We start from the raw sequence: 57,671 nt of genomic DNA, 5'->3' as shown, positions 1-57,671 counted from the left end.
TATGCTGCAAATGGAACCTCAAGAAATCAACATTGGAGAAGTCATTCGGGATTTGGAAGGTCCTTTGTCGCCAATGAGCTGCGCGTCCATTACAAAATATGAACCATGTCCTTTAGAGGGGGGATGTCAATTAAAGCCGTTGTGGTCGTTGGTTCGAGATACAATCGCTTTTGTTTTAGAACGAACAACATTGGAGGATTTACTTTTAAACCGAATTACTAAGCTAGAAGGAGAGGATTTCATTGTCGTCAAAAGCCCGTCTGGATCAACAGGTGATGGAAAAAATAGCTAGTTTATTAGAAGGCTTGGAATTTGGCACCGTTCAAATCACCGTTCATGATTCACAAATTACCCAAATTGACCGCTTAGAAAAGCACCGATTGCCGTTAAAAAGCAAACAGATTTCTCCAGTATCAAATCAATCTAAAAGCAGGTAATAAACATTATGAATAACTGCCGATCGGACACCCGAAGGCCCTTTAGTAACTTGTACATCGAGGTATGTACACGTGTAAACTAATGGGGCTTTTTTTATTGGAAAAAGCCTACAACAAAATAGAGGAGTCAATAAAATGATGAAAAAAATCTGGATTACACTAATCACTCTAACTTTACTACTATGGGCTGCAGGGTGCTCGAACCAAAGTACATCAAATGAGAAAGATACTGAAGCAGCTACTGTAAAAAAAGAAGTTGAACTATTAAACGTCTCATACGACCCAACCAGAGAATTTTATGAGGAATTCAACAAAAGCTTTGCTTCCTATTGGGAAAAAGAAAAAGGTCAAAAAGTAATAATCAATCAATCGCATGGTGGTTCAGGCAAGCAGTCCCGTTCTGTTATTGACGGTCTTGAGGCTGATATTGTTACCCTTGCACTTGCTTATGATATTGATGTAATCGCAGAAGCAGGAAAGCTTCCAGAGAATTGGCAGGAAAGACTAGATAAAAACAGTTCTCCTTACACATCTACTATTGTGTTTCTGGTAAGAAAAGGCAACCCAAAAGGTATTAAAGACTGGAACGATCTCGTGAAAAAGGACGTATCAGTGATTACCCCAAATCCAAAAACGTCCGGTGGGGCAAGATGGAATTACCTCGCTGCCTGGGGATATGCTCTAGAGCAAAACAATGGAGACGAAGCAAAGGCAAAAGAATTTGTTACCCAACTATTTAAAAATGTTCCTGTTTTAGATTCAGGAGCACGCGGGTCTACCACCACGTTTGTTGAAAGAGGTATTGGGGATGTATTGATTGCTTGGGAAAATGAAGCCTTCTTAGCCTTAAATGAGCTAGGCAAAGATGAATTTGAAATTGTCGTTCCATCCGTAAGTATCTTAGCTGAGCCACCTGTCACAGTGGTAGATGAAACAGCTAAAAAACATGGAACTGAAGAGGTTGCCAAAGCTTATTTAGACTATCTGTATACAGAGGAAGGTCAAGAAATTGCTGCTAAAAACTATTACCGCCCGCGTTCTGAGGAGATAGCCAAAAAGTATGCTGATCAGTTCCCTGAGATTAACTTATTTACAATTGACGAAGTTTTTGGCGGCTGGAAAAATGCCCAAAAAATCCATTTTGATGATGGCGGGGTCTTTGACGAAATCTACAAACCGTAAAATTAAAGGAGAGTTCTAAGTGATTAATAAGAGAAAACGACATCGAGTATTACCGGGATTTGGTCTATCAATGGGGTACACACTTGTTTATTTAAGCCTAATCATCTTGATTCCGATAGCAGTTCTGTTTTTAAAAGCCTCAACGATTAGTTTTGCAGAATTTTGGGAGACGGTTACGGATGATCGGGTCGTTGCCTCCTATAAATTGACGATTTATACATCGTTTATAGCGGCTATTGTTAATGCGATATTCGGGACGCTGATTGCCTGGGTTTTAGTCCGCTACGATTTTTATGGGAGAAGAATGATTGACGCGTTGGTAGATCTCCCGTTTGCGCTGCCAACTGCGGTAGCAGGAATCGCCCTTACCACCATCTATGCTCCAAATGGATGGATTGGGCAATACTTTGATTCTATTGGAATAAAGGTAGCTTATACACCGCTTGGTATCATGGTGGCTTTAACATTTATCGGCCTTCCCTTTGTCGTCCGTTCCGTTCAGCCGGTATTGCAGGATTTAGACCAGCAATATGAGGAGGCTGCGTCTACTCTTGGAGCTAATTCGGTACAAATTTTTATCAAAATTATTTTCCCAGCCATTTTTCCAGCGATTCTAACAGGCTTTGCCCTTGCCTTTGCAAGGGCATTAGGCGAATATGGTTCCGTCGTTTTCATATCGGGTAATATGCCAATGAAAACGGAAATTGTTCCATTGCTAATCATCACAAAATTAGAGCAGTTCAATTATGCCGGGGCTGCCGCCATTGCCGTCGTCATGCTTCTATTTTCATTCATTCTTTTATTCTTAATTAATTTTTGGCAATGGAAAACAACGAAAAAGTATCAAATGAACTAGAGGAGATAGGGAATATGATTGTTCAAGAGCTTCAGGTGAAAGATGTAAAAGCCAATAATCATGGGTTCATCGGAAAATGGATGTTAATTGCTATTGCACTTGGCTTCCTAGGGATTTTTATTTTAGTGCCATTAATCGTAGTATTCACGGAGGGACTAAATAAAGGTATTCAGCTTTACTTTGCAGCTTTGACCGAACGTGACGCATTATCGGCGATTAAATTAACGTTACTTACAGCAGCCATTACGATACCTGTTAATACGATATTCGGGGTGTTGGCAGCTTGGGCCATAACGAAGTTTGAATTTAAAGGTAAGAATATTTTACTCACGTTAATTGACATACCGTTTGCGGTATCACCGGTAATAGCCGGCCTTGTTTTTGTTTTACTGTTTGGTTCACAAGGAGTATTGGGACCGTTTTTAGAGGCCAATAATATCAAGATTATCTTTGCGGTACCAGGAATTATTTTAGCAACTATTTTTGTTACTTTTCCATTTGTGGTCAGAGAACTGCTCCCTATCATGGAGGAACAAGGAACGGAAGAAGAACAAGCAGCGATTACACTCGGTGCTAGCGGCTGGCAAATGTTTTTTCGGGTGACGTTGCCCAATATTAAGTGGGGTTTACTGTATGGGGTCATTCTGTGTAACGCTCGAGCCATGGGGGAATTTGGAGCAGTATCCGTTGTTTCCGGCCATATTAGAGGGTTAACCAATACAATTCCTCTTCATGTTGAAATCTTGTATAACGAATACAATTTCAGTGCTGCTTTTGCTGCAGCTTCCTTACTTGCACTACTAGCCATCCTAACATTGATATTAAAAAGCCTTGTGGAATGGAAAACAAAAAAACACTAATAGTGATAATGTGTGTTACTAAAATGGAGGATTGCAGAATGGGCATTACAATCAAGGGAGTATCAAAGGCTTTTGGAACGTTTCCAGCCGTTAAAAATGTTAATCTAGAAATTCCAACAGGAGATTTTGTGGCCTTATTAGGACCATCAGGTTCAGGAAAAACTACACTTCTAAGACTCATTGCAGGTTTAGAGGGGTTAGATTCTGGTGGAATCTTCTTCAATGACAAGGATTACACCTATAAAACAATTAAAGAACGGAATGTAGGGTTTGTTTTTCAAAACTATGCGTTATTTAAGCATATGACTATATTTGATAATATTGCTTTTGGATTAAAGGTGAGACCGAGAAAAACTCGTCCCTCTAAAAATGAAATTGCAGAAAAGGTAAATGAATTGTTGAAGCTCGTTCAATTAGAACAGCTTGCCAATCGCTATCCTTCACAGCTTTCAGGGGGACAAAGGCAGCGGATTGCATTGGCAAGGGCTCTTGCTGTAGAACCAGAAGTCCTGCTTCTTGACGAACCATTTGGAGCACTCGATGCGAAAGTTCGTCAGGAACTGCGTCACTGGTTAAGGGAAATCCATCAACGGCTAAACATAACGACTATTTTTGTCACCCACGACCAAGAAGAGGCTTTAGAAATGGCTGATACCGTAGTTGTAATGAATCAGGGTAAAATTGAACAAATTGGCTCTCCAGAGGAAGTGTATCAAAAACCAGCAAACGCTTTTGTTTATAGTTTTTTAGGAAGAGTCAACGAGTTTCGGGATGCTGAAGCTTCGGAGGCAATCAGTTATGTTCGGCCACACGAAATTGTTCTGAGGAAATTTTTCCAAGGAAACAGCATATTGTCCGAGGTTTCACATATTCATATTATCGGTTCTACCGTAAGAATCGAATTAAGGCGGCAGGATACGGGGGCTCTTTTCGAAGCGGAGATGAGTATCGATCAGTATCAAAATATGAGTCCTGTAAAAAGGGGCGATATTCTTTTTGCTGAATTTAAAAATATCATCGTCTTTGATCATCATTTGGAAAATAAACATGCCCATACAGGAAAAATGGGTATTAGAAACTCTTTAAAAAGCAAATTAATATAGAAGGAAAAAGTGCTAGGGAATCCCGGCACTTATTTTTATTGAGGAATCGTATAGATTGAAATATACATGTATTAAGAATACATTAGAAGTTAAGAAGCTTTTTCAACATGTATTCCAAAAAATGAATGGAAGGGAAGATAAGATGAAATATAACTTTGATGAAATTGTAAATCGGAGAGGTACTTATTCTATAAAGTGGGATGGAGGCCAAATCATAAAAGATATAGGTCTTACCGAAAGATATGATGAAGATACCATACCGCTATTTACAGCTGACATGGATTTACCAGTTCCCCAACCATTAATCGAGGCATTACATAAGACCGTTGATCACCGAATTTTCGGTTATTCTGTATTTCCTGATGAGTATTTTAAAGCGGTACAGCACTGGTTTAAAAAGAGACATGATTGGGAGTTCAAGAAGGAAGATATCATCTATAGTCCAGGAACGGTTCATGCCTTGAATGTGGCTGTAAGGGCATTTACAAAACCTGGAGATGGAATCATCATTCAACGGCCAGTTTATCCTCCTTTTACATCGTCAATTGAGGCAAATGGACGAACAGTCGTAAATAATGCGCTCAAAAGTAATGAAGAAGGCTATTATTCGATTGACTTTGAGGATTTTGAACAAAAGGCAAAAGATGAAAGCACGAAAATGTTTATTTTATGTAACCCTCATAATCCAACAGGAAGAATATTTAATACGGATGAGCTAAGGAAATTGGCAGATATCTGTGTAAAAAATGATGTGTTGATCATCGCTGATGAGATTCATGGTGATATCGTAAGACGTAATCAAACCTTTATTCCAATTGCGAAGGCAGCTGAAGAGCATGCTAAACACATAGTGACGTTTACTGCGATAAACAAAACCTTTAATTTAGCAGGTCTTCATTGTACAAACGTGATCATTCCAAATCCAGAGTTGAGACAAACATTTAATGGTGTGATGGGCATGCATTTGCCATCGCCTTTTACCGTTTCAGCGCTAATTTCTGTCTACCATGATGGTGAAGAATGGTTGGAGCAGCTGAAAGAGTATATTGATGGAACAATGGAATGGGCAGTGGAGTTTCTAGCGGAAAAAATGCCAAAAGTAAAGGTGAGAATACCTGAGGGAACCTATATAATGTGGATGGATCTCAGTGGCTATGGCATATCCCCTGACGAAGTACACGATCGAATTTATAACAAAGCAAATGTCCTTTTGGAGGACGGAAAAATGTTTGGAGAAGAAGGTTTACAATATCAAAGAATCTGTATCCCATCGCCAAGACCGATGATTAAAGAAGCCTTCGCAAGAATTGCTAGGGAATTTGAAGACCTGAAATAGGTAATTGAGGATTTAGTAGTGGATGGCGGGAAATACGAGCGGATAGCCGGAAATACTGACTTATATCAGATTGCTAGCAATGTGGTAGCGTGCATTATACAAACTGATATCCCTCGAAAAGCACTATGTTTCATAGGAGTGATGATATGGAGAACAGTATGCTTCAAACCTGCACGGACTTGATAAAGAATGCGAAGAATATTGTCGTCCTAACGGGTGCAGGAATTAGTACAGAATCAGGCATCAAGGATTTTCGTTCTCAAACGGGTATCTATAAGATGGCGCCTGAATATATCCTTTCACTGGATTATTTTTATAATAAACCTAAGGCATTTTATCAATTTGCTGTTGAGAATCTATACCACCCAGAAGCACAACCAAATAAAGGACATGAGATTCTAGCCAAGTGGGAGGAAGATGGAAAGGTAAGCCACATCATTACCCAAAATATCGATGGTCTTCATCAAAAAGCTGGCTCAATAAATGTGATTGAGTTTCACGGCACAATGAAGACAGCTTCTTGTCGAAATTGCAATAAAGTATATAAAACCGAAGAAATGATCAGCAGGTTAAAATCGATAGATGATTTTTATATCTGTAACGCTTGCAGTACTCATAATGAAAAAGATCGATATATTAAACCTGATGTCGTTTTATTTGGTGATACAGGTGAATGGTTTACGATGGATGGATTCAATGAAATTATTAACATCATTCATCAAGCAGACTGCCTATTGGTATTAGGAACAAGTTTGAAAGTTACACCATTCTCCACATTCCCACAATACGGGCGCGAAGGGACCCCGCTGGTCATTATCAATAAGGGAGATTCACCCTATGATGGGACCGAAAATACCTATGTCATTCATGACTCAATTGGAGAAACAATCTCTAAAATTAATATTGGTCTAAATCCATCACTCTTGTAAGTGATGGATTTCTTTGCTTTCGAACATATGGGGCTGCTGTTTATTTTTAAATTTTCTAAATTAATTGACAATTAGCGCAAAGGAAAATAAAATTAAGGGGTAGATTTTTTTATCATAAAACAGAAACACTGTTTGTTATCACGCAACAAATCGAGGTGAAGTGATTGATTACAGACGAAAGTCTAACTGAATTGATGACGTATTTAAAAGACATACAGATCAGTGATGAAGATCAGCATCATCCACTTGGGAATTCTGGCAGAGTAACAATTTTCCCAAAAACAGAACAAGAAATTTCAGCTGTTTTAGAGTATGCCAACATCCATAACCACTCCGTTTTCATTATGGGAGGAGGGACAAAAAGAGGGTATGGCGGACTTCTAGAAAAAGCAGACATTCTATTATCACTTGCTCAATATACTGGAATCGTTGAGCATAATCCTGGTGATATGACATTGACGGTAAAAGCCGGTACCTCCTTTCAAGAAATTCAAAACTATTTAGAACCGTACAAGCAAAAAGTTCCACTAGATCCTTTCATTCCAGAGCATGCGACGATTGGTGGGATTGTTTCAGCTAATGATAGCGGTCCAAAAAGGCTGGGATATGGGGCAGCCAGAGACAATGTTATTGGCCTCAGGATGGTTTATCCTGATGGAACCCTGATTCGTTCAGGTGGAAAAGTGGTAAAAAATGTTGCTGGATATGATATGAATAAATTGTTTATAGGAGCAATGGGAACGCTCGGTGTTGCAACACAAGTGACCCTAAAGCTGCGGCCAATTGCTAAATGTGAATCTATTTGTTTTGTATCTTTTTCAGAAAGTAATGTTGAAGAGATTCGAGCATTTGCTGTAAAGGTGCTTGATTCTATGCTTGAACCTATCAGCTTCGAGCTGTTAAACCCATCCCTTGCTTTGAAATTGACAAACAAAAATCAATATACTTTGCTTATTGCGTTTGAAGATGTAAAAAGCTCATTAGACTATCAAGAAAATATCCTCAAAAGTATTGTCCCTGATAAAACCACACTAAGGTCCCTAACAAAAAATGAAGCAAAATCCTTCTGGGATAAATTTTATAACTTACAACCCAATGGGATTACAAACGTAACCACACAAGAGGCAGTTCTAAAAATCGGCGTTGTCAACTTGGATATCATCAAAATATTGCAAGAAGCAGAGCATATCGGTGATATCTGTCATGTATCCATTGAAGCACATGGAGGCCTAGGAACGGGCATATGTTACATGACCATTCGCGGAGCAAATGATGATTTATTAACTGCTATTCAACAAATAAGAAAAAATGTGACTACACATGGTGGATTTGCTGTAGTAAAGCACCTTCCATTCTCCCTCCGTAAAAAAATAAATGTATGGGGAGAAAAAACTGCATCTCATTTTCTTTTTGAAGGAATTAAACAAAAAATTGATACCAACACAATCCTTAATAAGAGTCGTTATGTTGGGGGGATTTAACATGCGTGTGAAGGAAAGTCAAGTACCGCAAGATCCTCTATGCACATCCACTTTAGGTAATTATCTATGGCGTGATCCGCCGCAGGAAAAAAAGTGGGCAGATTGTGTTCATTGCGGAATGTGTTTGGAATCTTGTCCTACATATGAACAAACGGGGGAGGAACAGCATTCACCACGAGGGCGTGTATATCTCATAAAAGCAGTCGCAGAAGGAAAGTTAAATGTTGATGAACAATTTGCAAATCCAGTTTTTTCCTGTCTTGACTGCCGTGCCTGTACCACTGCATGCCCAGTTGATGTTGATGTTGGCGGGCTAATTGAGGAAGCACGAGGACAAATTCGTCAGGCACTCCCGCTCAAAGGCTGGAAGAGAACTGTTAACAAGTTCTTTCTTCATGGTGTGTTCCCACATCATAATCGCTTACGTACTTTGGGCGGTTTGTTACGGTTATACCAACGGAGTGGATTGCAAAAGGCTGTCCGTAAAACAAAGCTAATCAATATCATGCCACAGCATTTAATTGAAATGGAATCCATCATGCCCGAAGTCAAAGGGGCTGTTCGCAAAAATAATGGTTCAATTATTAAAGCTCAAGGTGAAACCAAGCATGAAGTGGCGATGCTGACAGGCTGCGTTATGGATGTTTTTTTTAGCGATATCAATGAATCTACGATCAATGTTCTCACTCGGAATGGAAATGACGTGAGCATTCCGACAAATCAAACCTGCTGCGGGGCATTGCATGTTCATGCTGGTGATCGAGACATGGGCAGAAAGCTTGCAAAGCAGAATATCGAAGCTTTTGAAAATGCAGATACGGTTATCGTGAATGCTGCTGGGTGCGGGTGCATGATGAAGGAATATGCAGAATTATTCCGTGATGAACCAGAATGGAAGAAACGAGCGGAGGAATTCGAAGAGAAGGTAGTAGATATATCTAAATATTTGCACGACACCGGCTATGAAAAACCAAAGTCAGCCATTAATACTCGAATCACCTATCATGATGCCTGTCATTTGGCACATGGTCAGGGTGTGAGACAGGAACCTCGTGACATACTTCTTGATATTCCGGGAGTAGAAATGATACACATGCCAAATGCAGACCGCTGCTGCGGGAGTGCGGGAATCTATAATATTACCCATCCTGAAATGGCCGATGACGTTCTCAAAAGTAAAATGGAAAATGTTCCAGATGATGTTGAAATGATTTCAATGGGGAACCCCGGCTGCATGCTGCAAATGGCATTAGGTGTGAAAAAATATGGAAGAAGCCAGAAGATTGTCCACACCATTCAGCTTCTTGACTGGGCCTACCAAAAAGAAAAAGGGGATGATAATCATGTCCGTCATAAAGATTGATACCACTGACAAGCATATTATCAATCTCGCAGCAATCGCAGGCGGTCCACGTTCCATCTTATATAAAAAAGCAGACCTACTCGCATATGATTGCGATGGGTTTACAATTCATAAGCATTTACCTAAGGCTGTTGTTTTCCCGAAAAATACCGAGGAAGTTTCCAAACTAGTAAAATACTGCTCTGTTCACAATCTCCCATTTCTGGCTCGTGGTGCTGGAACTGGCTTGAGCGGCGGGGCCATACCTGTTAATGGGGAAGTCATCATAAGTATGGTGCGCATGAAAAAGCTTATCAGTGTTGACCTTGAAAATCGGAGAGCGGTGGTAGAACCAGGCTTCGTCAATCTTAAACTAACAAACTCCATTTCGGATAGAGGATATTACTATGCTCCTGATCCTTCAAGTCAATATTGCTGCACAATTGGAGGGAATGTAGCAGAAAACGCAGGCGGGGCCCATTGTTTGAAATATGGAGTCACCACGAACCATATACTCGGTCTAGAAGTAGTCCTTCCAAATGGAGAGATTATTGAAATAGGCAGGAATGGTGTTTTGGATGAACCTGGATATGATTTACTTGGAATCTTAACTGGTTCTGAAGGAACGCTGGGAATTGTCACGAAAATAACTGTACGTATTTTAAAAAATCCAGAAGGAAAACAGACGGTTCTTGCGTATTTTGATAGGGTTGAAGATGGAAGCAAGGCTGTTTCTGATATTATCTCAGCAGGAATTGTTCCGGCAGCACTAGAAATGATGGATAAAACAGCAATTGAGGCTGTGGAAGCTGCTGCTTTCCCAGTCGGACACCCAAAGGATATAGAAGCTGTTTTACTCATTGAAGTAGACGGCATTGCCGCTGGCATACAGGAACAAATCAACGAGATTTTGGAAGTTTGTAGAAAAAATAAGGTTCGTGAAGTCCGTGCAGCCAAGGATGAAGCTGAGAGAGGAAGGTGGTGGGCCAATCGTAAAACAGGATTTGGAGCGATGGGTGCCATTTCACCTGATTATTTAGTACAGGATGGGGTTATTCCGAGGAGCAAACTTCCACAGGTACTGAAGCAAATTACCCAAATTAGTGAAAAATCTGGTTTGCGGATTGCGAATATTTTTCATGCCGGAGATGGAAATCTGCATCCACTTGTTTTATTTGATGCCCGAAAACCGGGAGAAATCGAAAAAGCATTAGAAGCTGGAAGCTTATGTTTGAAGGCATGCGCAGAGGTTGGCGGTACAATCACTGGTGAACATGGGGTTGGTATAGAAAAGCGTGAAGAAATGCGGTTTGTTTTTAATGAAAGAGAAATACTTGCCCAAACCAACATTCGGGAGGTCTTTAATCCTGATAATCTATTAAATGCTGGTAAACTCTTTCCAACACCTGGGCGCTGCATGGAAATAAAAAATGAAAACAAAGCATAAAAAACAAATATATTAGGAGGATGTTTAATGAGAAATTATGTAAATGTAGGAAATTTACAGGTTGCAGGTGAATTATATGAATTTATTAATTCTGAAGCATTGCCAGGAAGCCAAGTGGACCAGGATACGTTTTGGTCAGGGTTTGAAAGAATCATCAGGGACTTGACCCCCAGAAATAAGGAATTACTAGCTAAAAGGGATGAACTACAAACAAAAATTAATCAATGGCACCGGGAAAATAAAGATTTCAATTTTACAAAATATAAAGCCTTTTTAGAAGAAATCGGCTATTTACAGCCTGAACCGGAGGATTTTAGAATTTCTACTGAAGGAGCAGATGATGAAATTGCCCTAAAAGCAGGTCCCCAACTAGTTGTACCAGTTGATAATGCCCGTTATGCCATTAATGCTGCAAATGCCCGGTGGGGAAGCTTGTACGATGCTTTATACGGAACAGATGTTATTAGTGATGAAGGCGGCGCACAAAACCAAGGTGGATACAATCCAGTTCGCGGCGAGAAAGTCATTGCATTTGCTAGGAATTTTCTTGATGGAGCGGTACCTTTACGGGTTGGAACACATAAAGAGGCAAAAAGATATACCATTGAGCAAGGCAGTTTAGTGATTACCTTACAGAATGGACACAGCACTACATTAAAAAATGAAGAAAAATTTGTTGGGTTTCAAGGTCAGCCTAGTCAGCCCTCAAGTGTCCTGTTGAAAAATAATGATAACTATTTTGAAATCCAAATTGACCGAAGTCATCCAATCGGAAAAACAGATGCTGCAGGTATAAAAGATATTCTCCTAGAATCGGCTCTTACTTCGATTATGGATTGCGAGGATTCTGTTGCCGCAGTTGACGCACAGGATAAAGTTCTCGTGTATAGAAATTGGTTAGGCTTAAATAAAGGCAGCCTGCAAGCAACCTTTACAAAAGGAAATAAAACATTAACACGGACACTTAATCCTGACCGCAGTTACATTTCACCTAAAGGAAGTAATTTCACCTTACCTGGACGTGCTTTAATGCTTGTTCGAAATGTCGGTCATTTGATGTCCAATAACGCCATTCTTGATGGAAAAGGGAATGAAGTACAAGAGGGGATTATCGACGCTGTCGTTACCTCTCTGTGTGCAAAACATTCCTTAATCGGAAACACCTCATTCAAAAATTCAGCAAACGGCTCAATCTATATTGTAAAGCCAAAAATGCATGGTCCGGAAGAGACAGCATTTGCAAATGAGTTGTTTAATAGGACAGAGGATTTACTTGGGTTAGCTAGAAACACCCTGAAAATTGGGGTAATGGATGAGGAACGTCGAACATCATTAAATTTAAAAGCCTGTATCAAGGAAGTACAAGATCGTGTTGTATTTATTAACACAGGATTCCTGGACCGGACGGGTGATGAAATGCACACGTCGATGGAGGCAGGTGCCATGATTCGAAAAAATGAGATGAAATCAACGCTTTGGCTGCAAAGCTATGAAAATTCTAATGTAAACAATGGTCTTTTAACAGGTTTCCAAGGACGTGCCCAAATCGGCAAAGGAATGTGGGCAATGCCTGATTTAATGAAGAGCATGCTTGAGCAAAAAGTAGGACATTTATTGGCCGGAGGAAATACAGCATGGGTTCCATCGCCAACAGCAGCAACCCTTCATGCTCTGCACTACCATCAAATAAATGTAAAGGAAGTACAAAATAACCTTCTAAGCAGGATTTCTGATTTACGTGATGATATTTTACAAATTCCTGTTTCTGACCAACCAAATTGGAGTCCAGAAGAGATACAAGCCGAGCTTGATAATAATGCTCAAGGAATACTTGGCTATGTCGTAAGGTGGGTAGAACAGGGTATCGGCTGCTCAAAGGTACCCGATATAAATAATATTGCGCTCATGGAAGACCGAGCCACCCTTCGTATTTCCAGCCAGCACGTCGCGAATTGGCTGCTTCATGGTATTTGCACGAAAGAACAAGTGCTAAAAACGCTGGAAAGAATGGCAAAGGTGGTAGATGACCAAAATGCTGGGGATCCTGCATACAGACCAATGGCTGCTAACTTTGACGAGTCGGTGGCATACCAGGCAGCGTGTGATCTAGTATTTAAGGGCTACGACCAGCCAAGTGGATATACAGAGCCAATCTTGCATAGCCGGCGTCTCGAGGCTAAAGCCAAATATTCAGTTCGAGCCTAATCTAGATGTATTCAGTGCATTTATTTAGTAAATGCCCTAACAAAGATGTGGCAAGGCATTTTATTCAAAATGCCTTATTAAAGAGGTGGGAAAGTTTGCAAAGAGATAATGTGGTAAAGTCCGTGAGCAGGGCGCTGGATATGATCGCGCTTGTTGGTATGAAAAAGGGAGGTCTCGGTGTAACAGAGATTGCGAATCAGATTGATATCAATAAAAGCTCGGTTTTTAGAACACTGTCCACACTTGTTCAATATGGCTATATCGAACAGGATCCTGATACCGGGAAATACAAGCTAGGATATAAGTTTTTGGATATTAGCTCAAAGCTCTTAGAATCCATTGATCTAAGAACTGAAGCGAAGCCATTTCTCCAAGAACTCGAAAATATGACCAATGAAGTGATTCATCTTGTGGTCTATGACCAGGGAGAAGTCGTGTATATTGAGAAATTAGAGGGAAATGAAACCTTAAGAACTCATTCAAAGGTTGGGAAAAGAGCTCCTATGCATTGTACGTCCGTCGGGAAAGCGATACTTTCTCATTTACCTAAAAGTGATGTTTTAGGCATCCTTGACCGAAGAGGTATGCCCTATCATACCGACCATACCATTATTTCAAGGGAAGAATTCCTGCGGGAACTTAAACAAATAAAAAAAAGAGGTTATGCATTAGACTTAGAAGAGAATGAGTATGGTATTACCTGTATTGCTGCGCCTGTTTTTGACCATTTAGGAAATGTGGCGGCGGCTGTCAGTATATCTGGTCCAACGACAAGAATGACAACAGAGAGGTTAAACCAACTCGGACCGATAATGATTCAAACTGGCCAGAAAATATCTGCGAGACTTGGGTATCCAGTATCTGTTCAAATTGAAAAATAAGGAAATTGGGAATCAGCAAAAAAAAGCCGCAAAACTTTAGACAGTTTTGCGGCTTTCATTTACATTTTTACGATAAATCGACCTATTGCACGCCCTTGTAAAATGAGTGGGAGAGTCGCTGGCAGTTCTGCTAAGCTTATTTCTTTGGAAATGGAATCTATCACTTCTGGTTTAAAATCACTGGCCATTCGCTGCCAAAGCTTCTTACGGACTTCCATTGGACAGTTGACAGAATCAATCCCTAGTAGATTGATACCGCGGAGGATGAACGGAAACACAGTCGTAGGAACGCTTCCCCCACCCGTTAATCCACTTACTGCCACTGAACCATTATAGTGGATTTTACTTAATATAGCTGCGAGTGACTCTCCGCCAACCGGGTCGACACAACCAGCCCAAAGCTGTTTATCTAAAGCTTTGACCTTTCCGTTATAAACTTCATCCCGAGAAACAACCTCTTTTGCACCAAGTTTATGTAAATAATCATGTTCACTTTCTTTTCCTGTACTTGCGGTAACATCGTAGCCTCGTTTTGCCAGGATAGCAACGGCAATACTTCCTACGCCGCCAGTAGCCCCAGTAACCAGCACTTTACCTTTTTCAGGAGAGAGCCCGTTTTCTTCAAGTCTTTGTACCGAAAGAGCTGCGGTTAACCCGGCGGTTCCATAGATCATTGCTTCTCTTAAAGAAAGGTTTTCAGGTAAAGGTACAATCCAATCGGCAGGAATACGTGCATATTCACTGTAACCGCCATAATGGGAAACTCCAATTTCATAACTGGTTGCAATGACGTGATCTCCCTCTGAGAAGCGGGGGTCTTTTGAAGAAACAACCACACCTGCTAAATCAATCCCTGCTACAAATGGGTAGGACCTAACGATTTTCCCTTCAGGAATACTGGCTAAGCCGTCTTTGTAATTAACACTAGAATAGGCAACATTAATTAATACCTCGCCAGCTGGTAAATCATCAAAAGTGATATTTTTAATCCCGACTGTAAAATCATTTTCTAACTTATCAACGACTAAGGCTCTGAAATCCCCACTCAATAGAAAGACCTCCTTATAATTAATAAATTTCCATTTCCATCATACTACATTATTATGAAAGTATAGAACTCTAAACTGGAGTGATGTTCATGTTTGCAGCAGGGCAAAAGGAAATGAAGAAAATGGATCAATTTACCATTGAAAGAATTGGCTTACCCGGGGCAGTGTTAATGGAAAATGCGGGGGCAAGAGTAGTCGAAGAAATACTCAAAAGCGCTGAGAGCAGCAATCCGAGAGTGATTGTTTTGGCAGGTGGCGGCAATAATGGCGGTGATGGTTTCGTCATTACACGCAGGCTATTTGATCATGGATTACATCCACAGCTGTGGCTATTAGTTGATCCTGTTCGAATAAAAGGCGATGCTAAAATTCATTTAGATGTTTACCTGAATAGAGGTTTACCGCTAATTCAACTTCAAAAAAATAACTTTGAAACCCTTCAGGATGAATTAAGTCAGGCAGACATTATAATTGACGCCATTCTAGGAACGGGTGTAAACGGTCCAGTTCGAGAACCTTTAAAGAATGTGATTTCCATGGTCAATTCATTTGAAGGAAAGAAACTCATTATTTCAGTTGATATTCCATCAGGGGTTAGTAGCGATACTGGTAGGGTTGAGGGGGAAGCTGTCAAAGCCTCAAAGACGATTACCTTTGTGTTCCCCAAGAAAGGCTTCTTTCTAAATGATGGTCCTCAATATGTTGGTGAGTGGAAGGCAGTAGACATTTCTGTGCCGCCTTCGATTGTTGAAAAATTAGGACTAGAATTGCCTAGGCTTATTACCGAACAGCTGGCAAAGGCTGCTATTCCAATCCGGCCAAAGCATGGTCATAAGGGAACCTTCGGTCATGCGCTTATCTTAGGCGGTTCCCGGCAATATATCGGTGCTCCAATCTTTTCGGCAAAGTCTGCATTGCAATCCGGAGTAGGATTAGCAACCCTGGCCATTCCAGAAACTATTTATCCAATGGTTGCTGCACAAAATCCTGAATCTTTATTACTGCCTTTGTCTGATGAGAATGGGCATTTTTCGGAAGAGGCAATCGTTGAACTCGCACCGTTGCTTGGTCAATTTGATTGTGTAGCAGTTGGGCCAGGAATAAGCAGATTTCCAAACGGAGAAGAGTGGATGAAAGCATTATTTTCTCATCTGACCGATCAACCTGTTGTCATTGACGCAGACGCTCTAAACCTAATTCGAAACCAAATGGACCTGCTGAGGAATTATAAGGGTAAGGTAATCATGACTCCTCATCCAGGAGAAATGTCAAAGCTGCTAAATGTTTCGGTGAAAGAAGTAGAAGCAAACCGACTAGAAATCGCGAGTCAATTTGCCAAGGAGCATGCCATCTATTTACTTTTAAAAGGACATCGTTCTATTATCGCTGAGCCAACGGGAGAGCTATACATAAACCCACATGGTCATGATGCGCTTGGAAAAGGCGGGAGTGGTGATATCTTAACTGGGCTCATTGCTTCTTTTCTAGCTCAGGGAGCTGCTCCAATACATGCGCTTATTTCTGCAAGCTATTTACATGCTCGTGCAGGTGAAGAGAGAGCCAAAGAATTATCCCACTATGGCGTAATGCCTTTTGATATCATCGATGGGGTGAAGAGGCTCTTAAAAGAAAGTTAGCATTATTATTTATGTACTAATTTCAATACCTTGAACTAAAATAGAAAAAGGTAAAAAAAATTTGGAGTTGATAGTATGTATTTAGTGAGACCCCCTTGTTAATCTAAAAAGAAGACCATCCGTCCACCTCCTATAATCCTCTTAAAAAAAAGAGAAAAAGGAGGACTCAACTGGATGATGGTAAAAAACGTAAAGAAGCTCTACCTAATTATATTTTTTCATAACCTTATCCCTGCATATGTAATCGAAAGGTTGTTTTGGGAGCAACGGGGTATGACAGTTTTGATGGTGATACTTTGTGAAATCATTTATGCCGTCAGCATAGTCATATTTGAAATCCCGACAGGTGTTTTTGCTGATAGATTTGGTAGAAAAACGCTCATTGTTTTTGGATCCGTGTTATCGATGTTTGAATTTATTATTTTGCTGTTTGCCTTTAATTTTTGGACATTTGCTTTGGTTGTTTTTTTAGCGGGCATTTCGAGCGCCTGTACAAGTGGTGCATGGAATGCACTTCTATATGAGTCACTTTTAACAGTCAAAAAGCAAAAATCCTTTGAAAAAATTGTTAGCAGAATGAATTCACTTGATTTTATCGCATCATTACTTGCAGCCCTATCTGGAAGTGTTATGGCAAAATATTTAGGTTTTGAATTTAACTATATTGTTTCAGCAGTAAGTATGTTCCTAGCATTGGTCCTTACAATCCAATTAGAGGAACCACAAAGGAAAAGTTATCAAAAGAAGATGGGAAAAAATGAGGGGTTTTTTATGGTTTATGTCCGAAAATCCATCTCCTTCTATAAAACCAATCCAAAGGTAGTTTCTATTATAGCGCATGCGATGGGTATTGCTGCCTGTATTACGTATTTAGATGAGTTTTGGCAGTTATATTTAAATGAGATTGGCTTCTCTGTTCTATTTTTTGGATTATTTTCAGCCTGTATTTCGCTCGCCAGAATTCTAGGAAACTTACTTGCACCTTACCTGCTTACCTATTTCAAAGTACAATCAATTTTTCTCTTTATACTTGGAATCACCACTGTTTGCTTTTTCATGTCTGCTATATATCCAGGTATAATCGGCTTAATCAGTATCATACTCATTTTTTTTGCTAGTGGGGTGATAGATCCAGTCGTAAATGGTTATCTTCACCACCATGGGAATTCGGAAATTCGAGCCACAATTGAGTCAATTCAATCATTGATCGAGAGCATCGTAACCTTTACAGTTGGAATAGGCTTTGGTATGATTTCATCAAGTTTCTCAACCGTTTCAGGGTTCATGTTTTTAGGAGCGATATCCTGCCTATTTTTCTTATACTATTTGAAAAGTATTCAAGGCTTTTTTAAGAATTAGGAGCCATCCTACGGGGTGGTTTTACTATTTAAAACATGCTTTGATCTAGTTGAAACTAATTAGCCTGTTTTTTCGTCTTTTAATTAAGCAGCTAAGAAATTTGATTAGGAGTGATTTATTTGAAGTATTTTTATAAAGTGATTTCAATTACAATTCTATTTGCATTAATAGTGTCCGTCAGTAGTACAAGTAAGGCATTTGCCGACAGTAGTGGTAATAAGGAAGAGAGCATCAATGAAAAGTTTGGACTGCCAATTGTCGTTTACGGGGAAGCACTGTCTGCTGCACAAAAAGATGAAGTGAGAAAGCTTTTAAAAGTAACTGACACGAGCAAAGTGAAAGAGATTACGGTTAGTGGTCAAGACTTAGTCAAGTATATTAAAGGTGACCGTCACTCAAATATGTACTCCTCGGCTAAAATTACTAGAAAGGATTCAGGCGAGGGGCTAGTCATTAATCAGGTCACCCCTGAAAATATTACAGAGGTCACCAATGAGATGTATGCCAATGCCTTATTGACTGCGGGGATTCAGGACGCAGTTGTAGATGTTGCTTCGCCGGTAAAAGTCAGCGGCCACTCTGCCTTAGTTGGAATCTATAAGGCGTATGATGAAGGTAATGGTGCAACCCTCAATTTAGAGCGGACAGAGGTTGCCAATGAGGAATTGAATTTGGCTACTGATTTGGCTAAAAAAGAAGGATTAAATCAAGATAAAGTGAGTGAACTTTTGACGGAAATAAAAAAGGACATAGCAGAGCAAAATCCAGCCACGAAAGAAGAATTAGCTGCTCTTATTGATGACAAGTTAAAAACACTAGAAATAAGTCTAAGTCCTGAAGATCGTCAGCTCTTAATTGATTTGTTTGAAAAAATGAGAGATTTAAATATTAATTTTGAAAATGTTAAATCACAGCTTGAAAATCTTACCCAAGATATCCAGCAAAGAATTGAAGAAGCAGTAGGAGACCAGAATTTTTTACAAAAAGTAGCAGATTTCTTTAGAGAATTGATTGCTAGTATCAAAAGTATTTTTGCATAATATAACGCTCAGTCACTTGACTGGGCTATTTTTATAAAAAATTATTGATAAATCACGAGGAATGACCGCAGGACTATATAAAAATCCCCAGATTTTTGTTAAAATAGGATTTAAGGACAAAAGTTTCGACAAAATTCACAAAAAGATAATTTTGGTAGATTATAGTAATGAATCTGCTAATAATTAGATTTTAATAGACGCACTAGAATTTTTTGAATAATGAGGAAATGAATTTTGCGGGAGCAGGAGGAAATAGATAATGTGGGATTTTGAATTGGACATAGATCAAGTAGCGAGAATAAAGGTAATAGGTGTTGGCGGCGGTGGGAATAACGCGGTAAACCGTATGATTGAAGACGGTGTACAAGGTGTTGAATTCATTGCTGTTAATACAGACGCCCAAGCCTTAAAACTATCAAAAGCTGAGATAAAAATGCAAATTGGTGCAACCTTAACAAGGGGGTTAGGAGCCGGGGCAAATCCTGAGGTTGGAAGAAATGCCGTTGAGGAAAGCAAAAAGCAAATTCAAGAAGTGCTAAAAGGCGCAGATATGGTCTTTGTTACCGCTGGTATGGGCGGGGGAACTGGGACTGGAGCTGCACCTGCCATTGCGCAAATCTCACGTGAGTTAGGTGCATTAACCATTGGTGTGGTTACACGTCCATTCGGTTTTGAGGGTCGTAAACGGGCCACTAATGCAGCTGCTGGTATTGATTTAATGCGTCAAGCAGTAGACACCTTGATTATTGTTCCCAATGATCGTTTGCTGCAAATCGTTGATAAAAAGACACCAATGATTCAAGCATTCCGTGAGGCTGATAATGTGCTCCGTCAGGGTGTTCAAGGTATTTCTGATCTAATTGCGGTACCTGGATTAATCAATCTTGATTTTGCCGACGTTAAAACCATCATGTCAAACCAAGGGACTGCTTTGATGGGGATTGGCCTTGCCAAAGGGAAAGACCGTGCTGTAGAAGCCGCAAAGAAGGCCATTTCAAGCCCGCTTCTAGAAACTTCGATCGATGGAGCACAGGGTGTATTAATGAATATCACTGGTGGTAGTAATTTGAGTCTGTATGAAGTTCAAGAGGCTGCGGATATTGTCTCTTCTGCTGCAGACAAGGAATTAAATATGATTTTCGGTTCGATTATTAACGAAAATTATAAAGATGAAATCATGATTACCGTCATTGCAACTGGTTTTTCCGAGATGGATCTTTCTCATAAAAGGCCATCAACTGGTCCGTCAAGAGATGTAACCACAAAACCGCAATTACAAGGAATAGCCAGACGGGAGCACAGTGTGAAAGAAGATGTTAACCATACCAATGAAAGACCGCGGCAACAACAAACAGAAGATGCACTGGATATCCCAACATTCCTGCGCAATCGTAATAGAAGATAAGATAACCACAATGATTCAAAAAGACTGCTGAGAATATTACTTAGCGGTCTTTTTGTGCAGCAATAGAGAAAGTAAGTGTACCAATTTGCCGGGCTGATCATATTTTTATAATTATGAGAAGATTTTTTAAACTTTTATGCTAAAATAATATTGAAATAACAACAGCAGGGGGTAATCGCTATGTTAAAAGATATTTTTATAGGTTTATCTCAAAACCAATTTTTAAATAATGCTGCTAAAAAATATGGCCTAAAATTGGGGGCACAGAGTGTAGTTGCCGGAACCAATATCGATGAAGTCATCAAAAGTATTAAAGAGCTAAATGCACACGGAATTTCTTGTACAGTTGATAACTTAGGAGAATTTGTTTTTAAAGAAAAAGAGGCGTTAGAGGCAAAAGCACAAATTCTTAACGTTATTGAAGCGATTCACGAGTATAAAGTGGATGCACATATCTCTTTAAAGCCAACACAATTAGGTTTGGATATAGAATATAACTTTTGCTTAAGTAATATAAGAGAAATTGTTGATCGTGCAAACAACTATGGTATTTTTGTTAATATTGACATGGAAGATACCAGCCACCTGCAGCCAACTTTTGATGTTTTGGATGATTTATCTAAGGAATATGCAAACGTAGGGACTGTTATCCAAGCATATTTGCTACGTGGTGATGAATACCTTGAAAAATATAAAAACTATCGTTTGCGAATTGTAAAAGGGGCTTATAAGGAGCCTTTTGAATACGCTTACCAAAATAAAAGAGACATAGATTCAAACTTCATCAAGCTTATCGAGTGGCATCTATTGAACGGCAAATTTACTTCTATTGCTACACATGATCATAGGATCATTAACCATGTGAAGGATTTTGTAAAACGAAATAACATACCGAATGAACAATTTGAGTTCCAGATGCTTTATGGTTTTAGAAAAGAACTTCAACTGCAATTAGCAAGTGAAGGATATAATTTCTGTACTTATGTTCCTTTCGGAGATGATTGGTATGGATATTTTATGAGACGTCTAGCAGAAAGACCTCAGAATTTAAATCTTGTTGCTAAGCAGGTTTTTAATAAAAAAACAAACACTGTAATTGGAGTTGCGGCTGGAGCGTTCTTGTTAGGCAGATTGACTAAGAATACCAAAAAGAAACGAAGATAAACCTTTAAACCAACCCTTCTCAAATGAGAGGGTTTTTCTTTTTGTGTTTATATAGGTCTAAAGAACTATTATGAGTAAAATTGACAAGTTTATTACTTTTCAATAATAAGAATGGATTGATGAACCTGTATTTTATAAAAAGGGGGCAATTTTATGAAGAAGAAAAGATTATACCTTACGATGGCCTTTCTCTTAACACTATCGATGATTCTGGCAGCTTGTGGAAACAAAGAAGAAGCTGAGGAAAAACCAGGCAGTGGATCTGGGGAAGACAAACCAAAATTTGTTAGTATTTTAACAGGTGGTACGGGAGGAACCTATTACCCGTTAGGAGGCTCCTTTGCTAAGATTATTAAAGATGAAACAGGAATTGAGACGAATGCTGAAACAAGTGGTGCTTCCGCTGAGAACATGAACACCCTTAAGAATGGCGATGCAGAAATTGCATTTTCCCAAACAGATATCGCTTCGTATGCAGTGGACGGTAAATTAATGTTTGAAAATAATAAGGTTGATAACGTGAAAGCGATCGCTACGTTATATCCAGAAACCATTCAAATTGTTACAACGAAGGAATCCGGCATTACTTCAATTGAAGATTTAAAAGGGAAAAAGGTATCAGTGGGTGCACCAGGATCCGGTACAGTAGCAAATGCCCAACAAATTCTTGAAGTACACAGTATGACATTTGATGATATCCAAAAACAAGATCTATCATTCGATGAATCTACCCAAGGCATTCAAGACGGTACGATTGATGCGGCTTTTGTAACAGCAGGAACACCTACAGGAGCGGTTGAAAGTCTTGGAGCAACAGAGAATGTTGTTATTGTTCCGATTGCACAAGGCAAAATCGACGATTTAATTAAAAAGTATCCTTTCTATGTAAAAGAAGAGATTCCTTCTGGAACCTATGGATTAGAAGCAGCTGTAACCACAGTAGCCGTTCAAGCGATGCTTGTTGCAAGCAGCGATCTTTCAGAGGACGTTGTTTATGATGTTACAAAAGCAATTTTTGAAAATCTTGACAAAGTGACACATGCAAAGGGGAAATTAATTAAGGTAGAAAATGCCTTAAATGGTGTGGGAATTGATGTTCATCCTGGCGCACAAAAATATTTTGATGAAAAGGGTGTTAAAGCACAGTAGCCGTTTCACCTCAGGTACTATGAATGGCCGGCTGAGCACGAGCCGGCCTCCTTTTTCCAGTGGATAGGAGGGTTGGATGAAAAACGTTCTTTTAGTCCTATTTCTATCAATCTCCATGATTATTATTTATGTATTCATTCCACAACAACAATCTATTGTTTTCCAACCAAACGATAGTAATGCAAACATGGCTTACATCCCAACAAAAGAGGAAACTCAATTTAAAATTAAATACACCCATTCGATTCATTTAACTGATGTTGTTGAAAGTTACAAAATCACTCCCAGCAAAAAAATTCACCAATATGAGCTGATGTATGAAGACTTTTCAATCGGCATGCCTTCAAATGCTGAAGAAGGAGAAACGTTTGAGGTCCTAAATGGCTCCTATTACATTAAAAATATGAAACGGATTTTTCCTTTCTTTCATTTACGAATCGGACAGGTTCGTGCCAATCATACTGTGATTTTTAAAAATGTAGAATATCCATTATCCCATTCTATTCCGCCTGGGACGTCTGTAAAAGTAGAAATTCGTACATTGAACTTTATTGACCTTTGGAAAGGAGTGAATATACTTGAATCACTTTGAACAGACACTGTCTGATGAGAAACAACAGGAACTTTTGGAAAAGTATGATCCTGAAGCAGGAACAAGAAAACTAAAAGGTATAGCAGGCTGGATCGCCTTTACTGGCTTATTGTTATTTTCTTTATTTCACCTCTATACAGGAATATTTGGAACGCTGACAGCGCAGCTTCAACGTTCTATTCACTTAGGATTTGCCCTGGCACTTATTTTTTTCCTTTTTCCAGCGAAAAAGAAAAATCGGGGAAAGGAATTCAAAGTTGCTTGGTATGATATCATCTTTGCTGTCATTTCTGTGGTTGTAGGTGCTTACTGGCCACTCATGATTGATGAGTTGGTATTGAGGTCAGGGAATGTAACGCAGATTGACTTTTTTGTGGGTATTGCAGCAATTGTACTAGTTTTAGAGGCAACTCGCAGAACAGTTGGACTGCCTATTACCATTATCGCAATCATTTTTATGGTCTATGCGGTTTTTGGTCCCTATATGCCGAGTGTAATTGCGCATAGAGGACTCGAATTAGAGCGCTTAGTTCAAACGATGTTCTTTACAACTGAAGGGATTCTTGGGACTCCGATAGCGGTATCATCCACATTTATCTTTCTCTTCTTACTTTTTGGTTCCTTTTTAATCAAAACAGGAGTTGGAGAGTATTTTAACGATTTATCCATTGCGATTGCAGGCAGGAGTGTAGGCGGACCTGCGAAAGTTGCCGTATTTTCAAGTGCTTTACAAGGTACCATTAGCGGCAGTTCTGTTGCTAACGTGGTAACCTCGGGAGCTTTTACAATACCGATGATGAAAAATCTGGGTTATAAAAAGGAATTTGCAGGTGCAGTCGAGGCCTCTTCCTCTACTGGCGGCCAATTGATGCCGCCGGTTATGGGTGCTGCGGCATTCTTAATGGTAGAGTTTATTGGTGGAATCAGCTACTGGGAAATTGCCAAGGCAGCAGCGATACCAGCTGTTCTATATTTTACAGGTATTTGGATTATGACACATTTTGAAGCAAAGCGAATAGGTCTTCGTGGGTTAACAAAGGAAGAAATGCCTAATAGAAAAGAGGTTCTAGGAAAACTCTACTTATTACTTCCTATCATTGCGATTGTTCTTTTGTTAAGTTCAGGAATGAGTGTTATTAGGGCTGCACTTTGGTCGATTGTCATAACGGTTGTGGTAAGTGCGTTTAAAAAGAATACGAGAATCGGATTTAAAGGAATTATTGATGCCTTAATAGACGGGGCAAGGTCAGCATTAGGTGTTGCTGCGGCCTGTGCGGCGGCAGGGATTATTGTAGGAGTGGTAACGAAAACAGGACTAGGGTTGAAAATGGCGAATGGTCTGCTAGATTTTGCTGGAGGGGCACTGCTGCCGACCTTGTTTTTAACCATGATAGCTTCCTTAATATTAGGAATGGGATCACCGACAACTGCTAATTATGTAATTACATCAACGATAGCTGCACCAGCAATTATTTTATTAGGTGTTCCAGATTTATCAGCTCACTTATTTGTGTTCTATTTCGGAATTGTTGCTGATATTACTCCTCCAGTTGCATTAGCTGCATTTGCAGCTGCAGCGATTTCGGGCGGCGAGCCGTTTCGAACTGGTGTAGAATCAACCAAGCTGGCCATTTCTGCATTCATTATCCCTTATATGTTTGTTTTGTCCCCGGAATTGTTGATGATTGATACAACATGGACTTATTTGATTTGGGTTGTGTTTACAGCATTTACGGGGATGATTGCGATTAGTGCAGGGGTAATTGGATTCTGGATGAGAAAATTACATTGGGTTGAACGGATAGCTGCAATAGGTGCAGGATTATGTTTAATCTACCCTGAAACTATCTCTGACATAATTGGCTTAGTTTTATTTGCAATCCTGCTTGCCCTACAATATTTCTTTAAGCAGGGGCAAATGCCAAAAGTACAACATTAAGTATTAAAACAAAAATCGAGACTCTTTTTTAGAGATCTCGATTTTTGCTTTGGACTCATCTAGATTCAATTTACTTTCATTGAAAATAATCGAACTGTAGTTTAAGATAAAGTTCATGTATGAATTTACCAATACATATGAACAGGATACTACAGGAGGAACACACCAATGGAACAATCCTTACAAAAAACTGACTCACCACCATACGGAATTATTGCCGTTTTAATGGTAGGTGCTTTTATTTCTTTCCTAAATAATACTCTATTAAATGTTGCACTGCCTTCCATTATGAAGGACTTAAATGTGGATACTTCAACTGTTCAGTGGCTGACCACTGGATTTATGTTGGTAAATGGGATTATGATTCCTAGTACTGCCTTCTTAATACAAAAATATACTGTTCGAAGGTTATTTTTAGTGGCTATGGGTTTATTTACAGCCGGGACGGTTATTGCTGGTATTGCCCATGCATTCCCTTTATTGTTAAGTGCTAGAATGGTACAGGCAGCTGGATCAGCTATCATGATGCCGCTCTTAATGAATGTAATGTTAGTAAGCTTTCCTATTGAAAAAAGGGGAACAGCGATGGGGGTTTTTGGTTTAATCCTCATGTTTGCACCGGCAATTGGTCCTACTTTATCTGGCTGGATCATTGAACATTATGATTGGAGAATGCTGTTCCATTTCATCACGCCTATTGCAGCAGTTATTCTCTTGATAGGCTTCATAAAGCTCAAAGATAAAAAAGAAAAAGTTGATATCACACTTGACTTCTTTTCGCTTTTACTTTCAAGCATTGGTTTTGGAGGGCTTCTCTATGGATTTAGTTCAGCTGGCAGTAAAGGATGGTACAGCCCTCAAGTTTATTTGACGATTATTATTGGGGTTATTTCTTTGATAGGGTTTATCTTACGCCAATTAAAACAAGAGAGCCCGATGCTGAATTTTAGGATTTTTAAATATAATATGTTTGCATTATCATCAGCTATTTCTGCAATTGTAAATATTGCAATGTTTTCAGGGTTTTTGCTTCTCCCTATTTATGTTCAAACCATTCGTGGAATATCTCCATTGGATGCGGGCTTAATGCTTTTGCCTGGAGCTTTAGTAAATGCATTCATGTCACCTGTAACCGGAAGATTATTTGACAAATTTGGCGGCAGGATACTTGCGATTACAGGCTTGTTTATTACTACGGTTACAACTTATTATTTCAGCAGGTTATCTTTTGAAACAACCTATATGTCTTTAGTTATTTTACACGCCATTCGGATGTTTGGAATGTCGATGGTGTTTATGCCAGTGTCGACGAACGGGTTAAATCAATTACCACAACGTTTTTATCCGCATGGCACTGCGATGAATAATACTATGCAGCAGGTTTCAGCTGCCATCGGTACTGGTTTATTGATTACCCTTATGTCTAATCGTTCTGCTTCATATGGAAAAGAACTATCACAAGTCAATGTGCAAAATATGACTGAGCAGCCAACTGCAGCTGGCTTAGCGGAGATGAAACAGCAAATTGCGATGCAATCAATGTTAGAAGGAATTAATTTTACTTTCTTCATATCAGCAATCATTATTGGTGTTGCATTGATACTTGCTTGCTTTATCAAACGCGCTGTGCCGGCAGAGGATAATGAAAATACTACCCAAACAACTAAAAAAGCCGTAAATGAATTGGCATAGCAAGAAATATTACAAAGAAATCGAAATAAAAATCGATTTCTTTTTTTGTGGAAATGATTTCCGACTATTTGTAAATGTTTTATAATTACATTGGAAAATAGTTTTGCGTTTTTTATAGGGGGAAATTTTCGTTGAAAAGAAGATATGATTTAGATTGGATTCGAGTTTTAGCGACGATTGCTGTTTTCATCTATCATTGTTTTATGTTTTTTAATCCATGGGCTTGGCATGTTAAAAATAATCAAACAGACCCAACAATAATAACGGGCATTTCTTTATTTATGAGTGTATGGCTAATGCCCATTTTTTTTGCATTATCGGGAATCAATTCCTGCTACGCCTTACAGAGAAGAACTGGCAAACAATATCTTAAAGAAAGACTAACACGACTAGGAATCCCTCTCTTATTTGGTGTATTAATATTGACTCCTCCTCAAATCTATATGGAACGGGTTAGTCATGGGCAATTTTCTGGATCATTTTTTACATGGTTCCCTCACTATTTTGATGGAGTTTATCTCGATATAGGAGGTACAGGGAATTTTGCCTTTGTTGGACTCCACTTGTGGTACCTTTTGGTTCTTACGGTTTTTAGTCTGCTCACACTGCCATTGTTTCTTAAAAAGAAACCATCTATTTCCAGAGAGTTAAAACCATTGCACCTCTATCTATTAGCAATTCCACTGATGCTAGTAACCAGTTTCGTGGATATTGTAAATTTAGGTGGCTGGGATATTAGTATTTATTTAATCATTTTTCTATATGGTTATTTTTTCTTAGCCAACCAGACATTCATAGAGGTTGTTCAAAAAATGCCCGCATTTAATATGTCAGTTGCAATGGTGACCACCATAGTATTTGTTTATGGTTTCATGACAGGTATGACTGATGCAGGTGTCGGGGCTTCAATTTTCCTTGCTTGTGTCAAAGGTTTAAATGGTTGGAGTTGGCTGCTCGTCATTTTTACTTTTGCAGACAGTAAGCTATCCTATACAAATAAATGGCTTAACTATGGTAACGAAGCATCCATGCCATTTTATGTACTACATCAGCCGATCATTGTTACAGTAGGATTTTTTATTGCGGAATACGATTGGTCTATCCAGTTTAAACTTTTATTTATCATTATCACTGCATTTCTTATTATTATGTTCATCTATCAATTTGTTATTATAAAAGTCTCCTTTATACGGATCCTATTTGGGATGAAAGGGAATAGAAGAAAAACAATCGATATCCAAACAAACATTCAAACCGAAGAACATTGAAAGGATCAATAATTAAAAACTCAGTCCTCATATTAAAACTAGTTTTTTATCTTTTTAGGCTCGAAATGTTAACTTTTAGAAACTCTTTTTGAATTTAATTGAAATGTAGGTATAAAGGGACTACTATAATAAAAAAATACTAAATAGATTAAGTGAAAGAGAAGTTACTTTCTTTTCTCTTTTCCTCAAGGAGAGACAGCAATGCGAAGTTATCTCATCATAGGGATGTGTGTATTATTCTTATTTCAATACTTTTTAAAGATGCAGTGGCTTGAGTATGCGGTAGTTGCCCTATCTATACTTGCATTTTTGGGAAGTGCTCTAAAGGCTGATAAATTTCCACGTTGGCTTGGGATTATGATGATGACTGGAGGGTTAATGATTGAGTGGAATAAAGGTACAGGAATCGCTGGAATAAGTGAGGGGATATTTTTAATCCTCCCGTTGTTGAGTTTAATCACACTTGCTCCACTACTTTCAATCCCACTTAGGTTAGGTGGATATTTCCATTCCATATCTGTGTTGTTACGTAATTTATTACTACAGCCAAAAAAGTTATATGCAGGTATTACGGGGACATTATTTTTGTTAACACCGATATTGAATTTAGGTTCAGTAAGGATCATCAATGAATTTTTAGAGGAATTAAAACTCCCTGCTGCTTTGTCAGCAAAGGGCTATCTTGTTGGTTTTTCTACTGCGGTCATGTGGTCACCATATTTTGCGTCCGTCTCACTTGTATTGCATTATTTAAATATACCGTACAAGGATTATATTATTTATGGTGTAGCTCTTTCCCTGCTGTCTTTAGTAATTGGTAACCTATTGTTTGCAATTTGGGAAAGACGAAACCCGTTATCAAAAGAAGAAGGCGTAAAGGTTCCGTTAGAAAAACAATATCGAAATCAACTTACGAAATTAGTGTTTTTTGTGATCGTGTTAATTAGTTCCTGTTTACTTATAGAGAAGCTGACAAGCTGGTCGATGATTGTTATCGTCTGTCTCTTGTCAATCATCATTCCACTTTTATTTGGTATACAGACAAAACGCTGGAGCGAACTTGTTCCGAGATTAATAGATTTTCGAGATCGAACCGTTTTGATGTTGAACAATGAAATTATGCTATTTATGAGTGCCGGGATGTTGGCCTTCGCCCTGAAAGGTACTCCGGTTGCAAATGGAATTAGTGACTTTCTAACGACTTTAGCGCAACAATCATTCGTGTTATTTGCTATTGCTGTTATGGTAATTGTATTAAGTATTACTTACTTGGGGATCCACCAAATTGCGGCGGTAGGGGCTTTAGCTATGCAGTTAAACGCTGTAGAGTTAGGAATTAGTAACATTAGCCTCGCATTGTTGCTATTACTAACTTGGTCTATTTCCTCAGCACTAAGTCCATTCTCAGGATTAAACCTTATGGTGAGCCGATTTGCAGGAATATCAGGTGTACAGACTGGCCTGCGCTTTAACGGATTGCACTTATCGGTTATTGCGATAATTGGAATTGGTATTATTTCCATAATAGGATAAAGAAAAGCCTTCACTTTTGAAGCGTCCTTGCTTGGTGCGATAAATTATAGTAGGGTGGTTGTAAGATAACCCTCTCTTTATCCAAATATTAAGAAAATATAAATATTAATTTTTCTACTTTAAATGTAAAGGACAGATTATGATGAAGTTTGTGTTAGCGCCTGATTCATTTAAGGAGAGTATGTCCGCAAAAAAAGCTGCCCTTGCAATGGAAAAAGGGATACATTCGGTTTTTCCAGACGCAGAATGTGTGATTGTTCCTATGGCTGATGGAGGAGAAGGGACGCTTGAATCACTTGTAAGTATGACAAATGGGGAAATAATTAAAACAGAAGTTATAGGCCCGTTAGGTGAAAAAGTTATTGCGGAATATGGTCTTTTAGGTGAAGGTCAAACAGCTGTTATAGAAATGGCAAGTGCAAGTGGATTAGAAATCATTAAACTAGAAGACCGTAACCCCTTAGTGACTACTACGTTTGGTACAGGTGAATTAATCAAACATGCACTAGACAAAGGTGTGACCCGTATTTTAATCGGGATTGGGGGAAGTGCCACGAATGATGGAGGAGTAGGAATGCTCCAAGCACTCGGTGTTTCCTTTAAAGATAAGAACGGTCAAGAATTAACCTTCGGCGGTGGTTCATTAAATCAAATTTCTTCTATCGATTTAACCGGATTAGATAAAAGAATTGAGAATGTGAAAATTGATGTGGCTTGTGATGTGACGAATCCATTAGTGGGGGTAAATGGTGCATCTGCTGTTTTTGGACCACAAAAGGGTGCTTCACCTGAAGTAGTACAGCTTTTGGATCAAAACTTAGCTCATTACGCTGAGGTTATCAAACGTGAGCTAGGTAAAGAAATAGCACATACAGAAGGTGCAGGTGCTGCTGGAGGTCTTGGTGCGGGATTAATGGCATTTTTAAATGCTAATCTAAAAAAAGGTATTGACTTAGTCATTGAATATACGGGTCTTGAGCAAAGAATTATAGGAGCTGATTATGTTTTTACCGGGGAAGGCAGTATTGACGGGCAAACGTTATTTGGCAAAACACCATTTGGAGTAGCTTCAATAGCAAAGAAGTATTCTATTCCAGTGGTAGCTTTTGCAGGACGAATTGGCAGTGGTGTAGAACCTCTTTATGAAAATGGATTTACCTCCATTATTGGAATACTAAAAGGTGTTTCTACTTTAGATGAAGCATTGAAATCCGGTGAAGCAAATCTATCCTTCGCTGCAGAAAATATCTGTCGAGTGATTAAATTAACTAGATAAATCCATTAAGCAGTCATCATTCGATGGCTGTTTGTTTTTTATGTATAATGTGAATAAATTACTAATTATAATTTGTTTGTTAAAAAGAATGGATGTGGAGTGTTTGACAACGAAAAGATGCGGTTGGGTGAATCAGGACCCACTTTATATCGAATATCATGACCAAGAATGGGGTGTACCTGTTTTTGACGATCGGCTGTTATTTGAATATTTGAACTTAGAAGGTGCGCAAGCAGGGTTAAGCTGGTACACGATTTTGAAGAAAAGGGAAAATTACCGCGAAGCATTTGATTATTTTGATGCAAAAAAAATTATTTCATATGATGAAAAGAAAATAGAAGAACTTTTACAAAATGAAGGAATTGTTCGAAATAAACTTAAAATTAACGCTGTCGTAACGAATGCAAAAGCATTTTTAAAGATTGTAGATGAATTTGGTTCATTCAGCCAGTATATATGGGCGTTTGTTGATGGAAAGCCTATCTACAATCACTTCAAAAAATTATCAGAGGTTCCAGCTACAACAGAAATAAGTGATAGGCTAAGTAAGGACTTGAAAAAAAGAGGCTTTAAATTTGTCGGTTCAACGATTTGTTATGCTTTCATGCAGGCGACAGGGATGGTTAATGATCATGTAGAATCGTGCTTTTGTTATAAGCTTAAATGTAAATGAAAATATTAGGAATAGAATAATCAAGTGGAGACTCGTTGATAATGGGTCTTTTTTTTGTCCATTATAATGAACGTGTAAATAGGCGAATAAAGGGAGATAATGACGTTTATTAAATATTTACTTAGCACTAGATCTATATTATATTGTTCTTAATAAAAAACAATTACTTTTTAACCAATTTTGAAACTAATCAGGTAATTAATCGTCTAATAGGTATATTGTATTAAAGGGAATTTTTGTAAATGAATATTAATCTAGAAAATTTCGCAGGAATATGAGAATTTAGCACGGAATAGAATAGGTGAATGGATATGGATTCCTTTTTCTGAATATTTGGAAGTGTTTTCGTTTGGGATGGCGAGATTTTGGGAAAGAAGGAGAAGTCATGGTTATGCGGAAATGGGTGCTATTTACTATTTTAATTGCAAGTTTAATAGGTTTGGTTGGGTGTGCGGAGAAAACATCAGCAGGTAAGGAGTCTGTACAAAAGAATAATGTAATGGAACAAGAAAAGAAGCTGGAAGAACAAAAAGCCGCTGAAGAAACTGCGAAAAAAGCTGCAGCAGAAGCCGAAGCTAAGAGAATAGCAGCGGAAGAAGCTAAAAAGCCAAAAGTTGTAAATGTAATAGATCCTGGTACAAAAAATATTGTTAAAAGCTTCATTCCTGTTGATTTTGGGTTTGGAACGGATAATGAAAAATATAAAAAAGAGCTTGGAAACTGGGCTAAAGAATTAGCGAGAGGGACAGAAACAACACCTGGTTACGACACCAAAATGATACTGGATAAAATTGACGCAAATGGTCAAGTTATCAAAGGGAAACCAAGAGTCATTCTTGAAGAAGCAGAGCTAGTTACAAAAATAATCGAAGCATCTGTAAATGGCGGAGATGTATTCCTGCCAATTTATGTTACCGAAAGCGGCTATAAGCCTGAAGACGCAGCCCATTTAGCTGAAGTTGTGGTTGCAACCTATACAACAAAATTTAATCCGAGTGTCACAGGGAGAAATAAAAACATTGAACTGTCTGCACAAGCAATCGATAATGTCATTGTTGGAGTAGGAGATATATTCTCTTTTAATCATACAGTGGGTCCGAGTGATGAAGCACATGGTTATCAGCCAGCTCAAGAAATTGTTAATAAGCAGCTGGTGATGGGAATTGGCGGCGGTATTTGTCAAACATCATCTACCTTGTTTAATGCTGTTGATCAATTGGCTGTTGACTATGTTGAATGGCACCATCATTCCCTAACAGTGGGGTACGTACCAGTAGGTCGGGATGCAACGGTTTCATATGGTGGAAAAGATTTTCAATTTAAGAATACAGCGGGAGTGCCAATATTAATTAAGGCCGTTTATAATCCAAATGGAACCTTAACCGTTGAGATGAGAACTTCTGCTGCCTATCAAAGCTTACTTCAAAAAAGATAGGTTTGTATTATCTGAACATTATAAGGTCAAGGCATCATCCTAAACGGATGGTGTCTTTTCAATTTTGCATCCTATCCAAGTATGGATTAGCCCTATCCAAACTTTCAAGAATGACACCTTTTAAAAAGGGTATTATAAGTTAAAAAAAGGATTGTTAAATTAATGGATTTATTATTAGATGGACAAGTTGCATTCATTACTGGTGCAGGTTCTGGAATAGGCCGCGCTGCAGCATTAAAGTTAGCAGAAAACGGAGCGAAAATTGCTCTAGTTGATTTGCATCCGGAAAACTGTAAAGAGGTTAAGAAGTTGGTGGAGGAAAAGGGGAGTGAGGCCCTGATATTGGAAGCCAATGTTTCTTCAGATGTAGACATGAAGAAGAGTTATGACGCTGTTTTAAAGAAATGGTCAAGACTTGATATTGTTTTTGCTAATGCTGGTATTAATGGTGTAGTAGCACCAATTGAGGACCTTTCACCAGAGGATTGGGATTTAACTATTTCTAATAATCTACGAAGTACCTTTTTAACAACCAAATATGCCATACCTTATATGAAGAAGAACGGCGGCAGTATGATTATCACAAGCTCCATTAATGGTAATCGTAAATTTACAGGTTTTGGAATGTCCGCTTATAGTACTTCAAAAATAGGTCAAATGGGATTTGGAAAAATGGCGGCACTTGAATTAGCTCGATATGGAATACGGGTAAATATTATATGTCCGGGAGGAATTGAAACACATATAAATGAAAATACATGGAAAGAAAAAGAAGATTTAAAGAAAATAGAAATTCCAATCAACTATCCAGAAGGAAATCATCCCCTTGGTCAACGTTCAGGAAAGCCAGAAGAAGTAGCGGATCTTGTGTTATTTTTATCATCTAAACAATCGAAACACATCACCGGAACCGAAATTTACCTTGATGGTGCAGAGTCTCTATTATAAACTTCCAAAAAAACACGATGGAGGAATCACACCTTCATCGTGTTTTCATTTATTATTCTAGACCTTCAATCACAATTTCTTTTGCTGGAAGGAAGTCTTCCTCCGTATCCAAATAGGTGATGTTGACTTTATCACCTTCTTTTAGATAAATGACTAATGGTTCTTTTTCTGAGGATATGATATAGCTTTTCTTGTTGTCTAATAGGAAAGAAACCACGGTGAAATCGCCTGATTTTTCTTTATAAACCCGTAGAATTGTACCTGTTATTTTTTTTTCATCGGCTTTTGAACTGCCATCAACAGAACCGCCGCCTCGTTGCAGGGCTGTTTTATATTGTTTTAAAGCTTCGTTTGGTGTTACACCGAAAACGGATATTTCTGGATTCGCGGCTGAAACAATAAAATAGTTCTGTAAAAAGCCGTTCGAATCTAAAACAGGTGTCAACCAGCTAGCTTCACCATAGAAATTATAAATAACTGGCATTTCACCATGCCATTTCTTTTCAATAAACTTCTTTTCGATAATTTGTAAAGCACCCTGTGAGTCCATATAGGATTCTTCAGGATTTCCAGTATAGTAAGTAGCTTCACCTGTACGAGAGTTTGTAAGTGAGTAACCAAGCATGGAATCTACGCCTTCTTTAGGACTCGTGAAATCAGTGAAATATAACATTACCCCGTTTTGATCGAAAATCGGGCTTACATTTGCCTCAGTTCCTTCGTCAGAGGGGAGTTTTACATCTGATTTCCCAAAAAGACTATTCCAAAAGCCATGAATATAGTTTCCAAAATAGCTGTTTTGTAAGCTGACAATCTCAGGTGAAACGGCACCATCAATAAACTCAGGAACATCTGTTAAGGTGTATGACTTGGTATCCCCATTCTTCGAATCTACTACCACTACACCTTTAACATCAAATCCATTTCGGGCGGAAACAAATTCACCGTAAGAACGGATATAATATGGTATACCTTCATCATCAATTTCTAGTTGAACATCACCATAGAAAATGTGTTTGGGGAATTGCATACGAATATGACGCTCAATCGATTTATTGAAAAAGGAAGATGGTGTATAGACCATTGTGGAATTAATGAATTTCGGGTTCGCTGATGAATCCGTTGCACTTAAAGTAAAATAGCCAGGTGTTTCTTTGCCTTTCCACCATTTGAAGAATCCTGAAAATTCGACAGGTGCAATATAAACATATTCATCGTTCACCTTCTGGATTTGAAGGTTTCCTAGTTCGTAATAACTTGTATTCGGGACCTGGCCAAAAGCCTTTTTCATTTTATTTCGAGCAAATTCTGGTGGTACGCTGGCAGGTGTTTCTTTTTCGTCGAAGGTCTTAATTTCTACCTTCTGGTCCATCTTTGCAATTTCATATTTTTCATCTGCATTAAATAGGAAGGCAGTGAGAAAGTAAATTCCTAGAATCAAACTAACTGCAAAGAGTAGTGCTTTCACTTTCATTTCCATTCCAGTAGATATTAACGCGCCCAATGCAGTAATAATAATGGCATGAACCCATAGTGAAGAGAGGTTCATATCAAAATTCGTAAAATAATAGTAAGCAAAAACAGAAGGAATCAAAATCACTATTACTGCAATAATGGCTCTCGGAGTAAACTTTTTATCCTCTGAGGTACTTTTTTTATTATCTGTATTAATTGGACGAAAAAACGGAATAAGAACAAGAGCAGAAGCAATCGCAACAATCAGCGCAAACAAAAACATATTCCCCATAAAATAATCCCCTTTATCAAATATCTTTTTCCTAAGTCTATCTATATACGATTAAATAGGTCGAAAGTTTCAAAGTGAAAAAATTTGGTGACAGGCACCACTAATGTACATTTGTACGCCTGAGGTGGACAGTGAGTAAATTTTTATAATTATCATTCCGGTTTTTTATTCTACTACCAATTCATAGTGGAGCTTTTTCTGTAGAATACAATAGAAAAAGAAGAGCCATAAACGTAGTACACGTTAAGACTCTTCTTATTTACCATTCTCTAGGTTCATAATTAAGATCAGCGAATAATTGGTTCTTTTCTTTTTTAGTTAAGTCCCGCCATTGACCAACAGGCAGGTTTCCTAATTGAATGTTCATGATCCGAATTCTTTGGAGACGGACCACGGAATACCCAAGCGCCGAACACATCCTTCTAATTTGCCGATTTAACCCTTGTGTTAATGTGATGTTAAAAACATATTTAGATAACTGTTTCACCTTACATGGCAGTGTTTTCGTATCTAATATATGCACTCCTTCTGACATCTTTTTTAAGAAATCAGAATTAATTGGTTTATCTACGGTAACAATATATTCTTTCTCATGTTTTTTCTCGGCACGGAGAATTTCGTTGACGATATCTCCATCATTTGTTAGAAGTATTAATCCATCTGAATCTTTATCCAATCTGCCAATATGAAAAATCCGCAGTGGATGATTCACAAAATCTACAATATTTCCCTTAACGTGTTTTTCTGTTGTACTTGTGATTCCAACAGGTTTATTTAAAGCGATATAGACATTTGTTTTTGCTACCTTGATGGTTTCTCCATTTACACGAACCACGTCTCCAGGCTCAACTTGACTGCCCATTTTTGCAAGCTGCCCGTTAATCGTGACTCTGCCTTCTTCAATCCATTTATCAGCACCACGCCTTGATGTTTTTCCAGACTCGGCAATAAATTTATTTAATCGCAGGTTCAACACTTCCTTAATATGTTGGATTATGTTTTTAGAATACTTAACTACCAGCATAATTTCAAGGCAAGAATTTTTCATTGTTTACTCCCGCCAACTTTTTTTCATACCTATTACTAATTTCGAATAGGGGAAAAAGGTTTCTCTAGACCCACTAGATGTTTTTGTTCAATAATAAAGATAAGCAATAGAAGAAGGTGATAGGAATGATTGAGGAACAAGGATATTTGGATTTAAAAAAAGGGGAACGCGGGGCAATTATAAGTATCGTAGCTTATATTTGTTTATCAATCGTAAAATTAGCCATTGGTTACATGGCAAATTCAGAGGCATTGAAAGCGGATGGCTTGAACAATGTCACCGACATTATTGCTTCAGTGGCTGTTCTTATAGGACTAAAATTATCCCAGAGGCCGGCAGATGATGACCATCCCTATGGGCATTGGAAAGCGGAAACCGTAGCGTCAATGGTCGCATCTTTTATTATGATGGCTGTAGGTTTGAAAGTGGCTTATGAAGCGATTGTTAGTATTTTTTACGTGCAAAAGGATGTTCCTGATGTAATCTCTGCTTGGACGGGGCTGTTTTGTGCCTTCGTTATGTATTTTGTCTATCGGTACAATAAAAGATTAGCAACAGAAATAAACAGTCAATCTGTAATGGCTGCCGCAAAGGATAATTTATCCGATGCCTGGGTCAGTGTCGGCACCTTTATCGGTATTATTGGCGCGCAATTTGGTCTGCCATGGTTGGACCCCTTAGCAGCCATTATTGTAGGATTCCTAATTTGTAGAACCGCCTGGGACATTTTTAAAGAAACTTCACTCCATTTGACTGATGGCTTTGACGAAAAGCAAATAGAAGCATATAAAGAGACTATCCAGCATTGTACCGGAGTAAAAGGTGTAAAAGAAATAAAAGCTAGGAATTATGGTAATAACGTGGTAGTCGACGTTATCATCCTCGTTAATTCGACTTTAGATGTAAAAGGTGCACATGATATTGCCTCAAAAGTAGAAGACGAATTAATCGCTAGTCACAAGGTTTATGATGTTCACGTACATGTAGAGCCTAAATAGAATCATCGTAACGAAGGACAATATGTTATAATTTTCTGAAAAGGGGGATTATACAATGGATGATAAGGTAGTTCAAGCTATTCAAGATGAGTATCCAGATGATTTTGCATGGTGTTATGGATGTGGCAGGCTAAACAAAGAAGGTCATCATTTTCGGACAGGCTGGATTGGGGAGAAAACAGTCACTATTTATTCACCGGAAGCACAACACATCGCAGTTCCTGGTTTTGTTTATGGCGGTGTCATTGCAGCGCTTATTGATTGTCATGGAACAGGATCTGCCTCTTTAGCTTTACATAAAAAGAATGGCTATCTTCCAGGTGAGGCTGTCGAACCTCCACGGTTTGTAACTGCCTCTTTGAACGTTGACTTTGTCAAACCAACGCCGCACGGTGTACCTTTAAAGGCCATTGGTATTGTTCATGAGATACACCCTAAAAAATTTAGAGTAGAAACAGAAGTATATGCAGATCGTGTTCTTTGTGCCCGTGGCGAGGTCGTTGCAGTTGTCATGCCAAGTACGTTTGTTCAGCACAAATAAAACAGAAGGAATGGAGCCGGTTGATTGGCGCCATTCCTTTTTTTCTAGAGGTATTTTCTTCTTATTTTGTACACCGACATGTTAGTCCCATCCCAGCCTTTAGAGATAATGAAATTTCCACTTATCGACTCATAAAGTTTCACATCGTCGGGTTTAGATAGTTCACGGTTATTTTCTGGAATTTGTTCAATTGAATCGTTAATTACTGTTACTTTAGGGTGATGTTCAATGGAGTCCTCTTTTTCGATTATTTCAGGCATTTGTTCAAGTGATTCGTCTTTTATTGTCATTGCAGGGGAAATTTCTGTATCTTTATTTAGAGATTTCTTGTGACCCCAAAATTTTGATGAATCAAAAATTGATTGTCTGCTCTTTCTCTCATTTATTTGATTCATGTCTGCAGCTAAATCACTCATTGGTCGGCACCTCCTGTAGCTTTTTAAAGCAGCATCGAACTGCTTCTCCTCTAATTAGTAAAACAAACCTTGTTTTTACTAATTTACGTAAAACTACACAGGAATGCATAGGCAAACACTCAGGTCAAAAAAACTATTATTAAACTTTAAACCTATTACGAAGTAGCAAACATATGTCCACCTCAGGCGGACAAGTAGGTCGAAATGTCCACGAGTGGTGACAGGCACCGATTAAAAGGCACCAAATAGAGGGCACCGCATTAGTTTTGTTCTTCGGTATCTTCTAATTGTTGAAAGAATGATGTGGTGATTTGGTTTACCTGTTGGAGTTCTTTTTGCCATAGTGCTGCTGGATTGTTTTGTAAGGTTTGCAGGGCACTTTCGATTAGGAATTTTCTTGGTTCTCTGGTATGCATGATTTCTTCCTGAATGAAATCTAATAGTTCGAGATATTTTTCTTGTTCATTTATTTCTTGTATTTGTTTTGTTATGGAATTTCTCAATGGACCGGTAATTTTACAAAATTGATCTAACTGTTCCCGATTTTTTTTCTGAGCTCCAGGGAGCCATTTTTCCAAAAGTTCTGGCTCATGTAATTGCTCCCCGGTTTCTGTCACTTCGTGGACCATTTGTACCAAACGATTTACACTATATCTAACAACCTCACTAATATTCTCGCTAGAATTTGTCGCTACTCGATTGTAATGTAGATTATTCTGCAATAAACCTGTGAACATAATGGCACAATCTAATAGATATGGTTTATTTTGTTCCCCGAAGATATCGATAAACCGACCATACATCCACCGAAGCGACCTTAACCGACTGTGACTAATGTATTGTTTAAGGTCGACGTCATTCGAAGCCATAACTTCTTCATAAAGAGCAATTAATTTATTTTTCCTATTCGTAATCATTGCCATTTCCATTTGTTTAGCAAAAATCTCTATATCTGCAGGATTTTTACCGATTAACAATTCGTTTCGTTCCTTTTCAAGCTTTTTATAAACGGTCTTATAAATAGCAATTAATAATTCACTTTTGGAAGAGAAATACTTGTAAAAAGTTCCTTTAGAAATTCCGCTAAAATCTAATATATCCTGAATAGAAGTTGCTTGATATCCTTTTTCAATAAATAATTGATGGGCTTTATTAATGACATGTTGCTTTCGCTCGTTCATATTATCACCTATAATCCGAATTATACTAAGAGTATAAAAATATACTACATGATAAAGAGGGGGATTACAAACCCATTATTTTGTAGTATTTTTTGATTGCAAAAAATGAACTGGCGGTATATTATTAATTAGCATGAAACAGTGGTATAAAAAATTGTACAAAGAGTTTATAGGGGGTATTAACATGGGAAATGAAAAAAACGAGATAAAACGTCCCCCATATGGGATAATTTCGATTTTGATGATAGGGGCATTTATCACTTTTTTAAACAACACTTTACTTAATATAGCACTTCCTTCTATAATGGCGGATTTGAAGGTGGATGCTTCGACCGTACAATGGTTGACTACAGGCTTTATGTTGGTTAATGGGGTCTTAATTCCAACAACCGCATTCTTAATTCAAAAATATTCCGTACGAAATCTTTTCTTAGTAGCAATGGGCTTATTTACTGCAGGAACGATTCTAGCTGGCGTTGCCCATGTATTCCCAATATTACTCGCAGGCAGGATGACACAGGCAGCAGGTTCAGCGATCATGATGCCATTATTAATGAATGTTATGTTAGTAAGCTTCCCTATTGAAAAAAGGGGGGCAGCAATGGGGATATTTGGCTTAATCTTAATGGGGGCACCTGCAATTGGGCCTACGCTTTCTGGCTGGTTAATTGAGCACTATGACTGGAGAATGTTGTTCCACTTTGTAACGCCAATTGCGGCTATTGTTCTATTAATCGGTTTCTTTTTATTAAAAGATAAAAAAGAAAAAGTTAATATTCAACTTGATTTCATATCTGTTTTACTTACAAGCGTAGGATTTGGCGGCTTGCTTTATGGGTTCAGTTCAGCAGGCAAACAAGGCTGGGACAGTCCACAAGTTTATTTAACGATTGTTATTGGAGCTATTGCATTACTTATGTCCATCTTACGTCAACTTAAACAAGATCAACCTATGCTTAATTATAGGATATTTAAGTATCCAATGTTTGCCTTATCATCTGTGATTTCTATGGTACTTACAATGGCAATGTTTTCTGGGATGTTATTACTGCCGATTTACGTACAAACGATCCAAGGTATTTCACCAATGGATGCCGGGCTTATGATGCTGCCGGGAGCAATTATTATGTCGTTAATGTCACCTATTACAGGTAAGCTATTTGATAAATTTGGTGGACGTACGTTAGCAATAATTGGCTTAAGCATCACTGTTTACACTACTTATCTGTTCAGCCAATTATCATTTGATACGTCGTACATGCATTTACTTTTACTTTTTACATTACGTATGTTTGGAATGTCGATGGTCATGATGCCGGTTTCGACAAACGGATTAAATCAACTTCCTGCACGATTTTATCCCCATGGTACTGCTATGAATAATACGTTGCAGCAAGTCTCTGGTGCTATTGGTACAGCCTTATTGGTGACTATCATGTCAAACCGCACAGAGTCGAGAGCCATAGAACTTGGTGAATCTGCACGTTCAGCTTTGACTGAGCAGCCAACACAAGCTGCACTTGCAGAAATGCAGCAGCAAATTATGATGCAAGCTATGTTGGATGGTATAAATTTTGCCTTTTTTGTCTCAACCTTTATAGCAGCACTCGCACTTTTCCTAGCCTTCTTTATGAAGCGGGTAACACAAGCTTCAGATAAAATGGATGAAAACCCAGTTGAAAAAAAAGTTATAACTAAATTAGCAGAAAATTAATTTTAAAAAAGCAGCCTTGGCTGCTTTTTTATACTTTAAAGATATTTGCTTTTTTACTGGGAAACATTCTATAGTAAAAAGAAATGAATATTGGGAGGGCAACAGGATGGAAGTAAATTTTTCTAATGCTTATATTGAACGATGCAGTAAGGAAACAGAAACCATGATTGCAAATGAATCTTCTAGTTTTTTATATCAGCCAATTACCTATTTAAAAGAACATAAAAATGAATTTATTTATGTTGAATCTATTTTATTTGAAGAAATTGGTGTTGAGGGTATTTCCCTCGAGGTTGATGATGTTTTTGGTACATATGATGTTATGCTAGGCTTAAAACTTCAAAAAAAGTTTGATAATGTATTAAGAGAGCATTTAAATCACACTTTAGATGGGGAAAATTCAAAATTTGATTTAATGTTTAGTCAAGATGATGGCTTATGGGATTTGAATTTTGCCTTAAATTATGTCAAGGGGTTCCAAGAGGATATGTCTATTGAGGGTGCCTTTCAACTCATTCACCACTATTTATCCAATTTGGTGGAAGCCGTTAAAAAACCGACCAGCTAATTCAACTGATTGGTTTTTTTGAAGAAAAGCAAATAAAGTCCGAGAGAGTAAAGACTTTATTAAGGTTATCTTTTTATGTCGTATGGAGGGTTCGTTCATGAGTAATAAAAAAACGGCACTTGTTCTTGGAGCGACGGGTCTTATTGGAAAAGAACTAGTTAAAGTAATTAATGAAAATAATCAATATGAAAAAATACATTTATTGATTCGTAGACCTATTAAGGTTCAAAACGAAAAATGTGTTCAACATATTATTAATTTTGATGAACTACATAAATTTTCTGAACTATTTCACGTGACAGATGTATTTTGCTGTTTGGGCACCACAATAAAAAAAGCGAAGACAAAAGAAGCTTTTCGTAAGGTAGATTTTGAATATCCTGTTGAGGCAGCAACCTTAGCAAAAGAAAACGGCGCTGAAAAATTTCTAATTGTAACTGCCATGGGTGCTGATCCTAAGTCAGTATTCTTTTACAATCGTGTAAAAGGGGAAGTTGAGGATGCGCTTACTAAGATAAACCCACCCTCTCTGCATATTTTCAGACCTTCATTATTGTTGGGAGAGCGGGAGGAGTTTCGGTTTGGAGAAAAAATTGCAGAAAAAGCTAGTGGTGTACTGAACAAGTTAATGATAGGTCCGCTGCGTCCATACCGAGGGATTGAGGCAAAGAAAGTTGCTGCAGCAATGTCCCTGGCTGCTCAATCCAATACAAAAGGAAAGCATATCTTGCTTTCACATGAAATCGACCATATGACTCCTTCAATTGCGGAAATAATCAGGTAGGCAAGGACAATTTTTCTAGCAATCTCATTGTTTTTTTAGAATAGGCATGTGAATGGAAATAGCGGCGTAAACTTCAGTATGAGGAAAATAATACATCCTAATTTTAAAGGGTAAATAAGGAGGATGGATAATGGTTCATACTGGTCGCCCACAAGAAGAATTACTTGCACAGGATGATAAATATATTTGGCATTCCATGAAGCCGTATAATCCAGAGGCCACCATCGTGGCAATAAAGGCAGAGGGTTCGTGGGTAACCGCCGCCGATGGAAAGCGTTACTTAGATGGTATGGCTGGTTTATGGTGCGTTAATGTTGGCTACGGCCGACAAGAACTAGCAGAAGCTGCCTATGAACAGCTTAAAGAAATGGCTTATTTTCCACTGACACAGAGCCACGTACCAGCGATCAAGCTTGCAGAAAAACTTAATGAAATGTTGGGTGACGAATATGTCATCTTCTTTTCAAACAGCGGGTCAGAGGCGAATGAAACAGCATTTAAAATCGTACGTCAATACCATCAGCAAAAAGGCGAATATAATCGCTATAAAATTGTATCCCGCTACCGAGGCTACCATGGGAATTCGATGGCAGCACTTGCTGCAACCGGCCAAGCGCAAAGAAAATATAAGTATGAACCTCTTGCTCCAGGCTTTATACACGTGTCTCCACCGGATTCCTATCGAGATGATACGAACGTAACCGAACCTAAAGAACTGTCATCTGTGAAGGAAATTGATCGAACCATGACATGGGAGTTGAGTGAGACGATCGCTGCAATGATTATGGAACCTATTATTACAGGCGGTGGGATATTAGTGCCGCCAGAAGGTTACATGAAGGCAGCAAAAGAGGTTTGTGAAAAACATGGAGCACTCTTGATTGTAGATGAGGTGATTTGTGGTTTTGGACGCACAGGGAAACCTTTCGGCTTTATGCACGAGGATGTAAAGCCGGACATCATTACCATGGCAAAAGGAATTACAAGTGCATATTTACCACTATCTGCAACAGCGGTTCGGAAAGAAATATATGAATCTTTTAAAGGAACAGACGAATATGATTATTTTCGGCACATTAATACCTTTGGCGGTAACCCAGCAGCCTGCGCTTTGGCGTTAAAGAATCTAGAAATCTTAGAAAACGAGAACCTGTTTAACCGTTCACGGGACTTGGGGAACCAGGTGGTAAATGAATTGACCAGACTGCTCCAGGATCATCCATTTGTTGGCGACATTCGCGGCAAAGGGTTATTAATTGGAATTGAACTAGTAAAAGATAAGCAGACCAAGGTACCGTTAGATGTTTCATTGGTGAATCATGTGATTGCAGCCTGTAAACAGGAAGGACTATTAATTGGAAAAAACGGGGCAACAGTAGCGGGGTATAATAATGTATTGGCTTTATCGCCTCCATTAAATATTACACAGGAAGATATTGAATTTATTATTAAGACGCTCAGCGATTCAATAAAAAAAATAAAATAAGCGCACAAAAAAGTCCTGCGTGTTTTTTTAAAACACATAGGACTTTTTGTTTATTAATCTATTTAATTATAATAGGAATTCTCCCGTTTAGGAGAAATGCATCGCTTAAATGGTGTCTAAATTCTACCTGAGCAAAAGTGTTAATGGACCGTTCTGCTCTTATTAGTACATCTATTCGCTGCGCAGTGGACATTTCAATCGGTTTACCAGCTGGTATGGTATAAGGCTGGTTGTAGCGCCCAAAAGGAGGGACACCAAGCGCACGTCCATCAAGGGCGATTACGACAACATCCATTGGGAATGTTACTTTAATTTTTGTATAGGCTGCACAGAGTAACCGGATTAGGATGGTCTGATTTCTACGGGCATTTACTGAAATCTGCATTCCATCCACGCCGCTATTTAATGCAGCAGGGATGGTCAATCCAGGACGGATGGTAACGGTGCTGCCGACACGCCCTGGGAAATTAATGCCCGTAACGACAAAATAATCAGGATTATAATCGTGAAAGGCAAAGAAATCATCACTGCCACTATCATTTTCATGGAAATCATCATCTAGACCTGGTTGTTTTCCCATCTTTGGGAATGTCTGGTGTGCATGGTCCGCTTGTTCTCTCCAAACAGAATCAATGTCATCAATGACCCATAGGGCTTCTACATCATAAGGAACCGTCATGGCATGCGGGTCACCGCTTTCTAAATTTCCACCGACAAATCCCCGGAATTTAGGGTATTTTTCAAGATTGGCCGCGGTTCGGCGCGGATACCCTCCGACATTTTTCCCATCACTAGAGTCATAGGCATCAGGTGGTTCTACTATCAGGAATCCATATAACCCAAAGTCGAAATGTTGAATGGTACTTCGATGACAGTGATAGAAATAACTGCCGATATGATTAGGCTGCCATTGATAGGTATATTCCCCCAATTCCATGGAGGTGTGTCCGACTCCATCATTCATGGCAGTAGGCTCGATTCCATGCCAATGTACAGTATGTGCGGGCTGTCCATGTGCTTCAACATAACTATGAAAAACCACACCTCGTGGAACCCGGATGGTTGGCCCAGGGAACGTACCTGATGCAGTCTCAGGAACATCAGGAGTACTAATTAAAAAAAAGCCAAGTTTCCGACCATCCCACATTGGAAGATCTACTCCATGCATAAGGTGAAGTCGCTGGTTATTTGGGATACTCATCGTTGCTCCCTGTATTGTATCTGCTACAAATTTAGGAACTGGATTCGTTGGAATTAACAGTTCAGGTGTTGGGGGACTCTCTTGGGGGGGATCAAATGATTTAACCCATGATCCCTCATGACCCGCCACTGACCTTCGTAGAATCTTATAACCAGGTTTTGAAAAAGACATAGCATTACTCCTTTATTTATTACTTTAATTGTATGAGAACGTTTAATGCGCTCCATCATGTCCAGCTGCTGGACCGGTTATATAAGGTCCAGGAACATGTTTCGTTTGAGCACCGGGGAAGGTGCTGACACCCCCAGGAGTGTTCCGGTCTCCAATAAAATCTAACCCACTCATCATTCCCATCCCATAGTTTCCACCTTGAGCAGATTGACTTGTCTCTGAGTGGTCATGCATTGGGTAACAAATTGGAGATAATTGAACAGAAATATCAACATTTCCAGTTTTTGCGCCAATTTTAGGAAAGAAGGTATTCAATTCCTCTGTTGGGGGCCAGACAGGGTGTGCAACAGAACCTTTAATACCCGGATTTGCGACAGATATGAGCGGTTTATCAGCAAGACCGATCCCGCGCTCATTCGGTACATCTGGCGGCCTTGTAAATGGAACAGCCCATTCGATTATATCGAGTGGCTTGACCGTATAAGTATCTATCCAAACTGGATTCGTTTGTACAACACCATTTACCCCTGTTACATAGACGTGATTTGCATGTATGTGCAGCGAATGAAGTGAAAGACCAGCGTTAAGAATACGAACAACCGCTGGTTCACCAACCCTGTGACTTGGGGTAATCGTAGGATTGTGTGCCGCGAACCATCCAGATTGACCGTTAATTGTAAAAAAGTCTGGTTTCAGATTTAATCCATCTGACCTATACCGATCACTTTGGAATGACCTAATAAATTGCGCAGCAGGAAAGTCTCTTCCTGGCGGATAATTTCCGACCTGACCAAAAAGACGTGAACTAGCAGCATGGAGTACCCACACATACTGTCTAAAAGCAGGTGTATGAGTAGAATCATCACCCTGATCCCAAGCTAATCCAGGGAAGTGTGCAGTAGTACCAAAATCATCAAAAAGCTGCTGAACGGCAGGGGTAGGTGCTGCATACGGTGTGAATTTATGTCCAGGAACTGCTGCGTTTGGCATAACAATCAATGCACCATGAAGACCCATTATCCGGTTAACTGGCGCGTTTAAATTATCATAATATAAATAGGTCCCAGCTTTTGAAGCGATGAATTGGACCTGCTTAGTCGCTCCTGGTGCAATAGGACCGCTATTAACCATCCCTTGTATAAAAAATGCATGAGGTTCATCCAAACCATTGGTAATGGTAACTTTAATAACGCTTCCCTCTGTTGTATAAATATGCGGGCCCGGAATTTCTGCTGGGAAATTTTCCTCTTTGTACAACCAGAAGTAACATTGGGCCTTGTTAATTGAGTTGTGCGTAATCATATCTTTAATGGCGTCGGTTATCGTAAATTTGAGCTCTTGAACCTGTTTGACTGCAAGGAGTTGGTTATTTGAAACCCATGCCGGCAAGACACTTCCGACTACTAGTGCAGCCAAACCGCCTCCAGCATACTTAACAAAATCTCTTCGCTTCATTTTTACCTCCTTATATAGTCTAGAGAAAAGGTTTTCCAAGCAAATGGCCTATGTATATCCACTGGATTTCGAGTCTAACTTCAGGGATAACTGGTCCAAAGTCACAAACCGTTCTCGAAATTTTTGCGTTTTTACTAATATCAACCAATGCGGCTGGTACTAAATAACTATTCATTCCCTGGGATGAAAATTCCTTTCTTTCGACATTGGCGGGAGCCTTTTTTTTATCGAGTATATATTTATTTTTATGACAAATAATTTACTTTTTATAGGTAGAAAGACTTATCAATGAACAAATGGTTCATTACTATAATGTTATAACGAACAAGCACATCTGCTAAATAAGGTAATTGTCGGAATTTCTTTGTAGTGTAAAGTGTTTTAACTAACAATAAACATCCGAAGTTTATTATTTTTTGATTTATTTAGTAAAATAAATGATGGTATAGTAGATGTTTCATTACATAAGTAGCTTCTAAAGTAAAAGGATGGAAATAATGACAAAAACGAGTTCTTATATTAAAGAGTGGCAGCAGGCACTACAAAATGAAATTGTATTTTTAAAGAAATATGGGAGTAACAAATACCGAGTAACAAATGGCAGGCTGGTATCAAGTGATGGTTCGTTTACCTATTATTTTGACACTGCTTTCTCATTGAAAATTCCAGTAGGTTCCTCGATAACACTTGTTTGGGGTGGTCTTAAGCAGGGAGGACGTACCCTTTCCTCCGAAGGGAAAGGTATAATTATACAATTAGAACAAACATTAAGTGATTTAATCCCTGAGGCATATATTTATCACGATCCTTGGGAGCTCCTTGAACAGCTTATTGAGCGGTTAGAGGAGATTAGTAAAAGTAAGAAAAAACGAGTAAGAGTTCATCGATTAATGAATCCATCAATGCCTGCTAAGCATCCGATTGATAAGATAAAAAGCAATATTCATGAGGTGCTATTAAGGTCAAAGTACAATCCTGTTACCTTTGTGTGGGGACCACCAGGAACAGGGAAAACCTATACCCTTGCACGTGTTGCTGCTAATAAATATTTTCAAGACAAAACAGTCCTTATTCTTTCACACAGTAATCAAGCGGTGGATGTATTAATTAGTGAAATCTCAGCTTTTCTTAAAAAGAAGGAACGCTTTCGCGAGGGAGATGTGCTGCGTTACGGCTTTAATACAGCCGTAGCCGAAGGAACCCAGGAAGCCCTCACAACTAGTCAGCTATTACAAAAAAAAGAACCCAGTCTTGCTGAAGATAAAGACCGATTAATAGAAGAAAGAAAAAATATAAAACTGGATCTTGCTCGTTCCTTTAGTAGAAGGGACTCCAATCAACTATTGGAACTAGAGAAAAAAATTGCAAGAGTGCTTGAAAAAATTCGCCAAAAGGAAATGGAGTTTGTAAAGGCTGCGTTTGTGGTAGGATCAACACTTGCTAAAGCAGCTAGTGATCCTGCCATTTATGGAAAGGAATTTGATGTCGTCATTCTTGACGAAGCAAGTATGGCGTATGTGCCACAGGCGGCATTTGCAGCTTCTCTTGGAAAAAGAGTCATTATTTGCGGTGATTTTAAACAATTGCCGCCTATTGCCTCATCAAGAGACACACTTGTTACGAAGTGGATGAAAGAAGACATATTTCATCGAGCAGGTGTTGCAGATTGGGTAGAGTCGGGAAAACTTCATCCACATTTATTTTTATTAAAGGAACAGCGAAGAATGCACCCCGATATTTCTGCCTTTACCAATAGATACATTTATCATTCTTTAGTTGGTGATCATGACAGTGTACGGATGAGCAGAAATGCGATAGTAGAACAAGCACCTTTTCCAGGACGAGCTGCTATTCTGTTAGATACGAGTTATATGGGCGCATTTTGTTTGAATGAAAAAACGTCTAATTCTAGGTCCAATCTTTGGCAGGCACTGATTTCATTTCAATTAATTCATGAATCCTATTTAGGCGGCTCTAGGTCAATCGGATATGTGACACCCTACCGGGCACAAGCAAATATAGTGGATCTCTTGTTACAAGACTTATATGAAAAAGAACGGTTGTCAGCAGATATAATCTCTGCAACTGTACACCGTTTTCAAGGCAGTGAGAGGGATGTCATGATCTTTGATACAGTTGATTCCGATCCACAGGATCGCGTCGGAATGCTATTAACGGGAAAGGATAGCGAACGGCTTATTAATGTTGCCATTACGAGAACGAAGGGAAAATTCATTCATGTCTGTAATCATGCCTTTATCCGCAGGCATGTCTATAATAGGAAGACCCTAAGAATGCTTGTAGAACATCAAGAAAAACAGCAACAAAGTGTAAGGACGAAGGATATTGGAACCTGGATAAAAAATCAACTCCCTAGATTAATGTGGATCCATGCATTAAAGAAAGAACAGGTAATAAAGGATTTAAATCATGCTCGTTCTTCAATCGTTATGTCTTTACCTGTCCATATTCAGTTACCGGAGGATTTGAAATACTCGTTAGCTGGCCGTAATCTGTCCGTGGAGTTAACAGTTATTTCAGAGAAAGCATGGCCCGAATTAAAACCAAATATCTGGCAGGAAACAGGCTGGAATTGCCCTTTCATTATGATTGATCAGCAAATTTTATGGCTAGGTCAGCCGTTAGAGAGAGGAAAAGGAATTCAACCTCCCTATATTGCCGTTAGGTTAGACTCAGAAAAGATATGTGAGTATTTGAACGAACAGTTTTAATCAAATTAGTTCCAAATGGAAAATAAAATTTAAATTTTCAATCAACTAGCTTGACAATTCGTCGTTTTCTATAGATAATCAAATAAATTGGAAATCGAAAATGGTATGGGATTAGTAAACTTGGGAACGTGTTAGAGAATGAAACTCAAAGGCTGAAAGGTTTCTCACGGGAAAAAGATTGAACCTGCCCTATTAAGCTGCTTATGCAAACATAAGCCGTTCTCCCACGTTACGGGTTAAAGAGGATGCATTGCATCAATTAAGGTGGTACCGCGGAAACGATTTTTCCGTCCTTTTTTAAGGACAGAAAAATTGTTTTTTTATTTTTCAAAAGACAGGAGCAAGAGTAGGATGAAGAAACAACTCGTGGTAGTAAAAATTGGGAGCAGCTCGCTAACCACAGCCTCAGGGATCATATCCGAAGAGAAAATTCGGGATCATATCGAGGCCATTGCTTATTTAAAACAGCTAGGTCACGATGTCATCTTGATTTCTTCTGGTGCAGTAGCCGCAGGATTTGGAGCGTTAGGCTACCCAGCTAGGCCAAAGAGTTTAGCCGGAAAGCAAGCTGCTGCTGCAGTAGGACAGGGATTATTAATGCAGCATTATAATACAGCATTTAAAGATTTTGCTATTGTTCCTGCCCAAATTTTATTAACGAGGGAGGATTTTTATAGCCTTGAACGGTTTCATAACCTATTCAATACGATAACAGAGCTCCTTCAAAGAGGAGTTATACCGATTATCAATGAAAACGATTCAGTTGCAATTGAGGAATTGACTTTTGGTGACAATGATATGCTGTCAGCTCTCGTGAGTGGTTTTCTTCATGCAAATGCCTTAATTATTTTAACAGATATAAATGGGTTATATAATGGGAACCCGAAAGTGGTAAAGGATGCAAAGAAAATTGACTTTATTCCAAGAGTGACAGATGAGTTCCTTGAAGCTGCAGGAGACAGTGGTTCCTCTGTTGGAACTGGGGGAATGAAATCCAAGCTTCTAGCAGCGAAAAAAGCACTATCATTCGGTGTTAGTGTTTTTGTTGGAAGAGGTCAAGGGAAAGAGAAGCTTTCTCGTATACTAGAGGGCAGTGGGGATGGTACCTATATTGGAGGACCTTTCCAAACTCAAATGCAAAAGAAAAAGCAATGGATTGCTTTCCACTCCCAACCGGCGGGTGTAGTTGAAATTGATGCAGGAGCAGAAGATGCCATTCTCACAAACGGAAAGAGTCTTCTTCCTGTGGGGGTTACGAAGGTTATCGGTGATTTTAATGCGATGGATGTTGTCGAGGTTCACAATCAAAATGGTGAATTAATTGGTAAGGGACAAATCTATTATTCTTCCAAAAATTTACAAATGGTAAAAGGGTTACCTGGTGAGAAGACGAAAAATTTTTCAATAAATAAACGTGCGGAAGTGATTCATCGTAATAACTGGGTCAGTCTGCCAGAGGAGTGAAGTTGAATATGAGTGAATTACTAGAAAAAGCCCAAAAACTAAGGTCAGCATCTAAGGTACTTGCTATCTTATCAACTGAAGAGAAGAATGAAGCTTTATTGAAGATGGCTGACGCCTTATTAAGTGAAAAAGAGTTCATTTTAAATGAAAATAAAAAAGACATTCGAGCAGGTGAAGAAAAAGGTTTCATTCCATCTTTATTGGACAGGTTAATGCTTACCGAGGAGAGGATTGAACAAATTGTTGAGGGGATTCGCCAGTTAGTCAAACTTGAGGATCCAATTGGTGAAATCATTGAAGCGTGGGAGCGCCCAAATGGTTTACAGATTCATACTGTTCGCGTTCCACTTGGTGTGATTGGCATGGTATATGAGGCTCGTCCGAATGTCACTGTAGATGCTGGAAGTCTTTGTTTAAAAGCCGGAAATGCTGTTCTATTAAGAGGCAGTACCTCTGCTCTTCATTCTAATAAAGCACTTGTACATGTTATGCGTGAGGCTCTTAGAGATAGTAAAATACCAGCAGATGCCGTACAGCTTCTTGAGGATACGAGCAGGGAGACAGCTTCACAAATGTTTAAACTGAATCAATATTTAGATGTGCTGATCCCCCGCGGCGGCGCTGGATTAATTCAGTCCGTTATCGAAAATGCAACCGTACCAGTTCTCGAAACAGGTGTTGGTAATTGTCATGTATTCATAGATGAAACAGCAGAAAAGAAAATGGGTATTGAAATTGCCTTAAATGCAAAATTACATCGACCATCAGTATGTAATGCCGCTGAAACTTTGTTGATTCATAAGAATTGGCCTTATGTTTCTGAGGTCATGCATGCATTACAGGATCAGGGAGTTGAGCTAAGAGGCGATGAATTGTTGTCTTTAGAGTATTCTTTTATCAAGGTAGCTTCTGAAAAAGATTGGTATACTGAATTTCTAGCACCTATACTATCGGTGAAACTAGTTAACGACGTAAAGGAAGCAATTGATCATATCGATCAATATGGCACCAAACACTCTGAAGCCATTATCAGTGAGAATAACGAAAATGTCCGGATTTTCTTCCAGGCTGTGGATGCAGCTGTTGTTTATCATAATGCTTCTACCCGTTTTACGGATGGTGAGCAATTTGGCTACGGTGCTGAAATAGGTATAAGTACACAAAAATTACATGCTCGTGGACCAATGGGGCTGAAGGCAATAACGACCTCAAAAGCGATTGTTCAAGGAACAGGGCAGATTCGTTCTTAATTTATATACTAAAAGTGTGTGAGGACAAGCAATTTCTTGTTCTCATTTTTTTACGTTATTTAAGTGAGTGTCCCAAAAAGTAAAGGTATCTGTTATAATAGTATACAAACATACATTCTCATATGGAAGCAGGTGATATTCTTGACAAATACCATTCAAATAGCGGTTAGATCGCTGGTGGAACATGTATATAGCAGTGGCAGTATAGATTCAAAATTCCGGTCACAGTCCACGCTTTTAGATGGAACGAGAATTCACCAAAAAATCCAAAAAACATATCAAGAATCGGATCAAAAGGAAGTCTATCTTCGAACTGACTATTCTTTTAAAGACCTGATTTTTACGATTGATGGAAGGTGCGATGGATTATTATTTCGTGACGAAGAGGTAACTATTGACGAAATAAAATCTACTTCCCAGCCGTTAGAGCAACTTGAAGGTGATGGTCATCTAGTCCATTGGGCTCAAGCTAAAATGTACGCCTACATTTATGCTAAGTACCAACAGATACAGGAGATTTTTGTACAATTGACCTATGTACAAGTGGAAACCGATGAGAAAAAATATATAAGGAAAAGTTTTACCTATAAAGAACTAGAGGTTTTTGTTCATGAGGTGGTAGAAAACTATTATCCCTATGCAAAATTACTATATGATCATCGAAAAGAAAGAAATGAAAGCAGCAAACAATTAGAATTTCCGTTTGAAACATACCGCGCCGGCCAAAGGAGACTAGCTGGTGTGGTATATAAGACCATATCAGAGGAGAAAAGTTTGTTTGTTAAAGCTCCAACCGGTATCGGAAAAACAATCTCTACCCTTTTCCCGGCTGTGAAAGCGTTTGGAGAAGGATACCTAAATCGGATTTTTTATCTTACCGCAAAAACGATAACGAGGACTACGGCCGAAGATGCAGCTTCCAAAATGCGTTCCTGCGGTCTTTGTTTGAAGTCGGTTACGATTACAGCTAAGGATAAGGTTTGTTTTAAGGAAGAAACAAAATGTCAGAAGGAGTATTGTGAGTTTGCGAATGGTTATTATGATCGTGTAAATGGAGCTATTTTAGATATAGTGGCTAATGAATACTGTATGAATCGTGAAGTGATCGAAAAATATGCCCGCAAACATACCATATGTCCTTTTGAGTTTTCGATTGATCTTGCTTATGTAGCCGACACCATCATTTGTGATTACAATTATATTTTTGACCCTCGGGTATCGTTAAAGCGATTGTTTGAGGAGCAAAAGAAGACTACACTTTTACTAATCGATGAGGCGCATAATCTTGTTGACCGCGGACGAGAGATGTTTTCTGCAGCGCTAAACAAAGATCCTTTTCTTCAATTGAAAAAGGAGTTTAAAGGTGTCGACAAAGTGATTTATGAGAGTGCTGCTAAAATAAATGCATGGTTTATATCTTTGAAAAAGGAAACAGTAGAGCAAAATGAATTTACCTTGGAGGTGCTAGATGAAGAATTGATATTGCTTTTAACCCAATTTATTGAAGGGGCCGAATCTTTTCTTCATAAAGATTCCTCTCCAAATCTGCTGGAACTATACTTTAAGGTAAATGCCTTCCTGAAAATACACGATTTACTTGATGATCACTTTATAATCTATGGTGAGAAAATTAAGAATGATATATCCCTTAAGCTGTTTTGTATCGACCCATCAAAACTGCTTCAAAAAATGGGAAAGGGCTACCGCTCAAAAGTATTTTTTTCAGCCACTCTTTCTCCACTGCCCTATTATCAGGATATTCTTGGCGGCAAAGAGGAGGACTATTTGCTGTCTATACCATCTCCATTTAAAGAGGAACAAACAGATATTTTTATCAAACCGCTGTCAACCAGATATCGGGATCGTGAAAGTACAAAGGAGAAAATCGTTACATTGGTTCATTCCTTGATTCAAAATCGGCCTGGAAACTATTTAATCTTTTTCCCTTCCTATCACTATTTACTTACGGTATATGATTTGTTTGTAAACGAATTTCCGAAGGTTAGGACCTTGCTTCAGGGTGCAGGTATGTCAGAATTGGAGAGAGAAGAATTCTTGGAGCAATTCAAACCGAGTCAAAATGAAACGTTAATAGGTTTTGCTGTGCTAGGCGGTGTTTTTTCAGAAGGTGTTGATTTAAAGGGTGACCGCTTAAATGGTGTCGTTGTGATAGGAGTAGGGCTTCCGCAGCTGTGCTATGAAAGAAATCTGATTAAAGATCATTTTACTATGAAGGATAAAAACGGCTATGATTACGCCTATGTGTATCCCGGTATGAATAAGGTTTTACAAGCAGGCGGCAGATTAATACGGTCAGAAGAGGATCACGGGACGATTGTACTCGTAGATGATCGATTTTTGCACCGACAGTATCAAAGTCTCCTTCCGCTAGAATGGAGAAATTTCATCGTCATTTAAATTAGATTGAATGGTCTAATCTGATGGTAGTTTGACTAATTACTCTAAAATCAATAAAATTAGATAATATAATCTAATTTTTGAGGAGGGGTATGGTATGAACCATCCTATTTCAATTTTTATACTTGATGTTAGCAACTCTTCATCTTCTGATAAGGGTGAGGAGTTAACAAATTACTTAGATGAAATGGTTAACTGGATTCATGATTGGACTGAGTGTATAGAACATTGCAAAGTGAAGCATCGAGCAGGCGATGAAATTATCTTCGTTGGTTATGGGTATTCGACTGCCTATATTCTTGCATTTTTTATTAGCAGGATATGGAAATTCAAAGACCATACGCCATACTTTGGTTTGTCTTTTGGTGATAGTGATAAAGAGTTAGAGGAAGTCGATATTGAAAAGTGGATTCACCCATTAATAAAGCAGGCAAGGTATGCCAATGATTTATTGAAACAGGAACAGGAAAGACCGCTATTTAAATTTGAGCTTGATCAATTTAATCAAAATACTTCGTTTTTTCCATATAATCAGTTTCGAAATGAGTTTGAGGTTTTAATCAATTCCTTACTACGTTTACAGATGAGTATGATGAAAGAACAAACCCTTATTCAGGAACAGGTTTTTACCTATTACTTCATATTGGAGCAGCAAAAAGCGGTAGCCGTTTTGCTTGGAAAAACTGCACCGACCATCTCAAGTCATTATAAAAAAGGGAAATCGGAAGAAATCATAAAGGTTTTTACTGAATTGGTCACAATTCTAAATTCGCTGCAGGAAAAATCTTATAAGGATAAACTTGAAAAAACGAATAGTGAATCTTTGATGGATTCCATTCGAAAACATTTGAAAGTAAATCATATTAAGTAATTACCTGATTGAGAGGAGTATCCATGCTATTATTATGCCTTATTCTCGCCCATCTCATTGCTGATTTTTATTTACAGACTGATGAAATGGTCGTAGATAAGATGAAAAATATTAAGAAACATATCGGACACCATTTTCTTGTAAATATACTTGTGCTGACTGTTTTTTACCTTTTTTCTTTTAAAGAAATGGGTGTTTATTCTGGCCTTATTTTCCCGTTGCTCTTTATTGTGAGCAGCCATTTTATTATCGATATCCTGAAAATAAAGCTCCTTGATACTATAAAAATAAGCAATGAAGAAAACTTAAAAAGAGCCAGTTTCTTCATTATTGATCAGATGGTACATATTGTATTGATTCTACTTGCAGGACAGTTGTTTTTAGGAGTTAAGCTTTCAGGCATCTCTGATTTTTTTCTAAATGGGAAAGAATTAGGAACTGTAAACTCGGTTTTGTTTATAGGCATTGTTATTATTCTTGCAACAAGTGTAAGCGGGCACATGATAAAGATCCTTTTAGGCTCACTGCCTAATCAGCTTTTAACCTTTGAAGGAAAATATACATTTAAAAATGAACGGCATGAAGCTGACTATGCAAAGAATCATACCGGTAATAGAGCATTGACCGAGGAATACAATTATACGATTTTTAGCAAACATGATCTCTCCCGGGGGAGATTAATTGGATATATTGAGAGATTACTAGTCTTAGTGTTAACTTTTTACAGCGCTTATCCAGCGATTGGATTTATCGTTGCTGCTAAATCAATTGCACGTTTCAAACAAATGGATGACCGGAACTGGGCAGAGTATTTTCTATTGGGTACTCTTACATCCATGTTCATTGGAATAACACTTGGGATTCTGCTAAGGGAAGTGTTGACATAGACACCATTGATTGAAATAACAGTGGTGTTTTTTTTGTGGTTTGTATTTAATATGTCATAATAAGAAAGAGGAGGGATGTATGATGCGTTTAAAAGGTAAGAAAGTAGTTAGTCTTGTCCATCATGAATTTGAAGATCTTGAATTATGGTACCCCATTCTAAGACTAAGAGAAGAAGGGGCAGTTGTTCATTTAGCGGGTGAGAAGGCTGAGGAAGAGTACATAGGAAAATATGGAGTGCCAGCAAAATCTGATTACTCCTATAGCGATATTAAAGGTGAGAATTATGATGCCATTTTGGTGCCGGGCGGCTGGGCTCCAGATAAGATACGCCGCTTTCCGGAAGTCCTCTCCCTGCTTCAACATTTCGAAGAAAATCAAAAGCCAATTGGGCAGATCTGCCATGCTGGCTGGGTCCTAATTTCTGCAAAGATTTTGCAGGGGAAGAAAGTCACGAGTACACCTGGAATTAAGGATGATATGGAAAATGCTGGTGCGACTTGGTATGATGAACCGGTTGTTG

48 protein-coding genes (2 of these 48 cut by a window edge) are annotated in these 57,671 nt (G+C 38.6%); 41 read left to right on the top strand and 7 right to left on the bottom strand.

The window, feature by feature from the left end:
- The 13 genes from AC2TFD_RS16400 to AC2TFD_RS16340 form a co-directional block, all read left to right on the top strand.
- A protein-coding gene (locus AC2TFD_RS16400; RefSeq protein ID WP_335513103.1) for an RrF2 family transcriptional regulator crosses the window boundary here: on the top strand, positions 1 to 292 show its 3' portion. It extends 191 nt beyond the left edge of the window; only the last 292 of its 483 coding nucleotides appear in the window; its start codon lies beyond the left edge, outside the window; the stop codon is at positions 290 to 292.
- On the top strand, positions 243 to 437 hold the full coding sequence (locus tag AC2TFD_RS16395) for a YezD family protein (protein WP_335513101.1): 195 nt from the start codon (positions 243 to 245) through the stop codon (positions 435 to 437). Before AC2TFD_RS16400 ends, AC2TFD_RS16395 begins: the two co-directional genes overlap by 50 nt.
- Before the next feature lie 135 nt (positions 438 to 572).
- Positions 573 to 1,619 (top strand): sulfate ABC transporter substrate-binding protein, encoded by a 1,047-nt coding sequence (locus AC2TFD_RS16390; protein ID WP_484673586.1) that lies wholly within the window; start codon positions 573 to 575, stop codon positions 1,617 to 1,619.
- Positions 1,620 to 1,641: 22 nt separating this feature from the next.
- Positions 1,642 to 2,475: a sulfate ABC transporter permease subunit CysT gene (gene cysT, locus AC2TFD_RS16385; protein WP_335569414.1), complete on the top strand. Its 834-nt coding sequence runs from the start codon at positions 1,642 to 1,644 to the stop codon at positions 2,473 to 2,475.
- Between the two features lie 14 nt (positions 2,476 to 2,489).
- Entirely contained in the window at positions 2,490 to 3,335 is an 846-nt protein-coding gene (cysW, locus tag AC2TFD_RS16380) for a sulfate ABC transporter permease subunit CysW (RefSeq protein WP_335569341.1), read from the top strand.
- A gap of 38 nt (positions 3,336 to 3,373) precedes the next feature.
- Positions 3,374 to 4,438 carry a sulfate/molybdate ABC transporter ATP-binding protein gene (locus AC2TFD_RS16375; RefSeq protein ID WP_335569342.1) on the top strand — a complete coding sequence of 355 codons (1,065 nt, stop codon included), beginning with the start codon at positions 3,374 to 3,376 and terminating at the stop codon, positions 4,436 to 4,438.
- Positions 4,439 to 4,580: 142 nt separating this feature from the next.
- Entirely contained in the window at positions 4,581 to 5,774 is a 1,194-nt protein-coding gene (locus tag AC2TFD_RS16370; protein WP_335569343.1) for a MalY/PatB family protein, read from the top strand.
- A gap of 146 nt (positions 5,775 to 5,920) precedes the next feature.
- Entirely contained in the window at positions 5,921 to 6,703 is a 783-nt protein-coding gene (locus tag AC2TFD_RS16365; RefSeq protein ID WP_484673585.1) for an NAD-dependent protein deacylase, read from the top strand.
- Positions 6,704 to 6,867: 164 nt separating this feature from the next.
- A complete protein-coding gene (locus AC2TFD_RS16360; protein WP_335513687.1) occupies positions 6,868 to 8,184 on the top strand; it encodes an FAD-binding oxidoreductase in 1,317 nt (438 codons plus the stop codon).
- Position 8,185: 1 nt separating this feature from the next.
- Positions 8,186 to 9,547, top strand: coding sequence for a (Fe-S)-binding protein (locus AC2TFD_RS16355; protein WP_335513685.1), 1,362 nt, complete (start codon positions 8,186 to 8,188; stop codon positions 9,545 to 9,547).
- Positions 9,528 to 10,973 carry an FAD-linked oxidase C-terminal domain-containing protein gene (locus AC2TFD_RS16350; RefSeq protein WP_335513683.1) on the top strand — a complete coding sequence of 482 codons (1,446 nt, stop codon included), beginning with the start codon at positions 9,528 to 9,530 and terminating at the stop codon, positions 10,971 to 10,973. The genes AC2TFD_RS16355 and AC2TFD_RS16350 overlap by 20 nt, the downstream gene beginning before the upstream one ends.
- 27 nt (positions 10,974 to 11,000) lie before the next feature.
- Positions 11,001 to 13,178 (top strand): malate synthase G, encoded by a 2,178-nt coding sequence (locus AC2TFD_RS16345; RefSeq protein WP_484673584.1) that lies wholly within the window; start codon positions 11,001 to 11,003, stop codon positions 13,176 to 13,178.
- A 95-nt stretch (positions 13,179 to 13,273) separates the two neighbouring features.
- Complete coding sequence (locus AC2TFD_RS16340; RefSeq protein WP_335520242.1) at positions 13,274 to 14,059, top strand: IclR family transcriptional regulator; 786 nt, start codon at positions 13,274 to 13,276, stop codon at positions 14,057 to 14,059.
- Between the two features lie 59 nt (positions 14,060 to 14,118).
- On the opposite strand, the gene AC2TFD_RS16335 is transcribed toward AC2TFD_RS16340, so the two are convergent.
- The gene (locus tag AC2TFD_RS16335; protein WP_335520239.1) at positions 14,119 to 15,108 is read right to left on the bottom strand and encodes an NADPH:quinone oxidoreductase family protein; all 990 of its coding nucleotides are present in this window, start codon (positions 15,106 to 15,108) and stop codon (positions 14,119 to 14,121) included.
- Between the two features lie 89 nt (positions 15,109 to 15,197).
- On the opposite strand from AC2TFD_RS16335, the gene AC2TFD_RS16330 reads away from it, so the two are divergent.
- The 15 genes from AC2TFD_RS16330 to AC2TFD_RS16260 all read left to right on the top strand — a co-directional run bounded on the left by AC2TFD_RS16330 (position 15,198) and on the right by AC2TFD_RS16260 (position 34,218).
- On the top strand, positions 15,198 to 16,745 hold the full coding sequence (locus AC2TFD_RS16330) for an NAD(P)H-hydrate dehydratase (RefSeq protein WP_335569345.1): 1,548 nt from the start codon (positions 15,198 to 15,200) through the stop codon (positions 16,743 to 16,745).
- Positions 16,746 to 16,919: 174 nt separating this feature from the next.
- Entirely contained in the window at positions 16,920 to 18,104 is a 1,185-nt protein-coding gene (locus tag AC2TFD_RS16325; RefSeq protein WP_484673583.1) for an MFS transporter, read from the top strand.
- Between the two features lie 119 nt (positions 18,105 to 18,223).
- Positions 18,224 to 19,144, top strand: a complete 921-nt coding sequence (locus tag AC2TFD_RS16320) for a DUF1002 domain-containing protein (RefSeq protein WP_420489207.1) — start codon at positions 18,224 to 18,226, stop codon at positions 19,142 to 19,144.
- Positions 19,145 to 19,403: 259 nt separating this feature from the next.
- Entirely contained in the window at positions 19,404 to 20,549 is a 1,146-nt protein-coding gene (gene ftsZ / locus AC2TFD_RS16315; protein WP_484673582.1) for a cell division protein FtsZ, read from the top strand.
- A 180-nt stretch (positions 20,550 to 20,729) separates the two neighbouring features.
- Positions 20,730 to 21,713 (top strand): proline dehydrogenase family protein, encoded by a 984-nt coding sequence (locus tag AC2TFD_RS16310; protein ID WP_484673581.1) that lies wholly within the window; start codon positions 20,730 to 20,732, stop codon positions 21,711 to 21,713.
- A 153-nt stretch (positions 21,714 to 21,866) separates the two neighbouring features.
- Positions 21,867 to 22,862, top strand: coding sequence for a TAXI family TRAP transporter solute-binding subunit (locus AC2TFD_RS16305; RefSeq protein WP_335513202.1), 996 nt, complete (start codon positions 21,867 to 21,869; stop codon positions 22,860 to 22,862).
- 76 nt (positions 22,863 to 22,938) lie between these two features.
- On the top strand, positions 22,939 to 23,454 hold the full coding sequence (locus AC2TFD_RS16300; protein ID WP_335513204.1) for a DUF1850 domain-containing protein: 516 nt from the start codon (positions 22,939 to 22,941) through the stop codon (positions 23,452 to 23,454).
- Positions 23,441 to 25,393, top strand: coding sequence for a TRAP transporter permease (locus tag AC2TFD_RS16295; RefSeq protein ID WP_335513206.1), 1,953 nt, complete (start codon positions 23,441 to 23,443; stop codon positions 25,391 to 25,393). The genes AC2TFD_RS16300 and AC2TFD_RS16295 overlap by 14 nt, the downstream gene beginning before the upstream one ends.
- 168 nt (positions 25,394 to 25,561) lie before the next feature.
- The gene (locus tag AC2TFD_RS16290) at positions 25,562 to 27,085 is read left to right on the top strand and encodes a DHA2 family efflux MFS transporter permease subunit (RefSeq protein WP_484673580.1); all 1,524 of its coding nucleotides are present in this window, start codon (positions 25,562 to 25,564) and stop codon (positions 27,083 to 27,085) included.
- A gap of 131 nt (positions 27,086 to 27,216) precedes the next feature.
- Complete coding sequence (locus tag AC2TFD_RS16285; protein ID WP_335513210.1) at positions 27,217 to 28,353, top strand: acyltransferase family protein; 1,137 nt, start codon at positions 27,217 to 27,219, stop codon at positions 28,351 to 28,353.
- Between the two features lie 201 nt (positions 28,354 to 28,554).
- Positions 28,555 to 29,886, top strand: a complete 1,332-nt coding sequence (locus AC2TFD_RS16280) for a TRAP transporter large permease subunit (protein WP_484673579.1) — start codon at positions 28,555 to 28,557, stop codon at positions 29,884 to 29,886.
- A gap of 142 nt (positions 29,887 to 30,028) precedes the next feature.
- Positions 30,029 to 31,162 carry a glycerate kinase gene (locus AC2TFD_RS16275; protein ID WP_335513213.1) on the top strand — a complete coding sequence of 378 codons (1,134 nt, stop codon included), beginning with the start codon at positions 30,029 to 30,031 and terminating at the stop codon, positions 31,160 to 31,162.
- Between the two features lie 103 nt (positions 31,163 to 31,265).
- The gene (locus tag AC2TFD_RS16270; protein ID WP_335569350.1) at positions 31,266 to 31,835 is read left to right on the top strand and encodes a DNA-3-methyladenine glycosylase I; all 570 of its coding nucleotides are present in this window, start codon (positions 31,266 to 31,268) and stop codon (positions 31,833 to 31,835) included.
- A 385-nt stretch (positions 31,836 to 32,220) separates the two neighbouring features.
- Positions 32,221 to 33,270 (top strand): VanW family protein, encoded by a 1,050-nt coding sequence (locus AC2TFD_RS16265; protein WP_335520739.1) that lies wholly within the window; start codon positions 32,221 to 32,223, stop codon positions 33,268 to 33,270.
- Positions 33,271 to 33,432: 162 nt separating this feature from the next.
- Entirely contained in the window at positions 33,433 to 34,218 is a 786-nt protein-coding gene (locus AC2TFD_RS16260) for an SDR family oxidoreductase (RefSeq protein WP_484673578.1), read from the top strand.
- Positions 34,219 to 34,270: 52 nt separating this feature from the next.
- Here the strand turns inward: AC2TFD_RS16260 and AC2TFD_RS16255 are convergent, their stop codons facing one another.
- Together AC2TFD_RS16255 and rluF are read right to left on the bottom strand one after the other, a co-directional pair.
- On the bottom strand, positions 34,271 to 35,965 hold the full coding sequence (locus tag AC2TFD_RS16255; protein ID WP_484673577.1) for a hypothetical protein: 1,695 nt from the start codon (positions 35,963 to 35,965) through the stop codon (positions 34,271 to 34,273).
- 259 nt (positions 35,966 to 36,224) lie between these two features.
- Positions 36,225 to 36,989, bottom strand: a complete 765-nt coding sequence (rluF, locus tag AC2TFD_RS16250) for a 23S rRNA pseudouridine(2604) synthase RluF (protein ID WP_335515017.1) — start codon at positions 36,987 to 36,989, stop codon at positions 36,225 to 36,227.
- Between the two features lie 152 nt (positions 36,990 to 37,141).
- Here rluF and AC2TFD_RS16245 point away from each other — a divergent pair, with 152 nt between their 5' ends.
- Together AC2TFD_RS16245 and AC2TFD_RS16240 are read left to right on the top strand one after the other, a co-directional pair.
- The gene (locus AC2TFD_RS16245) at positions 37,142 to 38,011 is read left to right on the top strand and encodes a cation diffusion facilitator family transporter (protein ID WP_484676331.1); all 870 of its coding nucleotides are present in this window, start codon (positions 37,142 to 37,144) and stop codon (positions 38,009 to 38,011) included.
- Between the two features lie 55 nt (positions 38,012 to 38,066).
- Positions 38,067 to 38,552, top strand: a complete 486-nt coding sequence (locus AC2TFD_RS16240; RefSeq protein ID WP_335515010.1) for a PaaI family thioesterase — start codon at positions 38,067 to 38,069, stop codon at positions 38,550 to 38,552.
- Between the two features lie 44 nt (positions 38,553 to 38,596).
- Here AC2TFD_RS16240 and AC2TFD_RS16235 read toward each other — a convergent pair whose 3' ends face one another.
- Both AC2TFD_RS16235 and AC2TFD_RS16230 read right to left on the bottom strand, forming a co-directional pair.
- Positions 38,597 to 38,968: a hypothetical protein gene (locus AC2TFD_RS16235; protein WP_335515008.1), complete on the bottom strand. Its 372-nt coding sequence runs from the start codon at positions 38,966 to 38,968 to the stop codon at positions 38,597 to 38,599.
- A 260-nt stretch (positions 38,969 to 39,228) separates the two neighbouring features.
- Positions 39,229 to 40,149, bottom strand: coding sequence for a TetR/AcrR family transcriptional regulator (locus AC2TFD_RS16230; protein WP_335569353.1), 921 nt, complete (start codon positions 40,147 to 40,149; stop codon positions 39,229 to 39,231).
- A gap of 184 nt (positions 40,150 to 40,333) precedes the next feature.
- Between AC2TFD_RS16230 and AC2TFD_RS16225 the strand changes: the two genes are divergently transcribed.
- The 4 genes from AC2TFD_RS16225 to AC2TFD_RS16210 all read left to right on the top strand — a co-directional run bounded on the left by AC2TFD_RS16225 (position 40,334) and on the right by AC2TFD_RS16210 (position 44,701).
- Positions 40,334 to 41,863, top strand: coding sequence for a DHA2 family efflux MFS transporter permease subunit (locus AC2TFD_RS16225; RefSeq protein WP_335569354.1), 1,530 nt, complete (start codon positions 40,334 to 40,336; stop codon positions 41,861 to 41,863).
- A 106-nt stretch (positions 41,864 to 41,969) separates the two neighbouring features.
- Entirely contained in the window at positions 41,970 to 42,431 is a 462-nt protein-coding gene (locus AC2TFD_RS16220; RefSeq protein ID WP_484673576.1) for a branched-chain amino acid aminotransferase, read from the top strand.
- Between the two features lie 97 nt (positions 42,432 to 42,528).
- Positions 42,529 to 43,215, top strand: coding sequence for an oxidoreductase (locus AC2TFD_RS16215; protein ID WP_335514998.1), 687 nt, complete (start codon positions 42,529 to 42,531; stop codon positions 43,213 to 43,215).
- A 130-nt stretch (positions 43,216 to 43,345) separates the two neighbouring features.
- Positions 43,346 to 44,701 carry an aspartate aminotransferase family protein gene (locus AC2TFD_RS16210; protein WP_335569356.1) on the top strand — a complete coding sequence of 452 codons (1,356 nt, stop codon included), beginning with the start codon at positions 43,346 to 43,348 and terminating at the stop codon, positions 44,699 to 44,701.
- A 58-nt stretch (positions 44,702 to 44,759) separates the two neighbouring features.
- Here the strand turns inward: AC2TFD_RS16210 and AC2TFD_RS16205 are convergent, their stop codons facing one another.
- Entirely contained in the window at positions 44,760 to 46,073 is a 1,314-nt protein-coding gene (locus AC2TFD_RS16205; protein ID WP_335569357.1) for a multicopper oxidase domain-containing protein, read from the bottom strand.
- A gap of 42 nt (positions 46,074 to 46,115) precedes the next feature.
- Positions 46,116 to 47,528 (bottom strand): multicopper oxidase domain-containing protein, encoded by a 1,413-nt coding sequence (locus AC2TFD_RS16200; protein WP_335569358.1) that lies wholly within the window; start codon positions 47,526 to 47,528, stop codon positions 46,116 to 46,118.
- 497 nt (positions 47,529 to 48,025) lie between these two features.
- Here AC2TFD_RS16200 and AC2TFD_RS16195 point away from each other — a divergent pair, with 497 nt between their 5' ends.
- The 7 genes from AC2TFD_RS16195 to AC2TFD_RS16165 form a co-directional block, all read left to right on the top strand.
- Positions 48,026 to 50,260, top strand: coding sequence for a DEAD/DEAH box helicase (locus AC2TFD_RS16195; protein ID WP_335520106.1), 2,235 nt, complete (start codon positions 48,026 to 48,028; stop codon positions 50,258 to 50,260).
- Between the two features lie 351 nt (positions 50,261 to 50,611).
- Positions 50,612 to 51,724: a glutamate 5-kinase gene (proB, locus tag AC2TFD_RS16190; protein ID WP_335520102.1), complete on the top strand. Its 1,113-nt coding sequence runs from the start codon at positions 50,612 to 50,614 to the stop codon at positions 51,722 to 51,724.
- A gap of 8 nt (positions 51,725 to 51,732) precedes the next feature.
- Positions 51,733 to 52,974 (top strand): glutamate-5-semialdehyde dehydrogenase, encoded by a 1,242-nt coding sequence (locus AC2TFD_RS16185; RefSeq protein ID WP_335520099.1) that lies wholly within the window; start codon positions 51,733 to 51,735, stop codon positions 52,972 to 52,974.
- 141 nt (positions 52,975 to 53,115) lie between these two features.
- Positions 53,116 to 55,392: an ATP-dependent DNA helicase gene (locus tag AC2TFD_RS16180; protein WP_335520096.1), complete on the top strand. Its 2,277-nt coding sequence runs from the start codon at positions 53,116 to 53,118 to the stop codon at positions 55,390 to 55,392.
- Between the two features lie 97 nt (positions 55,393 to 55,489).
- Entirely contained in the window at positions 55,490 to 56,263 is a 774-nt protein-coding gene (locus tag AC2TFD_RS16175; RefSeq protein WP_335520094.1) for a hypothetical protein, read from the top strand.
- 23 nt (positions 56,264 to 56,286) lie between these two features.
- Positions 56,287 to 57,150 (top strand): DUF3307 domain-containing protein, encoded by an 864-nt coding sequence (locus AC2TFD_RS16170; RefSeq protein ID WP_335520092.1) that lies wholly within the window; start codon positions 56,287 to 56,289, stop codon positions 57,148 to 57,150.
- Between the two features lie 82 nt (positions 57,151 to 57,232).
- A protein-coding gene (locus AC2TFD_RS16165) for a type 1 glutamine amidotransferase domain-containing protein (protein WP_335520090.1) crosses the window boundary here: on the top strand, positions 57,233 to 57,671 show its 5' portion. The gene runs 86 nt beyond the window's last position; the window shows 439 of its 525 coding nt (coding positions 1–439); the start codon lies at positions 57,233 to 57,235; its stop codon lies off the right edge, out of view.

The sequence above is a fragment of the Neobacillus sp. plas4 genome, from assembly GCF_057221695.1.
This window is presented reverse-complemented; position numbering and strand designations above follow the sequence as displayed.

Coding starts and splice junctions, on each gene's coding strand:
- AC2TFD_RS16225 (WP_335569354.1), top strand. CDS start 40,334: ATGGGAAATGAAAAAAACGAGATAAAACGTCCCCCATATGGGATAATT.
- AC2TFD_RS16230 (WP_335569353.1), bottom strand. CDS start 40,149: ATGAACGAGCGAAAGCAACATGTCATTAATAAAGCCCATCAATTATTT.
- AC2TFD_RS16200 (WP_335569358.1), bottom strand. CDS start 47,528: ATGAAGCGAAGAGATTTTGTTAAGTATGCTGGAGGCGGTTTGGCTGCA.
- AC2TFD_RS16275 (WP_335513213.1), top strand. CDS start 30,029: ATGAAGTTTGTGTTAGCGCCTGATTCATTTAAGGAGAGTATGTCCGCA.
- AC2TFD_RS16240 (WP_335515010.1), top strand. CDS start 38,067: ATGGATGATAAGGTAGTTCAAGCTATTCAAGATGAGTATCCAGATGAT.
- AC2TFD_RS16195 (WP_335520106.1), top strand. CDS start 48,026: ATGACAAAAACGAGTTCTTATATTAAAGAGTGGCAGCAGGCACTACAA.
- cysW (WP_335569341.1), top strand. CDS start 2,490: ATGATTGTTCAAGAGCTTCAGGTGAAAGATGTAAAAGCCAATAATCAT.
- AC2TFD_RS16265 (WP_335520739.1), top strand. CDS start 32,221: ATGGTTATGCGGAAATGGGTGCTATTTACTATTTTAATTGCAAGTTTA.
- rluF (WP_335515017.1), bottom strand. CDS start 36,989: ATGCTGGTAGTTAAGTATTCTAAAAACATAATCCAACATATTAAGGAA.
- AC2TFD_RS16255 (WP_484673577.1), bottom strand. CDS start 35,965: ATGGGGAATATGTTTTTGTTTGCGCTGATTGTTGCGATTGCTTCTGCT.
- proB (WP_335520102.1), top strand. CDS start 50,612: ATGAAGAAACAACTCGTGGTAGTAAAAATTGGGAGCAGCTCGCTAACC.
- AC2TFD_RS16260 (WP_484673578.1), top strand. CDS start 33,433: ATGGATTTATTATTAGATGGACAAGTTGCATTCATTACTGGTGCAGGT.
- AC2TFD_RS16215 (WP_335514998.1), top strand. CDS start 42,529: ATGAGTAATAAAAAAACGGCACTTGTTCTTGGAGCGACGGGTCTTATT.
- AC2TFD_RS16375 (WP_335569342.1), top strand. CDS start 3,374: ATGGGCATTACAATCAAGGGAGTATCAAAGGCTTTTGGAACGTTTCCA.
- AC2TFD_RS16330 (WP_335569345.1), top strand. CDS start 15,198: ATGTTTGCAGCAGGGCAAAAGGAAATGAAGAAAATGGATCAATTTACC.
- AC2TFD_RS16305 (WP_335513202.1), top strand. CDS start 21,867: ATGAAGAAGAAAAGATTATACCTTACGATGGCCTTTCTCTTAACACTA.
- AC2TFD_RS16365 (WP_484673585.1), top strand. CDS start 5,921: ATGGAGAACAGTATGCTTCAAACCTGCACGGACTTGATAAAGAATGCG.
- AC2TFD_RS16220 (WP_484673576.1), top strand. CDS start 41,970: ATGGAAGTAAATTTTTCTAATGCTTATATTGAACGATGCAGTAAGGAA.
- AC2TFD_RS16205 (WP_335569357.1), bottom strand. CDS start 46,073: ATGTCTTTTTCAAAACCTGGTTATAAGATTCTACGAAGGTCAGTGGCG.
- AC2TFD_RS16325 (WP_484673583.1), top strand. CDS start 16,920: ATGATGGTAAAAAACGTAAAGAAGCTCTACCTAATTATATTTTTTCAT.
- AC2TFD_RS16175 (WP_335520094.1), top strand. CDS start 55,490: ATGAACCATCCTATTTCAATTTTTATACTTGATGTTAGCAACTCTTCA.
- AC2TFD_RS16310 (WP_484673581.1), top strand. CDS start 20,730: ATGTTAAAAGATATTTTTATAGGTTTATCTCAAAACCAATTTTTAAAT.
- AC2TFD_RS16290 (WP_484673580.1), top strand. CDS start 25,562: ATGGAACAATCCTTACAAAAAACTGACTCACCACCATACGGAATTATT.
- AC2TFD_RS16185 (WP_335520099.1), top strand. CDS start 51,733: ATGAGTGAATTACTAGAAAAAGCCCAAAAACTAAGGTCAGCATCTAAG.
- AC2TFD_RS16345 (WP_484673584.1), top strand. CDS start 11,001: ATGAGAAATTATGTAAATGTAGGAAATTTACAGGTTGCAGGTGAATTA.
- ftsZ (WP_484673582.1), top strand. CDS start 19,404: ATGTGGGATTTTGAATTGGACATAGATCAAGTAGCGAGAATAAAGGTA.
- AC2TFD_RS16350 (WP_335513683.1), top strand. CDS start 9,528: ATGTCCGTCATAAAGATTGATACCACTGACAAGCATATTATCAATCTC.
- AC2TFD_RS16300 (WP_335513204.1), top strand. CDS start 22,939: ATGAAAAACGTTCTTTTAGTCCTATTTCTATCAATCTCCATGATTATT.
- AC2TFD_RS16210 (WP_335569356.1), top strand. CDS start 43,346: ATGGTTCATACTGGTCGCCCACAAGAAGAATTACTTGCACAGGATGAT.
- AC2TFD_RS16235 (WP_335515008.1), bottom strand. CDS start 38,968: ATGAGTGATTTAGCTGCAGACATGAATCAAATAAATGAGAGAAAGAGC.
- AC2TFD_RS16370 (WP_335569343.1), top strand. CDS start 4,581: ATGAAATATAACTTTGATGAAATTGTAAATCGGAGAGGTACTTATTCT.
- AC2TFD_RS16170 (WP_335520092.1), top strand. CDS start 56,287: ATGCTATTATTATGCCTTATTCTCGCCCATCTCATTGCTGATTTTTAT.
- AC2TFD_RS16390 (WP_484673586.1), top strand. CDS start 573: ATGATGAAAAAAATCTGGATTACACTAATCACTCTAACTTTACTACTA.
- AC2TFD_RS16355 (WP_335513685.1), top strand. CDS start 8,186: ATGCGTGTGAAGGAAAGTCAAGTACCGCAAGATCCTCTATGCACATCC.
- AC2TFD_RS16280 (WP_484673579.1), top strand. CDS start 28,555: ATGCGAAGTTATCTCATCATAGGGATGTGTGTATTATTCTTATTTCAA.